Below are 57671 nucleotides of genomic sequence, written 5' to 3'. Positions count from 1 at the left end.
CTTCTGTAAGCTTCTTCGTTTTCTCTGTTGTATATTTCGGCAGCCTCATGCATAATCTGAGCCAGCATTTCATCTGTTGGCTCTTCCATGCTTGTCAGCCGATAGCTATTTAATTCTTTTTCTGAAATCATAATTCTAATCTTTTAAAACCTGCTGCAAATTTTCCGTTACTGAATTTTCGCAAGTTGGCTCCACTCGCCCTGAAAGGGCAGAAGCAGGGATTGCCTTACTTCTGCCCTTTTAGGGCGTGCTGCTTCTTGAAACTTTTGGGTCTTCAGCCCGTATTTGAACCAAATGCGAGACTTCAATTCCGTTATTTCATGTAGTCCTTGTAGTATTCGTTTTTGTAGTCGAATGACTCTGGCGAGTTGATGCCTTTATTCATGGCTGCAATTCTTGGGTCTATAACTAATTCTGCCTTGGTTATTTTCTTAGTCTTTGTTTTGTTGGGAGACACAGCCTTGTTAGGAGACAGTATTTTCTTCAGTGCTTTGACAGCCTTGCTTATTGTCTCGTAATCCTCGTTGGCAATTATGTTGACGAGTGATTGATATTCTGTTTGTAACTCTAATGTTGTCATATTAAAAAAATCTAAGACATGTTGTTACTGTTATTTTCTGCTCAGCAAATAAGTAATCTATATTTCTGCTTTTAGCTGCAGTATATATTCCACCGACAGCCCGGTTATTTCCTTTACCGTCGCTTCATCTATGCCCTTTGCCAGCATCTTTCTGGCAATCTCAAGACTTCTTTTTTCCATGCCTTCGGCTATACCTTCACGCTTGGCGGTGTCTACGGAATTCTTGATGTCGCGATATGCCATCTTGCTAGTTTCGTACTCCCTCATTTCCTGCGGAGTGAACTTGGCTATTTCGGCTTTGATGTATCTTTCTTCTACCTGCTTCATACGCGATTCATTTAAATTAATACTTTTGCAAAGATTATGTCAGTGAGTGCAATGAAAGCTTGCTTTCTGATTGCCGAGCGCCGCTAATCTTATGCAAAGATACGCTGAAAATTTGTAACTTCCAAATTTTTAGGCAATTTTTTGCATTGGGGGATAGAGAAAAATAAATCTATTGGAACGCCTTGTAGAATTTGTGCCTTTTCCTTGAATACCTTAATGTTATGGCGTGTTGCTTGCTTGAAAATGGAGTGAGGCTTACTTCAATAGTCAACGAATATTATTTCAGTGACTAACGAAGGCTATTTCAGTAAGAACAGGAGGCTGTTCCTGTGAGAACAGCTTTCTGTTGCACTTTTTTTTCTGCATTTTTTCTCTTATCCTGCAACCTTTATGTATCTTCTTACGTCTAACCATCAGATTTCCGAAACAGAAAGGTATTCGGTTTATCAATTATTTAGAAACATAAAATTAGATATGAGTATGAAGAAATTTGGTATTTGGGCGGTGGCTGCCGCTTTATTCTTTGCCCCAATGGGCTTGAGTTCTTGCAGTATGGGATCTTCAGCCAGTGAAATGAAGGGAAGTCTCAACTTTACGCAGGGTGATTTGACCGAGAAGCCTTTCAAGGCGATCGACGTGGATGTGATTGCCAGCGTTTATTATACCCAGAACAATGGCGATGAATGCAGCGTTCGATTGGATTACTCTGCCATCAAGGATGCTGAGTTCGTACAGAAACTCAAGGAGAAACTCAAGGTGGTTTATCGTGACGGCGAGGTGAAGATTGGACTCACCGGAAAGCTCAAAGTGCCTGCCGCGTGTAACTCTGAAAAGAATAGACTCAAGATTTATATCACCAGTCCTGACCTGGTGAAGATTGCACAGGAAGGCGTAGGTTCATTCTATGCCAAGACGATTAATAGCGACCGCCTGAAAATCGATAACGAGGGTGTAGGCTCTGTCAAGATTGGGAAGATTCTTGCCAACAAACTGGAGATAACCAACGAGGGTGTTGGCTCGGTAAATATCGATGATGTGGCTGGAGATGATATGAACATTGATAACGAAGGCGTAGGCTCGGTGAAAATCTCTAAGATTGAGATGGGAAGTGTGAAACTGGATAATGAGGGTGTAGGCTCTGTTAATCTGGGAATGTTTAAGGGCGGCAGTCTGATTATCAAGAACGAGGGCGTGGGCAGCGTGAAAGCCAAGGTTGACTGCCAAAGTGTAAACGCTACATCCGAGGGCGTTGGCGGAGTTAACTTGAGCGGTGTAACCCGTCAGTACAATAAGAAAAAAGGTGGAATCGGAGGAATTTCTGATGGCGGATTGACTGTAAGAAAGTAACGTAAGTTATTGAAAAACAGAATATAAAGTGGTTAAGAATTAGTGCGGAAAATTTTCAAAATGAATTTTTGAAAATTTTCCGCAGCTAAGAAATTCGTAATTAGAAGTCCCACTTTACACCGAGGCAAGGGCGAACCATCCAGCCGGCATTGCTGCCGAAGTTGTGGCTGATTTCTACCTCGCTACCTACGCTCAGGTTCTCGCAGCCGAAGTGCTGGCCTACGTTGTACCAGAGCTGTGGCTCAGTAGTGAAGACGGTGTGCTCAGCAGTGGTTTTGGCCATGAGATTGCCGTCCTTGTCCTTGATGACGTTGCCGTCCTTGTCCTTGAGGAATTCTTTCACGTTTCCGTGCTTGTCAAGCATACTTACGTGATTCTCCCACCAGAAATCTGCGAAACCACTAAAGTTCAATCCCTTTAATCCAAAGATGTCTTTGCATCCCCAAACAGCAGTAAACTGCATTGGCACGTTCTGGTCGGTCTTGCGGATAGTCTTGTAGAGTGCCTGGAGTGTCAAGGTGTTCTTGAAACTCTTGTCGTGCATGAAATACTCCACACCGAAGAGCCAGGCATTGTTGATAGGGTAGTTCTTGGTGATACCACCATTATACTCTACGTGGAGGCTCCAGTTCTTCATTGGGCTGTTCTGCCAGAAGTTCAATGCACGTGAAATCTCTGTGTAGGTACCACCCTGTGCCACGTTTGGACTGCTGGTGTCCATCTTGTCGTAATTGAAGTCGTGGTCTACAAAGAAATAAGTGTTACCCCATTTGTCCTGCTTGAACATTTCGAGTGTGAGGGTAACAAACTTGCGGTCACTGCCGAAGTCGTAGAAAACTTGGGCGTTGGTCTGTGCTAAAGTTTTGCTCGCAGGGAGCAACGCAAGTGCCATGAGCAGTAGGCTTTTCATCTTTTTCATAAATTTTTTCTTTTCTTTATTATTTATTAAATGAAACAAAAAACTGCGGACGGAAGGCCCGCAGTTTGTAATTATATTTATTCGTAACGATTAGTATGCAAAGAGAGGGTAATCCTTCATTGTAGCATTCACCTTTTCGCGAACGCGGGCAATGACCTTCTCGTCCTCAGGAGCATTCAGAACCTCCTCGATGAGTTCGGCAATGAGATGCATCATATCTTCCTTGGCGCCACGTGTGGTCATGGCTGCTGTACCCAGGCGGATACCTGATGTCTGGAAGGCAGAACGGCTGTCGAATGGAACCATGTTCTTGTTGACTGTGATGTCGGCTGCAACCAGCGCATTCTCAGCGACTTTACCTGTAAGATCTGGATATTTACTTCGGAGGTCTACGAGCATAGAATGGTTGTCTGTACCACCGCTCACGATACCGAATCCGCGACCGATGAGGTCATCTGCGAGTACGGCAGCATTCTTCTTTACCTGAGTAGCATACTCCTTCCATGAAGGCTGCAGATTCTCATTGAAGGCTACTGCCTTGGCAGCGATGACGTGCTCCAGCGGACCACCCTGCTCACCTGGGAATACGGCAGAATTCAAGAGCATGCTCATCTTCTTAACCTCGCCCTTCTTGGTAGTCAAGCCCCATGGATTGTCAAAATCTTTGCCCATCAGAATGATACCGCCACGAGGACCACGGAGAGTCTTGTGGGTAGTAGAAGTAACGATGTGCGCATACTTCAATGGGTTGTCGAGCAGACCGGCTGCAATCAGACCTGCAGGGTGAGCCATATCGATCATGAGGAGAGCGCCTATCTCATCGGCAATCTTGCGCATGCGGGCATAATCCCACTCGCGGCTATAAGCGCTACCACCACCGATAATCAGTTTTGGTTTGTGCTCAAGAGCCAGTTTCTCCATCTCGTCGTAGTCTACACGGCCTGTCTCCTTGTTCAGGTTGTAGCCGATAGGGTTGTAGAGAATACCGGATGTATTGACGTGGCTACCATGAGAGAGGTGGCCGCCGTGGTCGAGGTTCAACCCCATGAAGGTATCACCTGGCTTCAATACGGCAAGCAGAACGGCAGCGTTAGCCTGCGCACCAGAGTGAGGCTGTACGTTGGCATACTCAGCACCGAACACCTTCTTTACACGCTCGATGGCGAGGTTCTCTACGATGTCTACTATCTGGCATCCACCATAATAACGCTTGCCTGGCAGACCCTCGGCATACTTGTTAGTAAGGTAAGAACCCATAGCGTTCATCACCTCGTCACTCACGAAATTCTCAGAAGCGATAAGCTCCATACCCTTCAGCTGGCGCTGATGTTCTCTTTCGATTAAGTCGAAAATCTCTTGATCTTTTACCATTTCCCTTTACTTTTTATGGTTGATGTTTAATGAAATCGGATGCAAAAATAAGCAATATCTCTCAAACTACCAAATAAATCGTAACATTTTGAGTGGTATTGCTTACTTTTTGTTATAAACTACCTGTTTTTATTACTTGCAGAGCTCTACTTTGCCCAATTGCTGCTCTTTGTCGCAGTAGTGGCAACGTACGATACCGAGCACTTTGTCTACGGTATGGAAGAGGGTCTGCATAGGCTCGTTGTTGGTGATGCACTTAGGGTTGTTGCACTTTACGATGCCCTTCAGCGTATCAGGAGTCTTGACGGTCTTCTTCTCTACAATTTCGTAGTCTTTGATGATACTTAGTCCGATGTTAGGCGCAACGACAGAGAGTCGGTTGATTTCCTCATCGGTAAAATACTTGTTGGCAACCTTGATGATGCCCTTCTTGCCAATCTTCTTGCTTGGCAGGTTGTAGCCGATAGTAACAGGAGTCTCCATCTTCTCCAACTGGAGCAGATTTACTACCTGATAGGTCTTTTCGGCTGGTATATGGTCGATTACGGTACCGTTCTCGATAGCCGCAACCACTAATTGACTTTTATTATTTCCCATCTCTTTTTTTTTAATGTTGAGTGTTGAATGTTGAATGTTGAGTGTTGAGTGTTGAATGTTGAGTGAGGCTTGCGCCCTTGAGGGCCATGTTAGGTGTCCGTTAGGCAACTTAACATTCAACATTCAACATTATTCAATTATGCTTTTATCGTTCTTCACATCATCGAGCGAGATACCGAGGCAGTGGCAGAAGATAGCCTCACGCGCATAGAGGCCGTTCTGAGCCTGCTGAATATAGTATGCATGTGGATCATCATCTACATCGTAAGCAATCTCGTTCACGCGTGGCAGCGGATGCATGATCTTCATGTTTTCCTTCGCCTTGCAGAGCATGTCGCGCTTCAGGATATACACGTTCTTTACGCGTTCATACTCCATCAGGTCGCTGAAACGCTCCTTCTGTACACGGGTCATGTAGAGGATGTCGGCACCTGCAATCACATCTTCGTTAAAGTCCTCGTGCTCAACATATTTGATGTTGTGCTCCTTGCAGTATAGTTTATACTCTTCTGGCATGGCGAGTTCCTTAGGTGCGATGAAATGGAAGGTAGGATTGAAGTGGCGCATAGCTGTGATAAGTGAGTGAACGGTGCGGCCATATTTGAGGTCACCCACAAGATAGATGTTCAAGTTCTCCAGGGTACCCTGGGTCTTGTAGATAGAGTAGAGGTCGAGCAGGCACTGTGAAGGATGCATGTGAGCGCCGTCGCCTGCATTTACGATAGGCACTGGTGCTACCTCACTGGCATACTGGGCTGCTCCCTCGATGAAATGGCGCATGGCGATTACATCGGCATAGTTGCTTACCATCAGGATGGTATCCTTGAGGGTCTCACCCTTGGTGGTACTGGATGTCTTGGCATCAGAGAAACCAATGACACGGGCACCAAGACGGTTGGCAGCGGTTTGGAAACTGAGTTGGGTACGAGTAGATGGCTCGAAGAAAAGGGTCGCTACGACCTTTCCCTTCAACAACTCCCTGTTCGGGTGCTTTTCGAACTCTTGCGCCATTTCCAGGAGGTACATGATTTTCTCCTTGGAAAGGTCTGCAATGGTCACAAAATTATGTTTTTCCATTTGAAATATGATTGAATGTTCTAAAATCGCCCCCAAAGTTACATAAAAAATCTGATTTATATGCGATAAATCAAAACTTTTATGTAATTTTGCACAAATATTTAAAGAAATAGTGATGAGAAAGCGATTTATACATATTTTATGGGCTGTTTTCGGCACTGGAATACTCATGGTAATTCTTGCCTTTGTTGCCATCTGGTTTGGAATGATTGGCTACATGCCCGACATCGAGGATCTGCAGAATCCTATCAACAGATTTGCCACCCAGGTTTACTCTGCCGATGGCAAGGTGCTTGGTACGTGGAACCTGAACAAGGAGAACCGTATCGTGATTCCTTACAAGAAGATGTCACCTTATTTAATTAAGGCGCTGGTGGCTACTGAGGATGAGCGATTCTATGAGCATTCAGGTATCGACTTCCGTGCACTTGGACGTGCCATCGTCAAGCGTGGTATCCTGGGACAGACTAATGCGGGTGGTGGAAGTACCATCACGCAGCAGCTCGCCAAGCAGCTTTATTCTGAGAAGGCAGGCAGTACGATGGAACGATTGTTGCAGAAGCCGATAGAGTGGGTGATTGCGGTGAAGCTGGAACGCTATTATACCAAAGAGGAGATTCTGGCTCTCTATCTCAATTACTTCGATTTCCTGCACAATGCTGTAGGAATCAAGACGGCGGCAAATACCTATTTTAATAAGGAACCGAAGAATCTGACCCTCTGTGAGTCGGCAACGCTCATCGGACTGTGCAAGAATCCGTCGCTCTTCAATCCGGTTCGCTATCCGGAGAGAGCGAGGGAGCGCAGAAATGTGGTTCTTTCGCAGATGGTGAAGGCGGGGTATCTGAGCCGGGGCGAGTATAGCCAGTGTGCTGCTGAGCCGCTGACACTCAATTTCCACCGTACCGACCATAAGGACGGCTCGGCTACTTATCTGCGTGAGTTCCTTCGCCAGTATATGATGGCTAAGCGTCCGGAGCATAGTGATTATCCTTCTTGGAACCGAGCCCAGTTTGTGGTGGATTCTATCCAGTGGGAGAATGATCCGCTCTATGGATGGTGCAACAAGAACTATAAGAAGGATGGTTCGCCATACAATGTATACAGTGATGGACTGAAGGTGTTTACAACTATCGATAGCCGTATGCAGCAGTATGCGGAAGAGGCTATGTATCAGCATGTAGCCCGCTATCTGCAGCCTCGCTTCAGTGCAGAGATAGCTCGCAAACCAAGCTCGCCATACAGCGATAAGCTGACACCGGAACAGATTAAGAGTATACTGAACCGCAGTATCACCCAGAGTGAGCGTTACCGTACGATGAAGGCTGCGGGATATTCTGAGGATGAAATCAAGGCGGCATTCCGCAAGAAGCAGGAGATGACCGTATTTACCTATCATGGTGATATTGATACGCTGATGAGTCCGCTCGATTCTATCCGTTATTACAAGAGTTTTCTGCGTAGCGGTTTTATGAGCATGGATCCTAAGACGGGCGCTGTGAAGGCGTATGTGGGTGGATTGGATTATACCCATTTCATGTATGACATGGTGAGTCTGGGACGCCGGCAGGTGGGTTCTACCATCAAGCCATTCCTTTACAGTCTGGCGATGTCTAACGGCTTCCAACCTTGCGATCTGGCACCTAACCGTCAGCAGACCTATATGGTGGCAGGTCGTCCGTGGACACCTCGCAATGCCAACCATTCACGTGCCGGACAGATGGTACCGCTGAGTTGGGGATTGGCGCAGAGTAGCAACTGGGTGAGTGCTTATCTGATGAGTAAGCTCAATCCGCAGCAGTTCGTACAGATGTTGCGCGACTTCGGCATCAACAATCCTGATATCCATGCATCCATGAGTCTCTGTCTGGGACCATGTGAGGTAAGTGTCAGCGAGATGGTGAGTGCTTATACCGTATTTGCCAACCACGGCATCCGTACTGCTCCAATGTTTGTGAGCCGTATCGAGGATAATGAAGGTAATACGATAGCTACCTTCCAGCCACGTATGAACGAGGTGATCAGTGCCGATAATGCCATGAAGATGCTCACCATGCTGATGGGTGTTGTGGATAATGGTACGGCAGGAAGACTGCGCTACCGTTATAACCTGGAAGGACAGATTGGCGCCAAGACCGGTACTACCAATAACAACAGCGATGGTTGGTTTATCGGCTTTACTCCACAACTCGTAAGTGGCTGCTGGGTAGGTGGTGAGGAGCGTGATATCCACTTCGATTCCATGAGTATGGGTCAGGGTGCTACCATGGCTTTGCCTATCTGGGCGATATTCATGAAGAAGGTTTATGCTGACCCGTCGCTGGGTATCAGTCCTGCTATCAAGTTCGATTTGCCGGAAGACTACAATCCTTGTTCCCGCAAGGCAGCCGAACAGGATGACTCAGAGGAAGTAGGAGCTGGCAGTATCGACGAAGTTTTCGAATAAAAACCAAGGCATTCGCCATTTTTGCATGTATTTATTTTAAATAGTGCAAAAATGGCGAATGTTATTTGTTTATATGCATTTTTTTTTGTATTTTTGCAGAGTTTTAGAACATGCATAGCCCGAATGATGTTTCTTAGGGTTTTTCAAAATAGAAATAAAATAAAAAATCATTATAATGAACGTTTCATACAAATGGCTTAAAGAATACGTCGATTTCGATTTGACACCACAGGAGACTGCGGACGCGTTGACCTCTTGCGGACTCGAAGTTGACGCTTTGGAAGAAGTTCAGTCTGTCAAGGGCGGACTGAAAGGTCTCTATGTTGGTAAAGTATTGACATGCGAGGAGCATCCTAATAGTGATCACCTCCATGTTACAACCGTTGACTTGGGTAAGGGCGAACCTCAGCAGATAGTCTGTGGTGCTCCTAACGTTGCTGCAGGTCAGAAGGTTATCGTGGCAGATTTGGGCTGCGTACTTTACGATGGCGACCAGAGTTTTACCATTAAGAAGAGCAAACTCCGCGGTGTTGAGAGTTTGGGTATGATCTGTGCTGAGGATGAGATTGGTGTAGGTACCTCTCACGACGGCATCATCGTGCTCCCAGAAGATGCTCCGGTAGGTCAGCCTGCTGCTGAGTATTATAACCTGGAGAGCGACTGGCTCATCGAGATAGATATCACAGCCAACCGTGCTGATGCGCTCGGTCACTGGGGTGTAGCCCGCGACCTGTATGCCTGGTTGAAGCAGAATGGCTACAAGACAAGTTTGCATCGCCCATCTTGCGATGAGTTTGTGGTAGACAACGAGGATCTTCCTATCGATGTTGAAATCCAGAATACTGAGGCTTGCAAGCGTTATGCCTGTGTAAGCATCACCGGTTGTGAGGTGAAGGAAAGTCCTAAGTGGTTGCAGGATAAGCTGAACATCATCGGCTTGCGCCCTATCAACAATATCGTGGATATCACCAACTACATCATGATGGCATACGGCCAGCCATTGCACTGCTTCGATGCAGACATGGTTACCGGTCATAAGATTGTAGTTCGTACCCAGCCAGAGGGCACCAAGTTTGTTACTCTCGATGGCGAGGAGCATACCTTGGGTGAGCACGACCTGAGCATCTGCAATGCTGAGGAGCCTATGTGTATCGCCGGTATCTTCGGCGGTAAGGGTTCTGGTACTTACGAGACAACCAAGGATGTAGTCTTGGAGAGTGCTTACTTCCATCCTACATGGATTCGCAAGAGCGCTCGCCGTCATGGTTTGAGTACAGATGCCAGCTACCGTTTCGAGCGTGGCGTAGATCCAAACGGACAGATTTATGCTTTGAAGCAGGCAGCCATCCTCTGCAAGCAGTTGGCTGGCGGTAAGATTTCCATGCAGATCAAGGATGTATATCCAGAGCCAATGCAGGATTTCCCAGTTCGCCTGAACTATGAGTATGCGCATCGCCTCATCGGTAAGGAGATTGGTGCTGAGACCATCAAGAACATCGCCACATCTCTCGAGATGAAGATTGTGAAGGAGGATGCTGAGGGTATCGACCTCCTGGTTCCTGCTTATCGTGTAGACGTTCAGCGTCCTTGCGACGTAGTAGAGGATATTCTCCGTATCTACGGATATAATAATGTGGAGATTCCAACCCAGTTGAAGAGCTCCCTGACTGTTCAGGGCGATGAGGACAAGGCTTATCACAGCCAGAACCTCGTGGCAGAGCAGCTGGTAGGCGAGGGCTTCATGGAGATTCTCAACAACTCTCTGAGCAAGGCTAGCTACTATACCGACTTCGACCTCAACAAGTATCCTAACGATACAACCGTGAAGGTGATGAACCCATTGAGTGCTGATCTCGGTGTGATGCGCCAGACGATGCTGTTCGGTGGTTTGGAGAGCGTGGTTCGCAACATCAACCATAAGAGCCAGAACCTGAAGTTCTTCGAGGTGGGTAACACCTATATATATAATAAGGAGAAGTGGAGCGAGGAGAGTCCTATCAAGGCTTACTCTCAGGAGGCTCACATGTCTCTCTTCATCACCGGTAAGCGCATAGAGGGCAGTTGGGCTCATGCTGATGAGCAGAGCAACATCTACGAGCTGAAGGCTGTGGTAGAGAATATTCTCCGCCGTGTGGGTATGCCACAGAACAACGTGGTTATCAAGCACAGCGACAATAACATCTTCTCTAAGGGCGTAAGTTACGAGACCCGTGCCGGTAAGGTATTGGTAGAACTGGGTATCCTGAGCCTGAAGTTGAAGAAGGCATTCGATATTGAGCAGGATGTATTCTATGCTGATATCCACTGGGATAACCTGATGAAGGCAGTGAAGAAGGTGAACCTTACTTACACCGACATCAGCAAGTATCCGTCAGTGAGCCGCGACCTTGCATTGCTCGTAGACAAGAATGTAGAGTTCGCTCAGATTGAGCAGATTGCCCACCAGACAGAGAAGAAACTTCTGAAGAGCGTTGTTCTCTTTGATGTTTACGAGGGTGAACATTTGCCTGAAGGCAAGAAGAGTTATGCCGTTAACTTCATCCTGCAGGATGAGGAGAAGACTCTGAATGACAAGCAGATAGATGCTATCATGAAGAAGCTCATAGCCAACCTTACAAGCAAGCTCAATGCAGAATTGAGATAATGCAGAAGGTGCTCCGTGCAGAATTAAGATAATATTATAAACAAACGATAAACATTTAAAATTTTATTCCAATGGGAAGAGCATTTGAATATCGTAAAGCTACAAAGCTGAAAAGATGGGGCCACATGGCCAAGACATTTACTAAGTTGGGTAAGCAGATTGCTATTGCTGTGAAGGCAGGCGGTCCAGAACCAGAGAACAACCCATCATTGCGTGCTATCATCGCTAACTGTAAGCGTGAGAACATGCCTAAGGATAACATCGCTCGTGCCATCAAGAACGCTTGTGGCAAGGATACCAGCGATTACAAGGAAGTAACATACGAGGGATATGGCCCTCACGGAGTGGCTGTCTTCGTTGATACTCTGACAGACAACACTACACGTACTGTTGCTGACGTTCGTTCTATTTTCAACAAGTTCAGCGGAAACTTGGGTACAACAGGTTCTCTGTCTTTCCTCTTCGACCACAAGGCTGTGTTCACATTCAAGAAGAAGGAAGGTCTGGATATGGATGAGATGATTCTCGACCTGATTGACTACGGTGTAGAAGATGAGTTTGATGAGGATGAGGAGAACAACGAAATCACAATCTATGGTGCTCCTACAAGCTTCGGCGAAATTCAGAAGCACCTGGAGGCTGAGGGTTTCGAGGTAACTGGTGCTGAGTTCACTTACATCCCTAACGATTTGAAGGATGTAACTCCTGAGGAGCGCGAAACTATCGACAAGATGGTTGAGAAGTTGGAAGAGTTTGACGATGTTCAGACTGTATATACCAACATGAAGCCAGAAATTCCTGCAGACGCAGAATAAGCATTATGTTGCAGCAAGACAAACAGGATAAGTTGCAGAAGGTAACTTATCAGACTCATGGCACCTGCTCAAAATACATCTGCATCAGTATAGATGAAGATGGAAATGTGCAGGATGCCCAGTTCATCGGAGGATGCGATGGCAATACCAAGGGCGTTTGTGCTTTGATTAAAGGCATGAAGGCAAAGGAGGTTATCGCCCGACTGAAGGGTATCACTTGTGGCAATAAGCCTACAAGCTGTCCAGACCAGTTGGCGACAGCTTTGCAGGAAATGGGATATTAAGAGTATTTTAGGCACGGATTACTAGCTAGTACTCCGTGCCTTTTCTAATACTTGAAGGTATCATCCAGCAACACCTCCTTCGGGTTCTTAGCCGAATGATATACGAAACGGAAGGTGAAATGCTCTTCCTTATATTTCTTCAGACCAGGGTTGTTGTCCAGGGCTTCCTTCTGAATCTTATGGAGTTTATCCTTGTTGGCATCAATCGCCTTCTTGTTATCTGCCTTGTTTCTCAAAGAGATATAGTACGTATATATCTTCTTGGTTTTATCAAATGCAGCACTGTCAGTCCTGGCGTCGTTGACGTATGGAGTAGGACAGTATTTTTCAGTATACTCCTTGGCTTCACGAGCCGCTTTGTCCTCCAGACTTTCTGTACAAGAAACGAGCAAAGAAGCAAAAATACCGATGTAAATCAACTTTTTCTTCATGATTTTTCTACTTTTTATCTAAAAATCTCTATTATTTTCAATATTTTGTGCAAAGATACGAAAAAAAATACTATCTTTGCACTCTAAAGAGAGAAAAATTATATGGAGAATATAAATAAAATAAGAAATTTCTGCATTATTGCACATATAGACCATGGTAAAAGTACCTTGGCAGACCGACTTCTGGAGAAGACTCAGACCATCAAGATTACTGAAGGACAAATGCTTGATGATATGGATTTGGAAAGAGAACGTGGCATCACAATCAAGAGTCACGCTATCCAAATGGAATATAAGGCAAGGGATGGACAGACCTATATCCTGAATCTTATCGATACTCCGGGACACGTTGACTTCTCATACGAAGTTTCCCGTTCCATCGCTGCTTGCGAGGGAGCACTGCTGGTTGTTGACGCAACTCAAGGCGTTCAGGCACAGACCATTTCAAACCTCTATATGGCTATCGATCACGATCTGGAGATTATCCCGGTAATCAATAAGATAGATATGCCATCGGCTATGCCTGATGAGGTAGAAGACGAAATTGTAGACCTGATTGGTTGCAAGCATGAGGATATTCTCCGTGCATCAGGTAAGACCGGTGAGGGTGTAGAAGACATATTGGAAGCTGTCGTTAATCGTGTTCCTGCTCCGGTAGGAGACGAGAAGGCACCGCTTCAGGCTTTGATTTTCGACTCTGTATTCAACTCATTCCGCGGCATTATCGCCTATTTCAAGATAGAGAATGGCGTGATCCGTAAGGGAGATAAGGTGAAGTTCTTCAATACCGGCATGGAATATGATGCAGATGAAATCGGTGTATTGAAGATGGATATGATTCCACGCCAGGAATTGGGTACCGGTGAGGTAGGTTATATCATCTCGGGTATCAAGAATGCTACCGAGGTAAAGGTGGGTGATACCATTACCCATATCGCCCGTCCTTGTGACAAGGCGATTGCGGGTTTCCAGGAAGTGAAACCTATGGTATTTGCTGGTGTTTATCCTATCGATCCTAGCGATTACGAGAATCTGCGGGCATCGCTCGAAAAACTGCAGCTCAATGATGCTTCATTGACTTTCTCGCCAGAGAGTTCTGTGGCTTTGGGCTTCGGTTTCCGTTGCGGATTCCTCGGTTTGCTCCACATGGAAATCGTACAGGAGAGACTGGACCGTGAGTTTAATATGGATGTCATCACTACCGTACCTAACGTATCTTATATGGTATACGACAAGCAGGGCGGTGTGAAAGAAGTTCACAATCCTTCCGGATTGCCAGACCCAACGCTGATAGACCATATTGAGGAACCATATATCCGGGCAACCATCATTACGGCAACCAATTATATTGGACCTATCATGAAACTCTGTCTGGACAAACGAGGCGAACTCATCAACCAGGAATATGTGAGTGGAAACCGTGTTGAGCTCCACTTCATGTTGCCGTTGGGAGAAATCGTCATCGACTTCTATGACAAGCTGAAGAGTATCTCCAAGGGATATGCTTCGTTCGACTATCATATCGATTCATTCCGTCATTCCGACCTGGTAAAGCTCGATATCCTGTTGAATGGAGAGCCTGTAGATGCTTTGAGTACTTTGACTCACCGCGATAACTCTGTGAGCTTTGGTCGCAGAATGTGCGAGAAGTTGAAGGACCTCATACCTCGTCAGCAGTTCGATATTGCTATCCAGGCAGCTATCGGTGCCAAGATTGTAGCACGTGAGACTGTTAAGCAGGTGCGCAAGGATGTTACTGCCAAATGTTATGGTGGTGACGTAAGCCGTAAGCGCAAGTTGCTTGAGAAGCAAAAGAAGGGTAAGAAGCGCATGAAGCAGATTGGTAATGTGGAAGTTCCACAGAAAGCCTTCCTTGCTGTGCTCAAACTCGACTAATGATTTAATATAAGTATAATGGAAAAGGAGGTTAAGTATTATGGCAGACTTTAAAGTAATTACCCCTAAGCGTGATATTGCGCGCGAACTGGCGCGTAAATATAGTACGATGACTTATGATGAGCTCGATGTTGTGGAAGATATCCTTGAGCCTATCAAGTATGCCAAGGGCGAGATGATCTTGCCTGAAGGTGAACAGTGCATGGGTATCTCGTACATCGAGAAGGGATTGGTGCGCCAATTTTACTTTAAGAATGGCAAGGAGGTGACCGAACATCTGGGTGTGGATCATACCATCTTTATGTGCATTGAGAGCCTCTTTAAGGAAGAGCCTACCCACCTGCAGGTGGAAGCTTTGGAGCCTACGCTGGTGTATATGCTACCGAAGAAAAAGCTGGAGGCGGCTGCTATGCGTAATGTTAATATCCAGATGCTTTATCGTAAAATATTGGAAGAGAGTTTGATTCAGTCTCAGATTCATGCCGATCTGATGCGATTTGAGTCGGCACCTAATAAATATAAGCGCCTGTGCGAAATGAGCCCACAGGTGGTTCTGCGTGCTCCGCTCACCTATATCGCAAGTTATCTGCAGATGACTCCGGAAACGCTGTCCAGAATCCGCTCGAATACTTTATTATAATTTATAACTTATAAAAAATGGTGTGACTTCAAAACCGAAGTCACACCATTTTTTATTTCATAATACAGGTTCTTTCTTTACTCTGCCGTATAGAGGAATCGCTTGATGCTCTTCTTAGGAGTCTTTTCAAACTCATCTTCATGTATACGTATTTCTGATACTTTGCTGTAAGCAGGAATCATGGTGTTGAGTTCCTGGCGGTTCTGCTCCATGACATCTGCCAGTTCGTTGGTACCGAGGTTCAGGGTCTGAGCTTCATCATAGTCTGGGTGAACCAGAGCAATGAGCTTGTTGCCCTTCTGTACAACCACGCTTTCCGCTACCAGAGCCAAAGAGTTGAGCTTATCCTCAATCTCCTCAGGGTAGATATTCTGACCGTTTGCGCCGAGCAGCATGTTCTTGCTACGACCCTTGATGAAGACGTTGCCGTCACCATCCATGGTTCCGAGGTCGCCTGTATGATACCATCCGTTCTCGTCGATGGTCTGCTTGGTAGCTTCCTCATTCTTATAGTAACCCAACATTACGTTAGGACCCTTGGCAAGGATTTCGCCTGGTACATTCTCAGGATCAGGACTGTCGATGCGGACCATCATGTGGAGGGCAGCCTTACCGCAAGAGCCCGGTACGAAGTTTTTGTAATCCTCGTAGCAGATGATAGGGGCACATTCTGTTGCGCCATATCCCACGGTATATTTGAAACCTACGCTATGGAGGAAACTTTCCACTTCCTGGTTAAAGGCTGCACCACCGATAATCACCTCGTAGAAGTTGCCACCGAAGGCATTGGATACCTGGTCGCATATCTTCTCCTTCACCTTCTTGCTGATCACAGGCATGTGGAGCAGCATACGCATGCGGTTGTTCTGGATTTTAGGGAATACCTTCTTGCGGATAATCTTCTCGATAACCAGAGGTACAGCTATGATGACGGCTGGCTTGATGCGGCCGAATGCCTCGGCGATGATGGCTGGACTAGGGATGCGGGTGAGATAGAAGACGTGGCAGCCCTTGATAAATTCGAAGATAAATTCAAACGCCATGCCGTACATGTGGGCCATCGGTAGGATACTGATGACAGAATCTCCCTGCTTGATCTTCTTACCCAGTACGTTCTCTGCGAAATCTGCATTGCCCCATAGTGCACGGTATGGAACCATTACTCCCTTGGAGAAACCGGTAGTTCCGCTGGTATAGTTGATCATTGCCAACTCATCCGGATTCTGTTCCATATAGTAGTTGACATGGTTTTTGCGGAAGTACTTGGGATATTTGATACCGAACATCTCGTTGAGGTGTTCGCGCGCATAAGTCAACTTGTCGGTACGTGAAACGACAAGTGAATAATCCGGTATATAGATGATGCCTTCAAGAGCTGGCATCTTCGTTGCATCAATCTGTGTAGCTACAACATCACCCACAAAGAGCAGTTTGGCATCGCTGTGGTTTACGATGTTGTGAATCTGGTCTGGCATGAATTCATGCAGGATAGGTACGGCAATGGCACCATAGGTAAGGGTAGCAAGGAATGCTACAGCCCAGTTTGCGCTATTTCTACCGCAAAGTGCTATCTTGTCGCCCTTTACTACACCAGAGTTCTCAAACATGATGTGTAGCTTCTCAATTTTGCGTGCTACATCATGGTACTGCAAGGTTGCTCCCTTGTAGTCTGTCAGAGCATCCATATCCCAATGGTCTATGATGCTCTTTTGGATGAGTGCGTTAAAGCTTGGAATCTCCATATTCTTGTTATTTAACGATTTGCTTTTTTATATTTTTCTCGTACAGAAGTCCGTTTGCTGATGATAGACCTTATCTGCTGATGGTCTGTCAGCAGATAGGGCCTGTCCTCTAGATTGCGTTCTGATAGAGGTAACGCTTGATAGACTTCTTGGCTGTCTTTTCAAATTCCTGATTATGAAGTTTGATGCGTGACACCTTTGCGAAGCTAGGTATCTGCATGTTCAGTTCCTTGCGGTTCTGCTCCATGATGTTCTCCAGGTCTTCGTCTGTAAAGCCGAGGTTGTTAACTTCTTCCATATCCGGATGAACCAGAGCTACCAGCTTGTCATCGCTCTGTATTACGATGCTCTCGTTGACCATAGCCATGGAGTTGAGCTTGTCCTCAATCTCTTCCGGATAGATGTTCTGTCCGTTAGGTCCCAGCAGCATGTTCTTGCTTCTGCCTCTTACGAAGAAATGTCCGTCGGCGTCCATCGTTGCCAGGTCGCCTGTATGGAACCATCCGTCTTTATCTATTACGGCATCTGTTGCCTCCTGGTTCTTGTAATAGCCCTTCATCACATTGATGCCGCGGCAAACCAGTTCACCGGCTACGTTCTCCGGGTCATCGCTCAAAACCTTGACCTCCATGTGCTTCACGGCAACACCACAGCTTCCTGCCACGTAGTTGTCCTGATGGGCAAAGGTGATAAGTGGAGCAGTCTCAGTGGTACCATATCCCATTGCGATAGGGAAACCTATGCTGATGAAGAAGTTCTCTATCTCCTTGTTGAGCGGAGCACCACCCACAACAACCTCGTAAGGACGTTCGCCAAACTTTCTCAATACAAACTCGCGAACCTTCTCCTTGATGCGCTTATTGATGACAGGCATGTTCATCAGCAGTCGTGCACGGTTGGTTTGGATATGTGGGAATACTTCCTTTCTTACAATCTTGTCTACTACAAGCGGCACCGCATAGAGGATGTCTGGCTTGGTTTCTGACAACGCCTCTGAGATGAGCGTTGGGCTCGGCAGACGGGTAAGGAAGAAGATATGGTTACCCAATACTATATTGAAGAGAAATTCTGTCATGAGTCCATACATGTGAGCCATCGGAAGGGTAGAAAGGATGTTGCAGTTCTTACCTATCTTAGGTTTCACTGAATCGATGAGGTAGTCGAGATTACCCCAAAGTGCTCTGTATGGGAGCATCACACCTTTTGAGAAACCGGTAGTTCCACTGGTATAGTTGATCATTGCCAGTTCTTCAGGATCGTCTACGTGATACTTCACGTGTTCTGGTCTGAAATACTTAGGATATCTGTGTCCGAACATTGCATTGAGGTTCTCGCGCGCATAAGTCAGTTTCTCAGAGCGCGAGATGACAAGCGAATTGTCCGGAAGATAGATGATTCCTTCCAGCGAAGGCATCTCCTCTGGTGTTATCTCTGTAGCTACCACGTCACCAACGAACAGAAGTTTGCTTTCGCTGTGGTTCACGATGTTGTGAATCTGCTCAGGCTTAAATTCGTTCTGTATAGGTACGACAATGGCTCCGTATGTAATAATGGCCAGGAAGGCTACTGCCCACTGGCTACTATTTCTTCCGCAGACGGCAATCTTGTCGCCCTTCTTTACATCGCTGTTTTCGAACAGGATGTGTAGCTTCTCAATCTTTCTGGCAATATCGTGATATTGGAGGGTTGCGCCCTTGTAATCGGTGAGCGCATCCAGATTCCAATTCTTGATAATGCTGTTCTCAATATACGAGTTAAAACTTGGTATTGAATTCATTGCACAATTTACAAAATTTTGTGCAAAGATAATGAAAATAGTGCACACTGCAAAATAAAATGTGCACTATTTTCAAAAACTATATAAAATAATTATTTTTTTTCCTTTTTAGTCTACATATTGTGGTGTTATAGACTGTATTTTACTCATATCTCATTGATTTGGCTGGATGGATATGAGAAATCAGGTAGCTTGGTGCTACGAGCATGAAGATACTTATCAGCAGCGTAGCAATGTTCAGGGCTATGATGGCAAGCCAGTTGAATTCTACCGGAACGGTACTTACATAATAGGTCTGTGCATCGAGTTTGAGGATGCCTGTAAAGTACTGGAGGGTAAGAATGCCGAGGGCGATGGCGTTGCCCAGAAGCATACCCTTGCCGATGATGAAGACGGCAAACCACAGGAAGGTGTGGCGGATGGTCTTGTTGCGGGCACCCAATGCCTTCATTACGCCTATCATGGAGGTGCGTTCCAGAATGATGATGAGCAGACCGCTGATCATGGTGACGCCGGCTACTATCAGCATCAGACCGAGAATAATCCAGACATTCAGATCCATCAGGCTCAGCCATTGGAAGATGTTTGGATTCAGGTCCTTGATGGTAGCACTGCTGTAGGTTTCGCCATAGTGGTCTACCGTGCGGTTCACCTTATTTATGATATAGTCTTCTGTCTCGTTGAGCTTGTTGAAGTCGTTAACGGTCAGTTCTGCACCGCTCGCCTGGTCTTCTTCCCATCCGTTCAGCTTCACGGCAGTATAGAGGTCGGTGTATACCATCACCTCATCATACTTCTTCAGGTTGGTCTGATAGATACCCTTGATGGTGAAGCGGCGCATACGCACTCCGTTGTCATCAAAGAAGTAGGCAAAGATGCGTTCTCCCGTCTTCAGCTTCAGCTTATCAGCCATCAGCTGTGAGATGAGAATCTGGTTATGACTCGCTTTGTCATCAAACTTAGGGATGCTGCCTTCAATCATGTTCTGATGGATAAAGGTAGAATCGAAATCAGGTCCTACACCTTTGAATATGACGCCCAGGAAATCGCTGTCCGTCTTCAGGATTCCCTCTTTCATGGCAAATTTCTGCACATGTTTTACGCCAGGTATCTTTTTCAGTACGTTGACCATCGAGTCGTTCATAACCACCGGATACTGGTTTTGCTGCTGCAGCGTCATGAAGTCGGCCACCTGTATATGGCTTCCGAATCCTATTACCTTGTCGCGTATGGTATGCTTGAATCCGAGCACTACGCATACCGACATAATCATAATGGCGAGTCCGATAGCAACACCTGCAGTGGCTATATGAATAGCAGGGCGAGAAACTTTACGTTTATCGCCCTGATCGCTATATAATCTCTTTGCTATAAATAGAGGAAAATTCATCTTTTGTAATGTTGAATGTTGAGTGTTGAATGTTGATAGTTGAATGTTGAGTGTTGAATGTTGATAGTTAATTTAATCTTTATGTCCGTTAGGCAACTCAACATTCAACACTCAACATTCAACATTGTTACAGTCCTTCGTCTTCCACTCTTCCCGGATAAGCCTCAAGTGCCTTACCCAGAACCACCAGAGCACGCTCCAGATCGTGTTTCTTCAAGACGTAAGCTACACGAACCTGATTGTGACCGGCTCCAGGAGTCGTATAGAAACCGGAGGCTGGAGCCATCATGATGGTTTCGCCCTCGTAGTTGAATTCCTCCAGACACCAGCGGCAGAACTTTTCAGAATCATCGATAGGCAGTTTGGCTACGGTATAGAAGGCTCCCATAGGAATAGGAGAGTATACGCCCGGAATACGGTTTAAGCCGTCTATCAGACACTTACGGCGCTCTACATACTCATCGTATACATCGCGGTAGTACTCTTCTGGAGCATCCAGAGAAGCTTCGGCTACAATCTGACCGATTAGTGGAGGAGAGAGACGGGCCTGGCAGAACTTCATCACCGCCTTGCGGATTTCTGCATTCTTGGTGATGAGGGCACCTACACGGATACCGCACTCACTGTAACGCTTCGAAACAGAATCGATGAGAACCGTGTTCTGCTCGATGCCTTCCAGGTGCATCGCACTGATATAAGGACTGCCTGTATAGATATACTCACGGTAAACCTCATCAGAGAAGAGATAGAGGTCGTACTTCTTCACCAGGTCACGAATCTGATTCATCTCTCTGCGGGTATAGAGATAGCCCGTAGGGTTGTTAGGGTTGCAGATCAGGATGGCACGTGTGCGCTCATTGATCAGCTCCTCAAACTTCTCCACCTTAGGCAGGGAGAAACCTTCTTCTATCGTTGTGGCGATGGTACGGATCTTGGCACCCGCCGAGATGGCAAACGCCATATAGTTAGCGTAAGCAGGTTCTGGTACGATAATCTCGTCGCCAGGGTTGAGGCAGCTCATGAAAGAGAAGAGTACAGCCTCAGAACCTCCCGATGTAATGATGATATCATCGGCAGTTACGTTGATGTTGAATTTCTTATAGTAATCTACAAGCTTCTCGCGATAGCTGAGATAGCCCTGACTTGGAGAATACTCCAAGACCGTGCGGTCTATATGCTTCAGGGCATCTAGGCCACATTGAGGAGTTGGAAGGTCAGGCTGACCGATGTTGAGGTGATATACCTTTACTCCACGTTTTTTTGCTGCGGCAGCCAGAGGAGCCAACTTTCTGATAGGTGACTCTGGCATTTCAAGACCGCGTACAGATATTTCTGGCATCTTAAAATATTGTTTCTTTCTATTAATTATCCGTGTCGAAAATTGAATTCTATGACCTTCTGGTCTTTTCAATTTATGCTAATCGGCTGCAAAGATAAGAAAATTAGATGAGAATTGAGAATAACTTTCGGTTAAATTTTATTTTTTGATTAAAAACTCTTTAAATATGTCGCTCTTTGCTTTCTTTTTTATAACTTTGCACTTAAATTCAAGAAATGTTATAAGATTATACTAATTAATTAAAATAAGTAAGAAGAAAATTATGAGAAGTAGAACAAGTACATGGTTTGAGACCAAAGTGAAATATCAGAAGACAATGGAGGATGGTTCTGAAAAGGTTGTTTCTGAAGCATACGTAGTAGATGCTTTGAGCTTTACCGAGGCTGAGAGCGCCATCATCGATGAAATGTCGGTATATGTAAGAGGCGAGTTGAAGGTGAGCGGTATCGGTAAGGCTGGCTACGGCGAAATCTTCTTCAGCGATATGGATGATGATGATAAGTGGTATAAGGCTAAACTCCAGTTCATCACGATTGATGAGAAGAGTGAGAAGGAGAAGCGCAGCAATGTTACTTATCTTGTTCAGGCTAAGTCTCTCGCCCGTGCCCTCCGTTATATTGATGAGGTGATGGGCAAGACTATGATAGATTATGATGTGGTTGGTTTGAACGAAACCAAACTGATGGATGTATTCGAGCATCATGCTCCTACCGAGAAGAAAGAGGAGAAGAATGATGTGCCTGAATACGAGGAGAAATAAATTAATGTTGAGTGTTGAATGTTGAGTTGCCTAACGGGACACAAAGGTTAATTCAACACTCAACACTCAACACTCAACACTCAACATTCAACACTCAACATTTAGAATATGGACTATGATGTAAAAAGAAATCTCCATGAGGTGCTGGACAGCTTGCCTGCCGGTGTTCGTCTCGTTGCCATCAGCAAGTTCCATCCCAACGAGTATATCGAGGAGGCTTATGCTGAAGGACAGCGTATCTTCGGCGAGAGTCACGAACAGGAACTCGCCAAGAAGGTGCCTTCGCTGCCTGAGGACATCGAGTGGCATTTCATCGGTCATCTGCAGACCAATAAGGTGAAGTATATCGCACCTTATATCTCGATGATAGAATCGGTAGACAGTCTGAAACTTCTCAAGGAGATTGAGAAGCAGGCTGCCAAGCACGATCGTGTAGTGAAGGTTCTTCTGGAACTTCATCTGGCTGAGGAAGATACCAAATCGGGTCTATCTCTTGATGCTTGCCGCGAACTTCTGGAGGCAGGCGAATGGCGGGAGATGAAGCATGTGCAGATTTGTGGCATCATGATGATGGCATCTAATACAGACGATGAGCAGCAGATTGCTCAGGAGTTTGATGAGGCTGCCCGGTTCTTTGATGAGATAAAGGCTAGATATTTTGCCGATGATGATGCTTTCTGCGAGCGTAGCTGGGGTATGAGTCACGATTATCATATTGCCGTCAAGCACGGCAGCACGATGGTTCGTGTAGGTACCACCATCTTCGGTCCTAGAATATATTAAAATCTCAAGTTTCGCAAATAAGCTCCACACGCCCTGAAAGGGCAGAAGCTCTTAGCCCAGGGCATCGCCCTGGGTAATTACGGACACAAACTTGTCGCCCTGTAAGGGCAAAAGCTTTAAAATACTGTGCAATGTACAAAGCTTTTGCCCTTACAGGGCGTCTTGCTGATTGCCATTATACCCAGGGCGATGCCCTGGGCTAGGAGCTTTTGGGTCTTCAGCCCGTTCTTGAACCACATGCGAAAGTTCAGTATATTAGTATACTATCTTCTGTCCCTTGTTGGTGATGTAAATCTTGCCCTTTTGTGGAACGGAAACCTTTCTGCCTTCCAGATCAAAATAGACTGTCGGTCTGTCTTTGCCGATGATGACCGAAGAGATTCCGGTAGGAGAGAAGTTCTTGAGATAATCGAAGGTAACCAGACCGGTTGCTTCATCCTTTGTGATGTTGTAGAGCGGATGACTCGTATCAACACTGTTGTTCAGGGTGATACTGGTCAGACTGTTCACCTCATACTCTGTAGCAGAGCCCGCCTTGTAGGTCGGGAACGGGTCGTTCTGAAGACTCGTTATAATATCATCGCTGCTGACACCCCTGTTATAGCTGTTGTATACCATTCCGTCTGCAGGAACAATCATTACCCTTGGCTTACCTGTCGTGTTGTTGGGATTATCAAACAGATTAACCGAAGTCTTGTCATCGTAGTCGATGCGCCATACCAGCAATCCGTAACCCAGAGCCTCCTTGTACCATCCCTCGTTTCTGATATTCTGCAGCAGCAGGTATTCGCCCTGGCTGTTGGCTATAATCTTGTATGCATCCGATGCCTTGTCGTATGGTTCCAGCTTTATCTGCTTCGCCTCGGTATCCGAAAGAAGGGTAGGCTGTTTCCATCCTACGATGCTTTTCTCCCATGGTGAATAAGGGATAGGCTGGTAGCCGTCAGCCTGATAATTGCCCATATCCATGACGTCCCAATATTCAGGACTCTGGTTATGGTCTGTGATGCCGTTGGTCGGATAGATGTCTGGCAAACCGAGAGTATGCGAAAACTCATGACAGAAGAGACCGATACCATTGATGTAGTATTTGCCGTTTTGGGTATCTGTAGGCTTATTGTTCAGCTCGTTGTTAATGCCGAACCGGCGTACCTTTTTACCGTCATAGGTTCCCAGGCCTCCTACGGTACCCGATTTCGGCCAGAGACAATCGCCTGAATTGCCTGGGATGCTTTCAGAATAGCCGGCATAAATCACATATACAAGGTCTACATATCCGTCGCTGTCGCTGTCGTAATCGGCAAAGTTAACCTTGCCGTCTACCTGCTGGCAGGCTTCCTTAATCATCTGAGGATAGTTGGTGTCACTTCCGTCGTCACGTCCGTTCTTGCCATAATAAGCAGAATTCTTGCTTACCGTAACAGGACCCACTACGTCAAACTGTGGTATAAACTGGTTATCGCTCATGTCTGCGAAATACTGCTGTACGCTGCCGTAGTTCTGGCAGTAATTCTCGTTGGTGATAAACACTTCTTTATCAGCCTCAGGCATAGCTTCTCCCTTCTTTCCGTTGAGGTAATGGTTGAATGTAGCAACCGGATCCTTACTCTTGAACTTCACATCCTGAAACTGCACCAGGAGTACCAATGCCTTCGGACTTCCCTTAGGAGGGAAATAGCTTGGGCTCACGGTTCCTAATTCTGATGCTCTTGTGATATTCTCTGAAGAGAAAGCACGGGTCTTTCGGGTGTTCAGCTCTTCAGCAGTTATCTTTTCGTATTTTCCGTCTTGGGTTTCCCGCAGGGGCGTACCGTCCAGCAGCATGTAGTAGTGGAAGGTTTCATCGCCATGCAGGGTAGCACATGCTACGGTTCCATCAGCCAGCATAATCTTGGCGATGCCCGGTTTAGCCTTTACGGCATAGAGATTGGCGATGCCCAGGAAGGCGAGCATCAGAGAGATGATTGTCTTCTTCATAAACAGTTAGGGTAGAAGGGGGAATTATTTATAAAAGTATTGTCCTTTCTTCTGCGTCTGGCGTCCAAACTCGATGGCGTGATGCGGACAATGGTGATAGCAGGTAAAGCAGGTGAGGCAATCCTTGTGATGCAGCCATTCCGGGTATTCTCCGTGCCCGCCCTTGATATCGCCTACAGGACAGACGTTGGCACAGATGCCACACTTCACGCACTTGTCTTTCTCCACATGAAACCGCTTATCGGTGATGAGTACCTTTTCGAAGAATCCGCCCACAACCTTGGTGAAGAACCAGGGGATAGGACCTTTTACCAGACGGTTCACTCCCTCTTTCCTGTCGAATATCTCTTCGCAGATAACTGCCAGTTCCTGTGCCGATTTCGATTTCTTACGAACTTCGCGCTCCTTCGGATCAACATCCATGAAAGGAAGTCCTACATAAGATTCCGGCATGATGAGCGAGTAGGAAGCAGAAACCTCCGTGATGCCCAATGCCTGAAGCGATGCATTCAGCGCAATCGTATCGTTGAGGTTTTCGATGGTGAGTCCGATGCTGTCGCCTGCAGTACAGACGCAATAGGCAAAAGGATGCTTCCTGAACGTCTCCTTGTCTTCAGCAGTAGCATCAGGAGTTTCTCTCCGTATCTTCATCTTCCTGATAAACTCCCTTACAAGGCGTGGAACTCTCCAGCCATGTACGGGGAAAACGAATCCGAGCCGTTCATTCTCTTTCAGAATAAACGGCTCGGCTATATTGTGGCTTGAATCATCCGCCCGCATATAAGGGGCGATAGGAATCAAGTCTTCGTGTGTAGCCGCTGCCAGTCTGGCTGCTGCCCACTTGGTATTTCCAGTTCCTGAGAAATAGAAAATCATGCTTACTTTTAAATTGAGCTAGATTATTTCTTTTCTGTCATAACACCTTCTATATAGAGACGTGACATTTCTACATTGCCGTTAGAACGGATGGTGATGCTCTTCTTGAAATGACCAGGGAACATGCCCTTGCCGTTATAGGTAACACTAATCTGTCCCTTCTCGCCTGGAGCGATAGGCTTCTTGGTGTAAGAAGGTATGGTACAGCCGCAGCTGGCAATAGCCTGGTTGATAATCAAAGGCTTGTTGCCCACATTGGTGAAGGTAAAGGTTGCCTTCTGTACCGGATTTGACTCTTCGAACGAACCGAAGTTGTGTATCAGTTTGTCGAACTTAATCTCTGCCTGAGCAGATGCAGTAGCTACAAGAGCCACCAGCATAGAGAGTGTCAATATGATTCTTTTCATCTTCATATCCTTTCTTCTTTTTTATATTTTCTCTTTAATTTGTTTCTTATTTTTATATAATTCGATGCAAAAGTACATATAAAGTTTAGTATTACGCTACTTTTTCACATTATTTAAAACAATTATGTCTTATATTTCATGTTACAGCCTACTTTTCAGTGGAAAAGTGGGGGCGCAATACTCCTCATTATGAAGAAGTTTGCAGATTCCTGAACAAAAATGAGGGTGTGTCATAAGTCTGTGACGCACCCTTTTTTGTGTGTGTTTCTATATATTCTAGTTGAATCGTAGTCTTTCTTCACAAAGGGAATCTTATTATATTGTATAGAAACTTTACTTTTCTTGTTTTATCGATAACAAAACAGCCCCAAAGCTCACAAAAGGGCATAGTTATCCCTGACGATAAAAAAAACAAAATTGAGTTTTATCGTTTTATACCCAAATATTTCTTCAAATTGAATCCCATTCCGAACAATCCTAGATCCATGTAAACCTTGTCCATTCCGAAATGCCTGAATCGCTTATAATGCATATCTGCCTTCATCTGCCCAAATACAGCTTCCGGCTCTATCGGTCGCTGGCTTCTGTGTTTCAAGCCCTCTTGAGACGTTAGTAGCAGGAAGGCTTCCTTTTTATATGCATTCAGTTTATGGTTGACATATATGGTTCTGTTGCCTTTGGATTTCTTGCAGAGACTTCCAAGCGGACATCCATCACATCGTTGTGCTCTATATAATGTAATGACAGACACATAGCCGGAGTCACTTTTCGTTTGCCGTTGTCCACAAGGTTCCATGTGTTGTCCCATGGGGCAGACATAATAGTCATCATCCCTGTTGTAGTAGAAGTTCGCTTGGTTGAAGGCATCCTCCTTGAAAGGCTTATGCTGTTCCTTGTGAAACCAGTTGTACTTTACATAACCCATCATCTCTTCCATCTCTAGGTACTCGTAGTTCTCCTCCGAGCCATACCCTGAGTCTGCGGTGACGCTCTTGGATTGCTTTCCATATCTTTTCTTGTACTTATCCAAAAAAGGCTTGAAGGTCAGGGTGTCTGTTGGATTGGGATAAAGGGCGAAATTCGTCCAATATTGATTCTCTGTCGCAATTTGAAGGTTATAGGCAGGCTTTGTCTGCCCATTGTTCATGGCATCTTCCTTGAGGCGCATGAAGGTCGCATCGGGATCAGTCTTGGAGTAACTGTTTCTCTCACCCAGTATATCCAGTGATTTTTCATACTCGCGCAGTTTGTCCGAGGCTTTGAACAAGTGATCTATCTGAGTATTTAGCTTTTGCTTCTCTCTTCCTGTAAGTTTTGCCTTAGGAAGGTTCTTAGCTTGCCTCTCACACAAACGTGCACTTCTCTCTACATCCCTGGCGGAAGTGGCTGGCTCGCTGTCTTCTTCCCTAATGTCACTCCCGCCATTCAGGCGAATTTGTTCTTTTATCTGAGCCAATGCAGCAGAGGTCTTTTCCAAGAGCTTAGCCCTGTTCTTTTCCACAGTCTTCTTCCATACAAACGTGTACTTGTTTGCTTTCGACTCTATCTTAGTGCCATCAACATATTGTTCCTCCAGACTAATCACGCCCTTTTCAACCAATATGGAGACGACCGCATCAAAATAGAAGTCGATGCATTTAATCATATGATGGGATCTAAAGCGGTTGATTGTTGCGAAAGATAATTGCTTACCTCCACAAATCCACATATAGCGAACATCGTATTTAAGTGCGTCCGCTATGCCACGACAGGAATAAATGCCATTGATATAGGCAAAAACAACTAAACTTAGAAGCATCTTCGGACTGTAAGGAGGAGCACCAATCCCATCATAGGTATCCATGAGAGGGTTGATGTCCATACTGCGAACAATACGATCCACCATACGAACTTTGCTGTCTTTTGGCACATAATCATCGAAAGAGTTAGGAAAAAAGCTCAATTCGTGCCGAGTTTCAGATTTTATTTGTATCTTTGCCATACTTAAAGAAGTTTTCTGCAAAGATACAAATCTTTTGCGGAAAGGCAAAGCCCGAGCTTGTGAAAGTTTGGGCTTTGTTGTAAATAAAAATGTTTTTTAAAGATTTCGTATCTGTGAAAAGGCAAAAAATAAAAAGGGGTGCGTCACAGACTTATGACACACCCTCAGAGAGTAGAAAAAATAATAAAGTATGAACAATATCAACTGAATAGAGGGCTAAATGTGGAATTTGATTTCATTCAGCCAAGCCTGGACACTGAAGCAGGGACAGGACTTGTGGACGTTCGGGAGATCACGATGACCTAGGATCTCGGCTTCGGGATAGTCTACGCACAGACTCGTCAGGAGATTCTGGAGCGACTGCTTCTGAGCCTTCGTACGGGTATCTGCCGGATTGCCGTCGGCGTCGAGACCGCCTTCGTAACAGATGCCGATACTGTGTGCATTGAAATGGCGGGCGTGGGCGCCGATTTCTGACTCGGGACGTCCGGGGTAGATGACGCCGTCTTTCGTGATGTAATAGTGATAACCGATGCTGCGGAAACCACGGGCTAAATGACAGGCTTCGAGCTTTTCGAAGGTGAAGTCCTGGGTGACGCGTGTGGCAGAACAGTGGATGACAATAAGTGAGATTTTTCTTGTGTTTTTCATAGTGCTGAATCTTTAAAGGGTTGATACTACTGGCAGCTCTGCACACAAAAGGCAGAGGCTACTGCGGTGAGAACGGTAATGACGAAATTCAGAATTTTCTTGAGTGTTTCTCTTTTCATTTTCATTTGATTTAAGGTTAATAAATGGATTGGGGGCTCGGATTTCCAATATCCGGGCGATACTTTTAGGAAGGAAGGCTGACAGGATGAGCAGATGGGCTTGATAGCGCGTGTTTCAATGATGCTTGCTATATTGATGAATAGCCGGGGGTGCTATAGCCGAATCCCGGACTGCATCCTGTCTAAAACCTTCTTTCTTCATCTACTGGCGAGGGGGTTACTCCAGGCCGTCGCTACCATCGGAGCCGCTGCTCTCGGTGTTGCCTGATCCGCCAGTCTGTGTTGAGTCGCCACCCTGGTTTGTGCCGCCACCCTGGGTAGTATCGCCTGTGTTGTCCTTACCGCCGTCTGGTGGAGTAACATCTCCTGTTACGGCTGTAGCCTTCTTCAGGGATGCATCGAGGTTCAGACTGTTTGCCTTGAACTCACCGGTGCCACGTGCACGGAGCTTCAGTCCGGCAATGTTCTTGGTGATGCTGAACTCCTTCTCGGAGGCAGCACCTTCCTTGTTCTTGATGCCGATGCTGAAAATGGCGAGGTCGGGAATCTTCACGGCGATACCCTGCAGAACCAGTTCTCTTACGCAGCTCACCATATCGGTGAGCATTCCCTTGATGGCTCCCTTTGAGAACGGGGTGTTGTGACTTTCCATGTGCTCTGCGAGTTCATCAAGACCATAGGTCTGGGTGATTACAGGGTAGGCGAAAAACTTGCCGTTAGCGGCGCTCAACTTCTCGTTGACATACTTCTTCAATGTGTACAGAATCATAGTGTCTTCATTTTTAAGGTTAATAAATTGTGTTTGTGTAGTAGGGGGCGCTGCGCATTGCCTCTTGGTGGTATGAGATGTTATCTCTGAACCACAATGCAAAGATACGAAATCGGTGAGGGGTCAACTCACAGTTGCTCATACTTGCTCATGTTTTATCATACTTTTTCATAGATTCTTTTAGAAATGTTGCGATTTTCTTGTTTATCTCAGAAAAAATGATTAGCTTTGCAAAATATATTATTGAGTTTAAATAAACATGGGCAATGATTACAAAGATTAGGTTACAAAATTGGAAGAGCTTTAAGGACTCTACTATATATATCGATTCTTTGGGTATCCTTATCGGAACCAATGCTAGTGGTAAGTCAAATGTGTTAGATGCATTTGCCTTCCTCCGTGCCGTGGGGGAAGGTAAGAGCCTTCTTGATGCCATCCAGACTGTTAGAGGTGGGGAAGACTGGATTATCCGTAGAGGTGAGGATTTCTTCTGTATTGAGATAGAAATAGAAATTGAAGGAAGTTATTATCTTCTTGATTTGAGAGTGATTAAACGGAATTCAGTTTTCAGTTTTGGTTCTTGTGAAATCCGTCGTTTGGGTATAGAAGACGATGATGCCGTTCCTGGTGAGTTTATTGATTCTGCTCGCAACATGACATGGAAAACGTATGATGTTCCAATACTTCTGGATTTTTGGGCAAAGATATATGCTACTTTTAGAAATATCGTCATTCTTGATCCTGTTCCTGCTAAGATGCGTGATTACTGCAAGATTTCCAAAGAGCTGAAGTCTGATGGTAGTAATGTAGCAGGTGTTTTATGTGCGTTGTCTCCAGAGGAAAAGAAGAAGGTGGAAGCACTGGTGTCCAGCTATGTTCGGCCACTTCCTGAACGTGATATAAACAAGGTTATATCTGAGCCTGTTGGTCTGATTAAGTCAGATGCCATGCTTTATTGTTATGAGGATTGGAATCCTGAACAGCCTGTTGATGCAAGAGGTATGAGTGATGGAACGCTTCGTTTTATTGCGATTGTCGTAGCTCTTTTGACGGTTGCACCTCATAGCTTACTGCTTATAGAAGAGGTGGATAATGGCTTGCATCCTTCTCGTGCCAAGGAGTTGGTTGATATGTTGAAGGATTTGTCACGACAGCGCCAGGTTGATGTGCTCTGTACGACGCATAATCCTGTTTTGTTGGATGAGTTGGGAAATAAGATGATTCCGTTTATCAGCTATGTTACCCGTGATGAGCATGGCGATAGCCATGTCAATCTCTTGGAAGAAAAAGAGAATCTTGCCAAATTGATGGCTTCTGGAACAATAGGTAGAATGATGGTTAATGATAAGATATAATGAGAAAGGTATTGGTGATAGATACGAGTGTACTTTGTGTTTGGCTCAAAGTACCTGGCAAGGAAACTTGTGGCCCAAGCAATGCCTTGGTTTCATACAAGATGGTCTCTGAGAAAATAGAGGAAGAAAAGAAGAAAGGTACAACCTTTATTCTGCCTCTAGCAACAATTATTGAGACAGGAAATCATATAGCTCATTCTTCGGGCGATAGAAAGTCATTAGGTGAAGATTTTGCTCAAATCATGATCGATTCGGCTGATGAGAAATCACCATGGGCTGCATTTACGGAACAAAGCAGTTTGTGGAATCCTGAAAACTTAAAAAAGTTGGCAGAGAAGTGGAAGGCTACCGTTATAGGAGGGCAAGCTTTAGGCGATGCTTCTATCGTTGAAGTCGTAAAATATTATACTGATTTAGGATATCAGGTTGAAATCTTTACTGGTGATGAAGGATTGAAAGCTTATGAGCCTACGGTTGAAATCCCTAGGAGAAGAAGAAAATGACTCAAGCTTTGCAAGTCCGCTAGGCGTTAGGGAGATACGCAAGTCCGCAGGAACGCCTAACGGATCCCTAACGCCATGCATGGCATAATGACACCGACCATGACACTTCTGAGAATGACTCTGACACTCGACTTAGACACTCTGACACTCCAAAAGTGTCATTGTCTAATAAGCAAAGGGATATAGTCAATTTCTGTTCAGTTCCTCGAACCACCGCAGAGATCATGGAACGCCTTGGTTTATCCAATAATGATGCCACCGTATACAATAGCAAGGCGAAATTTACCGTAAAGGAATTGTAGAAACCCTGAGTAGAAAATGAAATAGTAAAGAATTCCCAATCCATATGGGAGACACTAGAGTCTGGTTTATTGGTTTCTTTGATACAAAGCCCGAATAATAGTAGTAAATCTGCAATTAACTTGGTTGACAAGGGTCTATATACCACGAAGAAAAGGTGGCGTATAGACCCTTCATTTGTGGCATGGAATGGCTATCTTTTATCTTTTAAAATACGGGAATCCAAATTTTCCCGAAACTTTTCTCCCGTTTTCTTTGCATTTTCAAAATAAAAGCTTATCTTTGCAACCAACAAGAAGTAGAACTTTAAAATGAATAAGTATGGCTTTAAAAATTAAAACTCGTGAAGAAGCAATTGCTGTATTACGAGATATGGTTAGACGTAAAAAAGAAATGGAAGCAAAGGCTCAAATAGACTTTGCTAAAGCACGAGAGGAGGCTGCAGACTGTTATGCATGCCTTTAACTTAACTCGCCTCAATTTTCATTCTCCTTATAAGGTCTGGTTCATCGGTTTCTTTGATACAAAGCCCGAATAATATAGTAAATCTGCAATTAACTTGGTTGACAAGGGTCTATACACCTCGACAAAAGGGTGTATAGACCCTTTTCCCTATTGCATGATGTCTTCAGGTAGAAGTACCTTTTGTTGGTTCATTTTCAGATTAGTAGGAACAGGGTTAGGGTTCACCGAGGAAGTAGAGGATGTAGGAGACTTGCATCGGGGTGAACTCCTTGCAGTTCTTGCCGTAACCGGTGGCGGCGAGCTTCTGGAGAAGGTCGGGGATGCGCTGGATCCATCGCATCAGGTGAGCACTGGCTACCGCTGGAGTAGCATCGGGAAAATACAGAAGAGCTAGCTCTTGCTTGGTATAACTTCTTAAATCCATAGTTTTGTTTGATTTTTATGAGGGTTATGAATGAGGATGCGGTTCATAAGCTACTGACTTTTGCATCGTAAGTCTCTGACTTTTTCATCGTAAGTCTCTGGCTTTTGAACCATAAGTCTCTGACTTTTGCACCGTAAGTCTTTGGTTTCCGTTTCGGAAGTAACTGGCTTTGCTATGACACATGACACTTATGACAGTGAATTCTGAAGATTTGCTCTCGCGCGGGCAGGTAGGAAAAATCAGGCCGAAAGTTCCTGCCTGCCCGCGTGCGAGGCGAAAAGTTGAAAAACTAGTGTCATAAGTGTCATAGTGTCATAATCTGACCAGTTGGAACCGATGGCTTGGGAACGGCTAGAACGGGGCATCATCATCGGAATGCTGCGAGTTGATGCAGAGGGATACCTGGTATGCCTTGATTTCCTCGGCAGTACGGATAATCGCCCTGTAACCACGGTTGTAGGTGGTGCGCATCTTTTCGAATCCGAGATCATTGAAAGCTCTGCCCAGCTTGGTGCTGCTCAGCTTCTGGGAGATGTTGCAACTGATGATCTGCATCGCTCTGGCTATGGACACGAACTCCCCTGTCTCCGCCTCCGTTGGCTTTCGGAAGTAGAGATCCACAAGTTCCTGTTCTAGTCGGGGCGCCTCAAAAGCGCGGTTGTGCCGGTTCTGCTTTTCTATCTCCTCATCGGTGAACCAATAGCGGAAATCACTCTTGTAGAGGGCGTAAGCCTGGGCGTAGATGCCTTCGTAATTGAACGGATGCTCACGGGGTGAGAGGATGCTCTCTATCTCGTAGGGCAGCCAGCGACGGTTACCGGTAGGGTCGCTCAAAAACTCGGGATTGTTGCCCGTGCCGCAGAAGGTGTTGATATGTTTGCGCTGCTCGGCATAATGGCCGTATGCCGCCCTTTCGTTGGTATACTGCATCGTTACCACAGCCTTCAGCTGGTTCAGTTCCGACGGACTCATCGTGTCGAGCTCTTCATAACAGATGAGTGCATACTGCGAAAGGGCGATGATATCATCCTTCGTCATGCGCCTGGCATTCGCCTTCGTATAGAAGTATTGCTTCAGTTCAGGCGGCAGGAGATAGTTGAACCAGGTGGTCTTGTAGGCGCCCTGTCTGCCGATGAACACCAGGATGACATTGTTGACGGCACCTTCGTCTATCCATCCTGCTATCATCGCCACGAGCCATTTCCTGAGGGCTTCACAGAAGGGCATCACGGGGTCTCCCTTCATCTTTACCGTGGCAGCGAGTTCGGCAATATAGTCCTTGTCGCCTTCCTGCCAGGGTGGGAGATTCTCCAGATAATCGGTGAAGGGATTGTAGGGCGGGGTATAGTCGCTCTCGATGACATTGATCATGTCGCTCTTGCTCACCCTTGCGGTTAGCGACATGTTGCTCCATTGCGTATTCAGATCGCGGTCCTGGAGGATTCGCCATTTCCCCTTCAGATACTCGTAGCGCAGGGTGATGAGGTTGAAGCGGAGTTTGATATGTCCGTCGAGGAAGTCTTTGATTTCATCTACGGTGGCATAGGGAATCTTTCCGGTTTCTGCCTTCGCCTTCTGTGGGTGAGTGGTGTTGTCGTAGCACGATTTGAATACCTGTTCTACGTCGTCGTATTCGGGAAACTGCCTGATAGCCCACTGGGTGGCTTCTTTCCTGTCGTACCGTTTCTTTGCCATCATGTAGCCCACCCGCATCACATACTGGTTGTGGTTGCCGGGTTCGTACCTGATTTTTTCGTTTTCCAGCTTGGGTTTGACAATCTGCTCGTAGTAGTCGGCGATGCGTTCCTGTTTCTTTTTCTTCTGTGCGGTCTTGAGCGTAGCGGAATGGAAATGGCTGATTTCCTCGGCGCTGAAGGCTGTGGCTTCAGGATTGAAATAGACTTCGGGGTCGTAGGCGAGTCCGCTGAGCCTTGTGATGTTCTTGCAGAGCGGATCGCTTTCCTTGCCGATGAGATGCGCGTAGTAGTCGTTTCCCATGGCGAAGGCGGCGGGATAATCATCGCCTTCGTAGCGGTAGATGACGCGCAGTCCGTTGCCGCTCATGGTAACGTAGCAGAGCAGGGTGTGGGCATCGTGGCAGATTCTCTCTTTGAGCGAGCGCAGGGTGCCGTCATCCGGTTTTTCTGTGATGTGGTCGAAGTCGACCAGTGACAGATGTGTGAGGCTCCGGATGTTGTCCTTGCCTTTTCCGCCTTCGAAGATGCAGGCTACGGCGAAGAGGGGTGCATCGTGCTTGTACGACTTATTCCCTGTTTTCCGGTAAGACTCGGTGAAAAACCTGAGTTTCTCATCTTCCTTCATGAAGGTTACCAGGCCTTCCAACTGGCCAGGTGAAGGAATCTTGCTGGCCATGTTGCTGAATGTTGTTATGTTCATAATCTCCTAAAAATTTTATATTGTTTATACAATATATGTATCGGTTATTCGTTTCCTTATAGGTAAGCAGATTGTTGAATCTGTTTTACATGGTGCAAAGATAATAAAAAGAAAATAAAAAAGAGTTCCCGTAGTGGGAACTCGTATACAATAATTATAAACAATTTTAAAAAATTAAGTAATGAAGATTGTTAATTTTGAAGCAGACAACAGCCGTTTCGGTGTTGTTCTGAGTGAAGTGATGAAGAACCATCATGTATCTGGTTCTGATCTGATGTTTTATGCTGGGATGCATAAGGAAAACATTTTTGCAATCTAAAAGGGTAAGGGCGATTATCGGCTCAGTGTTTATGTGAGGGTTGTTTCTGCTCTTCGGTACTTTATCGAAGACTCGGCAGAATACGCCCGAGTGAAGCAACGCCTTATCGAAGCAGCCTTCGATGATAGTTACTTTTTTAATAAATAATACTTTTGAATTGGATTTTTAAATTAAAAAGTGGAATCCGGCGGTTGTCGGATTCCACAGATATCGTATTTTCACCCTGTGCGGGTGGAATTTCAGATGAATGCCTGATATCCAAAATTTGTTTCAGTTGTATGTTTCCAAATATCCTCTTGCACCATATAATGGTACATTGGTAATATCGTCCTGTTCCCGATAGTCGCTCATCGAAAAGCGCAGGCCTTTCATGCCGGGATTTTTGGCAATAGTCATTTTCAAAGACTTTGACTGAAGATTCTCCTCTGCCTTTACTTCTACCGGTATGACCTGCATTCCTACCTGAATAACAAAGTCAAGTTCCAACTGGCTGTTTTCCTTACTATAATAATATATAGGAATCTGGTGCAGCGATTCCAGCTGGCAGCAAACGAAGTTTTCCGTAAAATCACCTTTCCCGGTATTGTCATTACTAGGAAGCAGAAGCAAGGCTGGCGGAGTTTTACTCATAGCCCCCAGCAGTCCACAATCCAAGAGATACAATTTGAAGGCACTGATATCCTCATGAATCTTCAGAGGAAGCCCCAAAGTCTTCACCCTACTGATTTTATATACCAGTCCTGCATCTATGAGCCATTGGATTGCCAACTCATAATCCTTGGCTCTGGCACCTTGTTTTACAATACCATAGATGAACTTTTTATTCTCTTTGGCTAGTTGGGAAGGGATGGAGTTCAATACCTGGTTGATTCTTACTACCTGCTCTTTTGGTGCATGCTTGGAAATGTCTTTTTCGTAGGCCCGAATAATTTCCTCCTGTACTTCCCTTACGGCATTTGCATCATTGGTTTCTATGAACTTATTTACGGCTTCGGGCATACCGCCAACAAGGTAATATTCACGAAGATGCTGAATATAGAGTGTTCTGAGCGATTTTACCACATCCCACATTCCATGCTGCAGCAGATCCATACGCTGCTTGAAACCACGTGCCCACAGAAACTCCTCGAATGTCATCGGATACATTTCCAGGGTGTTAACCTTTCCCACAGGATAGGATTCTCCCTGATGAAGAGACAAGCCGAGAAGGGAACCGGCTACTGCCACATGATACTCCCGTGCATTTTCACAGAAATACTTCAACGAGGCAAGTCCACGATACAACTCCTGTATTTCATCCATAATGATGAGGGTCTTGCCGGCTTCTATATTAACACCAGTAATAGCTCCGATGGTGAGAAGGATGCGATCTATATTATAGTCTGAAGCAAACAAATCCTTAGCCATGGCATTGTTGTCACAGTTAATGTAGGCCACATTTTCAAACTCACGTTGCCCAAATTCCTTCAAGATATAAGTTTTGCCAACTTGTCTTGCTCCCAACAGAATAAGGGGTTTTCTATCCTCTCTGTTTTTCCAAGCAATGAGGTCTTGCATGATAAATCTTTCCATATATTGCTTTTTTGCTGCAAAAATACTGAAAATTAATGAAATAGTAAAATATATCACATTTTTATGAGGGACTTTTTGAAAGATTAACACACTTTTATGAGGGACTTTTATGGCTACATATACACTTTTATGAGGAACTTTCTGTTATGCTTTCAGGTCAGGAGGGTCTCAATTGTCCTTAGCAGCCTTTCATTTGTAGCAGTTCCCCAAAGTGGACACAAAAAATGATTATTAATTATTTATATTTTTAAAAGTACACATATCTATCAAATTTCGTTCCTTTTCATTTGCAAAAGTAGACAATCTCATCCATATTTGCAAGTTTTTCTTTATAAAAGTGAACATTATTCTTTATTTTTCTCATTGTAATAATCCACGTATGCGTCCAAGGCCTCCTCGAATTCCTCTCTTGAATTACATGTCTCAATCTTGAAGTCTATGAACAATTCCTCTTTTATCCATCCGTTCAGGGATTCGTTCACAGGGTTGTCTGTAGGCTTTCCTGCCCTGGACATAGACCTCACAATCAACGTGTCCTTTATCAGCTCATTATAGGCGAGCGAAGCATATACGCTACCTTGGTCCGTATGAAGAACAGTTGGCTCATCTGTGCCCTTCAACAGGTTGATGACATCATTTAGCCCATCAATGTACTGGTCTCTATGTCCACGTCTCTCAGCCACATGCCACGTTAGGATTTCTTTCGTAAAGACATCGAAATACATGGTCAACTCAAAGAAGAACCAAGAGTATTTGATGACTGTCATGTCAGAGACGATATAACTTGTCGAGGTCTGTCTACCGTGTCCCACGTGGAATAAATGAGGTTGGGGTACTTATCCTTTACCTTACGTGGTTTGTAATGTATCTTGTGTCTCGTTTGTGACTGAATACCAAGATATTGAAAGCATTTATAAGAGAAATTGTCGCTGATACTCGATGAGGTTGCAAAAGTAAACTGTGTCAAATTACTTTGGTTGTAACTTGACACAGTTTTTTTATATCCCTAACTCTTAACGCAAGAACTTTCCGGTAAGGCTTGCCTTGCAGGCAGCTACTTCTTCCGGAGTTCCGGCTACAACAAGATTGCCGCCTTTGTCGCCGCCTTCAGGACCGAGGTCGATGATATAGTCGGCACACTTGATGACATCCAGATTGTGCTCAATCACTACCAGCGAATGGCCCCTTTCTATCAGGGCATTGAAGGCATGGAGCAGGCGCTTGATGTCGTGGAAGTGAAGACCCGTGGTAGGCTCGTCGAAGATGAAGAACGTAGGCTCCTGTTCCTCCTTACCTATGAAGAAGGCGAGCTTTACACGCTGATTCTCACCACCCGAAAGCGAACTTGAATTCTGACCGAGCTTGATATAACCCAGACCCACATCCTGAAGCGGCTTCAGGCGGTTTACGATGATGCGGCAGTTGTCAAAGTCGCCCTCGTTGCGCTGCAACTTTTCATCGCTGAAGAACTCAATGGCCTCATTTACCGTCATGTTCAGCACATCATTGACGTCTTTTCCGCCATAGCGAACCTCCAGGATATCGTGCTTGAACCGCTTGCCCTTACAAGCCTCGCAGGTCAGCGTGAGGTCTGCCATAAACTGCATCTCGATGGTAACATATCCCGCACCCTTACATTCCTCGCATCTTCCGCCTTCAGTATTGAAAGAGAAGTACTGGGGCGTGAATCCCATCTGCTTAGCCAGTGGCTGGTTGGCAAAGAGGGCACGTATCGCATCGTATGCCTTCAGATAAGTGGCAGGGTTGCTGCGGGTACTCTTTCCGATAGGGTTCTGGTCAACAAACTCTACATGACTGATGCTCTTCCAGTCGCCTTCCATCGATGCATATTCGCCTGGTGCATCTGCTACGAGGTCCAGACGGCGACGCATGGCAGGATAGAGGATTCCCTTGATGAGCGAACTCTTGCCTGAGCCTGATACGCCGGTTACGCAGGTGAATACGTTGAGCGGTATCTTAACATCAATGCCGCGCAGATTGTTCATCCGGGCTCCTTTGATTTCGATATACTGGTTCCAGGCACGGTGGCTCGTTGGCGCCTTTATCTCCTCGTTGTGGGTCAGGTACTTGATGGTATAACTCTCCGGATATTCAGCCAGCAGCTTTTCCTGTTCAGCCTTATCGGTGGTTGAATATTCTGATGACGGACCGGCGTAGACCACTCTTCCGCCCAGTCTGCCGGCATCTGGACCGATATCGATGAGATAGTCGGCAGCCCGCATAATCTCTTCGTCGTGTTCTACCACAACCACCGTATTGCCCAGTTGCTGCAGTTCTTTCAGCACCTTAATCAGTCGGGCGGTATCGCGGCTATGGAGTCCGATACTAGGTTCATCGAGGATATATACGCTACCTACGAGCGATGAGCCCAGGTTGGTGGTCAGGTTGATGCGCTGACTCTCACCGCCGGAGAGGGTGTTGGAGATTCGGTTGAGCGTAAGATAACCCAGACCAACATTCAGGAGGAACTGCAGGCGGTGGGTGATTTCGGTGAGCAGACGCTTGCTGATTTCCTTCTCATGCTCAGAGAGTTCCAGCTTCTTGAACCATTCGCTAAGGTTTACAATCGACATCTCAACCAGTTCGGTGATGCTCTTTCCGCCAATCTTTACATAGTTGGCTTCCTTCTTGAGTCGGGTACCATGGCAGTCAGGACAAATCGTCTTTCCACGGAATCGGCTCAGCATCACGCGGTATTGTATCTTGTACTGGTTCTCCTTTACCATTCTGAAGAACTCATCGATGCTCACCCTTTCCTGCTGTTTACGTTTCTTCTCGCCAGGCAGACCGTGCCACAGCCAGTCCTTCTGCTGCTGAGTCAGTTCGAAATAAGGCTTGAAGATAGGGAAGTCGTATTCTGCAGCTCTGCGTATGAACTCCTTGAGCCACATACCCATCTTTTCGCCTCGCCAGCAAACCACACATCCGTCATATACGCTCATCGAAGTGTTCGGGATGACGAGTTTCTCGTCGATGCCTATTATGCTGCCAAAACCTTCGCAGGTAGGGCAGGCTCCGAGAGGAGAATTGAAGGCAAACATGTTGTCGGTAGGCTCTTCAAACTGCATGCCGTCAGCTTCGAACCGGGTAGAGAAGTCGTAGCAGATGTTGCTTGGCAGGAAAACGAGGCGGCAGGCTCCATCGCCCTCATAGAAGGCAGTTTCGGCAGAATCCATCAGTCGGCTGATGTCATCCTTCTCATCGCTTACCGAAGCACGGTCGATGACCAGGAAGATTTCTTCATCCTTCTGCTGCATTCTCTTTCTCAGTTTGTCGCCGCTTACTTCCAGCAGATCCTTGTCAGCCTGCTCCATGAAGTCTTCGATGCGTACGAATTCACCTTTTATATATATACGCGCGTAACCTTCCTGGTTGTACATCTCCAGCTGTTTGCCCAGACTGCGCCCTTCGATGACGTGGATAGGGGCGAGGATGACAAACCTGGTGCCCTTGGAATACTGTCGGGTACAGGCGAGTACATCTTCGGTAGTATGGCGTTTCACCTCCTGTCCGCTGATAGGCGAATAGGTTTTTCCGATGCGTGCGTAGAGCAGTCGCAGGTATTCGTAGATTTCGGTGTTTGTGCCCACGGTAGAGCGTGGGTTGCGCGAAATCACTTTCTGTTCGATGGCGATGGCAGGTGGCAATCCCTTGATGAAATCACATTCCGGTTTGCTCATACGTCCCAGAAACTGGCGTGCGTACGAAGAGAGCGACTCCACATAGCGGCGCTGGCCCTCAGCATATAAGGTATCAAAAGCCAACGATGATTTTCCCGATCCGGAGACACCCGTAATGGCAACAAACTTGCCCTGAGGTATCTTCACATCGATATTCTTGAGGTTGTTGGCTCTTGCCCCTTTTATTTCTATATATTTATCTTTTGGCATATTCTTTTGCTTTTTACCTTTTTATCTTTATTCATGGTGGTAAGGCTCACCTTTTATAATAGTACATGCGCGATAGAGCGCCTCGGTAAAGATAAGGCGCACCATCTGATGCGAGAAGGTCATCTTGGAGAGGGAGATCTTCTCGTTGGCGCGGTCGTAGACAGACTGTGAAAAGCCGTAAGGTCCGCCGATGACAAAGACGAGCCTGCGGGCAGTAGCCTGCTTGCGCTCTATCCATTTGGCAAATTCGATGCTTCGGAATTCCTGTCCATGTTCATCCATCAGCACCACGGTATCCGAAGGCTGGAGGAGTTTCAGAATCAGTTCTCCTTCCCGTTCCTTCTGCTGCTGTTCGCTGAGACTCTTGGTGTTCTTGAGCTCAGGAATGGTTGTTATGTTGAAAGGCATGTAATGAGTGATGCGCTCGGCATAATCCTTGATGCCCGCAATGAAATGCTTGTTTACGGTCTTTCCGACCAGAATGAGTTCTGTCTTCATTTCGTTGGCGTTTTCTTCCTATACACTTTCATGTTTACTCTTCGCTTCGTCCCTGTAATATCCTTTTCCTATTCTTTTCGGATTCTTCGGGAACCAGCCTTTCTCGCAGCGTTGTCTCTGTTCGAAGAGTTCACCGATGCTCCAAAGGCATGAAGCACCTACTACGCCCAGAATGGCAGAGAAGAGCACGTTGGCAACCAAGAAGGCAGCTCCTATGCAGATGATACCCGCAACGAGGAAAACCCACCAATAGCGGGTGCCCGTATAATATTCCGTCTTCATGACGATAGGGTGAAAGATACCTATTATTAAAAAGGTGGATACGGCGATGATGACGCCTGTGTAATATACTTCCATATTCTATTGTTTTTATATTCTTAATTCTACTTTTATATATTCTTCATTCAATTTGCAACCTCCATACCCATACAATATTGCTTATTTTTAGCCATATTCTATTTTCATTTCGGTTTCAATGTGCAAAAATACAAAAAAAACTTTATTCTTGCTTGGTTTATCAAAATTTTTATATAACTTTGTACGCAAAAAGAGATATATTGTGCTGTTTTCGGGCACAACCCTCTATATGAACATTATTAATAACAAAATAGAATCAAACTATGGCTAATAACGCAGAATTGATCAAGCAGTGTGAAGAAAGAGCACAGCAGTGGCTCACACCTGCTTTTGACGAAGAAACCCGTAAGGAAGTAAAGGCAATGCTCGACGCAGAGGATAAGTCTGCTCTCGTTGATGCATTCTATCAGAACTTGGAGTTCGGTACTGGTGGTTTGCGCGGTATCATGGGCGCAGGTACCAACCGCATGAACAAGTATATCGTTGGTATGGCTACTCAAGGCTTTGCTAACTACATCCTCAAGGCTTTCCCAGGTGAGGAGAACCTTTCTGTAGTAGTAGGTCACGACTGCCGTAACAACTCCCGTCTCTTCGCTGAGACCGTAGCTGCCATCTTCTCTGCCAATGGCATCAAGGCTTATCTCTTCGAGAGCCTCCGGCCTACACCAGAGATTTCTTTCGCTATCCGCGAGCTCGGTGCAAAGGCTGGTGTCAACGTAACAGCTTCTCACAACCCTAAGGAGTACAACGGTTACAAGGCTTACTGGAGCGACGGTGCTCAGGTTCTGGCTCCACACGATACAGGTATCATCGAGGAGGTAAACAAGGTTACTATCGACCAGGTGAAGTTTGAGGCTAACTGGGATAAGATCAAGATTATCGGTGGTGAGATGGATTACGACTACATGACAGCCGTTCACTCTGCTATGATTGACCAGGATGTCATCAACCGTCAGAAAGACCTCAACATCGTTTATTCAGCTATGCACGGTACAGGTCGTGTCATCGTTCCTCTCTGTCTGCGTTCTTGGGGCTTCCAGAACATCAATGTAGTTCCTGAGCAGATGGTAGTAGATGGCAACTTCCCAACAGTAGTTTCTCCTAACCCAGAGAATGCAGAGGCTATGACCCTCGGTATGAAGCTCGGTACTAAGTTGAACGCTGACCTCGTGGTAGCTACCGACCCAGACGCTGACCGTCTTGCCATCGTTTGCCGCGACGACAAGGGTGAGTGGATGATTATCAACGGTAACCAGACAGCCATGATGTTCTGCTACTACATCATCGAGAACAAGAAGAAGTTGGGCAAGTTGAAGCCAACAGACTTCCTCGTAAAGACCATCGTAACAACAGAAGTTATCGCTGAGATTGCCAAGAAGAACCACGTAGAGTTGCGCGACTGCTACACTGGTTTCAAGTGGATTGCACGCGAGATTGCTATCTCTGAGGGCAAGCAGCAGTACATCGGTGGTGGTGAGGAGAGCTTCGGTTTCTTGCCATACGATAAGGTACGCGATAAGGATGCTCCTGCATCTATCTGTCTGATTTGCGAGATTGCAGCATGGGCTAAGGATCAGGGCAAGACTCTCTACGACCTCCTGATGCAGATTTATGCAGAGTATGGCTTCAGCAAGGAGTTCACTGTAAACGTAGTTCGCCCAGGTAAGACTGGTGCTGACGAGATTAAGCAGATGATGGCAGACTTCCGTGCCAACCCTCCACAGGAGTTGGGTGGCAGCAAGGTGGTAACCTGGAAGGACTACCAGACTTTGGAGACTAAGCATGCTGACGGCAGCGTAGAGAAGCTCGATATGCCTGCTACAAGCAATGTACTCCAGTGGTTCTGCGATGACAACACCAAGGTAAGTGTCCGTCCATCAGGTACAGAGCCTAAGATTAAGTTCTATATTGAGGTTAAGGATCCTTCATTCAAGTGCGCTGGCTGCTACAACCGCTGCACAGCTGCTGCAATGGATAAGATCGAGGCTATCAAGAAGAGCTTGAAGTTGGATTAATTTCATAGGAAATCATATCATGGCGCTCCGGCAATTATTGCCGGAGCGCTTTTCGTTTCAGTAGCCGTTTATTCTTCTCGAAATAGGGTAGCAAGTTACCCTCATTATCATGTTTTTACAGAAAAAAAGCAAAAAGACTTGCATATTTTCTGATTTTTATTTACCTTTGCACCTATATTACAAAATTATAACATAGATTTATACTCTTATGGGAGGCATTTTCGGAACTATTTCCAAGAAAAGCTGTGTCGCTGATCTCTTTTACGGCACAGATTACAACTCACATCTCGGCACACGCCGGGGCGGTTTGGCAACCTACAGTAGTGAGAAGGGCTTCGTGCGCTCTATCCACAATCTGGAAAGTTCATACTTCCGAACGAAGTTTGAACCTACTCTCAACAAGTTTGAAGGAGCTACATCGGGCATCGGCGTGATTAGCGATACAGATCCCCAGCCACTCATCATGAACTCTCATCTTGGCCGCTTTGCCATTTGCACCGTAGCTAAGATAGTAAATGAGGATGAACTTACTCAGCTTCTGCTCGAAAAGAACATGCACTTTGCAGAGATGTCTTCGGGTAGTACCAATCCAACTGAGTTGGTGGCTCTGCTCATTATTCAGGGTAAAACTTTCAGAGAAGGTATCGAAAACGTTTTCCATCACATCAAAGGTTCCTGCACCATGATGATTCTTACCGAGGATGGCATCATCTGTGCGCGTGACAGTTGGGGACGTACTCCAATCATCATCGGCAAGAAGGAAGGTGCCTATGCGGCTTCCAGCGAAACAACCTCGTTCCCTAATCTCGATTATGAAACAGCATATGAGGTAGGACCAGGCGAAATCGTGAAGATTAAAGCTGATGGCATGGAGCAGATCCGACCTGCCAACAAGAAGATGCAGGTTTGCTCTTTCCTTTGGGTTTACTACGGATTCCCTACATCTACCTACGAAGGCAAGAATGTAGAGGAGGCACGTTTCACCAACGGCTTCAATCTCGCCAAGACGGATGATGTGAAGGTAGACTGCTGCAGCGGTATTCCTGATTCAGGTACGGGTATGGCGATGGGTTATGCTGCCGGCAAGGGTGTGCCTTACCAGCGCTGCATTGCCAAGTATACGCCTACATGGCCTCGCAGCTTTACTCCAAGCAACCAGAGCATGCGTTCATTGGTAGCCAAGATGAAACTGATTCCTAACAAGGCGATGCTTAAGGGCAAGCGTGTATTGTTCTGTGATGACAGTATCGTGCGTGGTACCCAGCTTCGCGACAACGTGAAGGTGCTTTTCGACCAGGCTGGCTTGAAGGAGTGTCACATGCGTATTGCATGTCCTCCATTGGTATATGGTTGTCCGTTCATCAACTTCACTTCTTCAAAGAGTGATATGGAGCTGATTACCCGTCGTATCATCGAGAAGTTTGAGGGCGATGCCAACAAGAATCTTGAGAAATACGCTACCACCGGTTCTCCTGAGTATCAGAGAATGGTAGATGAGATTGCCAGCCAGTTGGGCTTGACTTCCCTGAAGTTCAACACCATCGAGCAGCTGGTAGAGGCTATCGGTCTTCCAAAGTGCCAGGTATGTACCCACTGCTTCGATGGCAGCAGCGCATATACTCTTGATGAGTTTGCTGATGAAGACTAATTCATCTTTTTGCGAGATAAATAAATATGTAAGTGGCGAAATGAGTAGGCTGACAGTCTGCTGGTTTCGCCATTCTTTGTTTGTCCTCTTCTGTTAAGCAAATACTTTGTGATACATTTTTGTGTTAAAATATCGAATATTCTTTGAATTATCAGATAATTACCGTATTTTTGCAGAAAGGTTTTAAAATAGAGATGATTATGAAACTATCAGATCATAGCAATATAACATCGACTCCTGTTTGGAATGAAGTGAAAAACTGGAGTGACGATGACAAGAATGAGCTTATCACATTGCTTTATACAACAATGGATAAGGTAAATCCTTATGTCGTTCCTGAGTCTGATGAGATAGAAGCTTTTGTGAACGAGATTCCTCGTGAAGCCTTGGCAGCTAGTGTGGAGATGGCATTAAAGGATCATGAAAATGGTAATACCATTTCCCATTCAGAATTAATGAGTCGTATAAAAGCGGAACGAGGATGGGAATAGAATGGTCATTGCTTGCTTCAAGACAATTGAACGATGTTTTAGATCTTGTAGAAACAGAATATGGTTCTATAACAGCAAGAAAAGTGTTTGATAAGTTCGATGCTAATGTTAATAGTTTACTGAGAAATCCAAATCGTGGCATAAACTATAAAAGAAAAGGGACAGAGGAATTGTTCTGTCCTCTGTCCCGAAACTGTGATATAACTAAAACAACTGAGCGAAAGCCTCGGCTGTCTTTCCTGTATAGGTCTTCATCTCTGTAACCGGCTTGTAACCGAAATCCTTGAAGGCAAGGAGCTGTGTGGCAACAAACTGGTGGTCGTCAGAGATGCAAGCCTGTAACTTCATATTACCCATGCTGATGGCAGAAACAGGGAAGTTGCTGATTGCTGTTTCTACATCCTTTGGGGCTGCGCTGAGGATGTTCTCAAGCTTTCTTCCATCCTCTGCAGAATATTCCTTCTCTTTTATCTTAATCACGCTGTTGGTAGGTTGATAGATGAGCTTGACTGTCAAACCCATGAAACCTTTCTTTACCTGTACATCCTGGAGTGCCAAAACATCAGCACCCATCTCTAAATGATTAATCTTTGCCATAATTTTATACTGTTATTTGCTTATTCTTAATTCTTGAAAAATAATATATATTGAACTGTTTTTTGTTTTGAATAGGGGTGTAACCAGTCTTATCGCAAATCTTAGAAAAGATGCGATAAACCTATATGAAATTTTAAAAAGAAAAAAGAATAAGCACTAACAGAGCAGACGTCGCAGGCAAATGATATAATACTTGCTGGCGACATCAAAGTGGATTGGGGCAGTTTCCTGTCGGAAAGGCTCCATGCCACCTTCTATAGCTGATAAAAGGGATGATAAATAACGGATTCTATTTGTAAGTAATCTACTGGCAGTCTGACTGTTGTGCATGTTGCCACTTGGCAATAAGCGCTGCGGACGGCTGCTACAGATGCGGTAAGCAAGCTGTGAGGCGTTTTCAAGCTGTGCCTCAGGCTGGCTCTTGTCATACTCAACCTTTGTCAAACCATCTTTCTTATGGCTTGCATATTCGGTATAAGAATCCTCGGGAGTAAAAGAAATAGAGGCAGCAGATACCTCTCCATAGCCTGAGAAGACCATGGACACCAGAAAAAGAATGTATAGTATCAACTGCCTCATATTAAATATATTATGGTGTCAGGATAAACTCCCGACACCGGGGATGATTAATAGCTTCTTGCGATGATGACACGGGCTACGGCTGGCTTGCCGCTTACCATATCTACACCTGGAGTCTGCTCGTAAGCGAAAGGCACGCAACGGATGGTAGCCTGAGTCTCTTCCTTAATCTTAGCCTCGGTCTCGGCTGTACCGTCCCAATGGCAGAGGAAGAAACCACCGTTCTTCACACGCTCCTTGAACTCCTCGTAGTTGTCGCATTCATAAACGTGAGCATCACGGTAAGCACGAGCCTTCTCGAAGATATTCTTCTGGATGTCTTCCAACATATTCTTTACGCGCTCAACGATACCGTCGAAGCTTACGTTCTCCTTCTCCAAGGTATCACGGCGCATGATTTCGATGGTGTTGTTCTCCAAGTCACGGCCACCCATAGCGAGACGTACAGGAACACCCTTCAACTCATAGTCAGCGAACTTGAAGCCAGGACGCTTGGCAGGGTTGTCATCATACTTCACGGTGATGCCCAACTCGCGGAGCTGGTTGATGACAGGCTGCAACTTAGCAGTAATCTGAGCCAACTGCTCGTCGCCCTTGTTGATAGGAACGATAACCACCTGGATAGGAGCCAGCTTTGGAGGCAATACGAGACCGTTGTCATCGCTGTGAACCATGATGAGGGCACCCATCAGTCGGGTAGAAACACCCCATGAAGTAGCCCATACATACTCAGGCTTGTTCTCCTTGTTCAAGTATGTAACATCGAAACTCTTGGCGAAGTTCTGACCCAGGAAGTGAGAAGTACCGCTCTGGAGAGCCTTGCCATCCTGCATCATTGCCTCGATGGTATAAGTGTTCAGGGCACCGGCGAAACGCTCAGTCTCACTCTTCACACCCTGCAATACAGGAACGCCCATGTAGTTCTCTGCAAAATCAGCGTAAACCTTGAGCATCTCCTGAGCCTTTGTCTCAGCCTCTTCCTTAGTGGCATGAGCAGTATGACCCTCCTGCCAGAGGAACTCAGAAGTACGGAGGAACGGACGGGTACGCATCTCCCAACGCATTACGTTACACCACTGGTTGCAGAGGATAGGAAGATCACGCCATGAATGAATCCAGTTCTTATAGGTGTTCCAGATGATGGTCTCAGAAGTAGGACGGATGATAAGCTCCTCATCGAGCTTTGCGTTAGGATCAACCTCAACCTCTTTGCCATCCTCTGTAGAACGGAGACGGTAGTGGGTAACTACGGCACACTCCTTGGCGAAACCTGCCACGTGCTCAGCCTCACGAGAGAAGAAACTCTTCGGGATGAGGAGAGGGAAGTATGCGTTCTGTACACCTGTCTGCTTAAACATCTTGTCGAGCTGCTGCTGCATCTTCTCCCAGATAGCGTAACCGTATGGTTTGATAATCATACAACCACGAACTGGTGACAACTCAGCGAGATCAGCCTTTACTACCAAATCATTGTACCACTGACTGTAGTTGTCAGCGCGCTTGGTTAAATTCTTGAGTTCTTTAGCCATATTGCTTTTTTCTATTTATTTTGTTTTTTATTTCTTCTGTTATTTATATATTAAGGTATAAGCATGAGCCCCTTCATCATCTGCAGCCGGCAGTTCACCTGTCTGCAGGTGTCCGAAATTCTACTTTTAGGGATTTTCCACCCCCCAAATAGGTGATTTCCTAGCTCTATTTCGACAAATACCCTTAAATTTGCATGCAAAAATACAAAAAAATATTAGAAAACTCTCCATTATGGAGAAAAAAGAGTTATCTTTGCAATTAAATAACATAAATATAGGAGATTTTAAAATGAAAAAGACTAATTTTGCAGTTGCAGGCCTCTCTTTGTGCTTGCTTTTCTCAAGTTGTGGAACCAATCAGAAGACAGGTACAGCTGTAGGTGCCGGTTCAGGTGCAGCTCTGGGTGCTCTCGTTGGTGGATTGCTCAACAATAGCCATCGTGGTACAGGTGCTCTTGTAGGTGCTGCTATCGGTGCAGCTGTTGGTGGCGGTGCTGGTAACCTCATCGGAAAGCACATGGATAAGGTGAAGGCTGAGGCTGAACAGGTGAAGAATGCACAGGTTGAGACTGTAAAAGATGCCAATGGCTTGTCTGCCGTTAAGGTAACATTTGCTTCTGGTATCCTCTTCCCGACTAACGGTTCTACTCTCAGCAGCAGCGCAAAGACTGATTTGGCTCAGTTTGCCGGTGTATTGAAGAACAATACCGACTGTGAGGTTTCTATCCAGGGTTATACAGATGCTACAGGTAATGATGGTATCAACTTGCCATTGAGCCAGAAGCGTGCTGAGGCAGTTTACAACTATCTTGCTTCTTGCGGTGTTACCAGCCGTCAGGTAAAGAATGTTCAGGGTTTGGGTTCTGCTAACCCTGTTGTTAATACTACTGCTGCTTGTGCCCAGAACCGTCGTGTAGAGGTCTATATGTATGCTAGCCAGGCTATGGTTAACGCAGCCAACAATGGTACATTGAAGTAATAACTTTCATGCTCCCGGAAGGGAAAAAACTAAATAGATGATTTTGAAGAAAATCAAGAATATAGTAAAATGGGTGGTGGTGCTGTTTTTCAGTACCACCATTCTTGCTGTAGTGGCATATAGGTTCATTCCTGTATATGTCACTCCTCTGATGATTATCCGATGCTTTCAGCAAGTAGCTGATGGTGAGAGTATTACCCTGCATCATCATTGGGTTTCTTTGGATAAGATCTCGCCTCATATGCCAGTGGCAGTGATGGCGAGCGAAGATGCGAGATTCCTGAAGCATCACGGTTTCGACTTCAATGCCATCGAGAGTGCGGCGAAGAATAATGCCCGTGGTGGAAAGGTGCATGGAGCCAGTACCATCAGTCAGCAGACTGCTAAGAATGTCTTTCTGTGGCCTGGCCGTTCATGGACCCGCAAGGGATTTGAAGTCTACTTTACCTTCCTCATCGAAATGATGTGGAGCAAGCAGCGCATCATGGAGGTTTATCTCAACAGCATTGAGATGGGACCGGGTATCTATGGTGTGGATGCGGTTGCAGAATATCATTTCGACAAGAAAGCGAAAGATCTGTTTCGTGGCGAGTGTGCGCTGATAGCAGCCACGCTTCCTAATCCGCGCAAATTCAGTTCGCTGCATCCTAGCGCTTATATGAAGAAGCGCCAGCGACAGATAGAACATCAGATGAGATTTATCCCTACCTTCCCTCGTGAGGGCGAAGATTTCGACCCGGGCACGGCTGTGGGAGGATATAGGGGGAAGTGAAGAATGAAGAGTGAAGAATGAAAAATCTGGTAAATATTGATTAATGGATTTACTGAACGACTTGAACGAAGCGCAGCGTGCTGCGGTAGAATATATTGACGGACCTTCGCTGGTGATAGCCGGTGCAGGTTCGGGTAAGACGCGTGTACTTACTTATAAGATAGCTTATCTCCTGAGCCAGGGCATGAAACCCTGGAGCATCATGGCGCTCACCTTTACCAATAAGGCGGCAAGGGAGATGAAGGAACGTATCGGAAAACTGGTGGGAAATGATCTCGCCCAGCATCTCTATATGGGTACCTTCCACAGCATCTTCTCCCGAATCCTGAGAGCGGAGGCTGAGCATATCGGCTTCAACAACAACTTTACCATTTATGACGAAAGTGACTCGCGCTCGCTGATCAAGGCGATAGTGAAGGAGATGGGGCTGGATGATAAGAAGTATAAACCTGCTGCCGTTCATGCCAAGATTTCGATGGCGAAGAACAACCTGATGAGTGCTGCGGCTTATGAGAGCGATGCGGCTATCTTCGAGCAGAACAAGCGTGCGCAGATGCCTGAGGTTGGTAAGATTTTCGTGGCTTACGTGCAGCGCTGCAAGCAGGCCAATGCCATGGATTTCGATGATTTGCTGACGCTTACCTATCAGCTCTTCAGGGAGCATGAGGATATTCGCCACAAATATGCTGCCCGCTTCGATTATGTCCTGGTGGATGAGTATCAGGATACCAATCACGTTCAGATGTCTATCGTCATGCAACTCTGTCAGGAGAAGCAGCGTGTTTGTGCCGTGGGTGATGACTCGCAGAGCATCTATAGTTTCCGTGGTGCCAATATCGATAATATTCTCAACTATCAGCGCCAGTTTCAGGGCACGCGTCTCTTCAAACTGGAGCAGAACTACCGCTCTACCCAGACTATCGTTGAGGCGGCTAACAGTCTGATCAAGCATAACCGCAACCAGATTCCTAAGGATGTATTCAGCGAGAATGCGAAGGGGGAGAAGATTCAGTATAAGCCTGCCTACAGCGACAAGGAAGAGGCGGCGATTGTGGCGAAGGACGTGAAGCGTATCCGGCGCGAGGATGGCTGCCAGTATAGTGATTTTGCCATTCTCTACCGCACCAATGCCCAGAGCCGCAGCTTCGAGGAGGAGTTCAGAAAGCAGGGTATTCCTTATCGCATTTATGGCGGACTGAGTTTCTACCAGCGCAAGGAAATCAAGGACATCATAGCCTATTTCCGTCTGGTGGCGAATCCGGATGATGAAGAGGCTATCAAGCGTATCATCAACTATCCGGCACGAGGAATAGGGGCTACTACGGTGCTGAAGATTGCTGACTGTGCCCATCAGAACCAGGTGAGTTTCTGGGAGGTAATCGGTGCTCCTGAGCGGTATGGACTGGCGGTTAACAAGGGTACGATGAACAAGCTGGAAACCTTCAGATTGCTGATTTCTTCGTTTATCGAACGGGCTCAAACTACGGATGTCTATGAATTGGGTGATGCCATTATCAAGGAGAGTGGTATCAGTCAGGATATCATGTCGGGCAAGGATGCCGATGATCTGGCACGTCAGGAGAACCTGGAGGAATTCTTGAGCGGTATGTCTGCTTTTGTGGAGGAACGCCGTGAAGAGGGTAGATTTGATGAACTCTTCCTGCAGGATTATCTGCAGGATGTGGCGCTGCTTACCGATGCTGACAGCGATGGTGATAAGGATGAACCTCGTGTTTCTCTGATGACGGTTCATGCTGCCAAGGGTCTGGAGTTTCCTACGGTTTTCGTGGTAGGATTGGAAGAGAATATCTTCCCAAGTCCGCTTTCTGCTGCTTCGCTCCGAGAACTGGAGGAGGAACGGAGATTGCTTTACGTTGCCATTACTCGAGCTGAGAAACATTGTATCCTGACGAACGCCAAGAACCGCTGGCGATATGGCAAGATGGAGTTTGATAATCCGAGTCGGTTTATCGATGAGATTGACGGCAAGTTGATTGATTGCCTGGATGAGGCTGGTGGAAGCTTGTTTGGCTCTATGTCTGACTCAAGGCTTGGTTCAAGGTCTGGTTCGATGTTTGGCTCCAGAGCTGATTCGATGTCTGACCAGCCGGAGTGGGCGAGAGCGCAACGTCCTCGCAGACCGTGGGGGGATGCTGAGCAGCCTAGATACAGTAGCAGGTATCAGAATTCTAAACCGGTAGCATCGCAGTTTGTAGCAGATCCTAAGCCTTCTCTCTTTGATGATGAACCGGAGACTTCACGTACTTCTGGACGCTCGTCTGTTTCCGGACGCTCATCTCTCTCTGAAGGTAATTTCAAGTCTGTTAGAGCGCTGAATGCAGCTAAGCGTTACATGGAGACGCATTCTTCTCATCCTGCTTCTCGCGGTACTGGATCTTCTGCAGCATCAGTTTCTTCTTCTACAGCTTCAGGCAGTTCTTCTTGTGGTTTGCAGGAGGGAATGAAGATTGAACATCAGCGTTTTGGACGGGGAACGGTATTGAAGATTGAAGGTACTGGTGAGAATACGAAGGCTACGGTGGAGTTCGTTCATTCTGGCACCAAACAGCTTCTGCTGAAATATGCCAAGTTTACGGTAGTAGATTAAGTTCAGTAGTCTGATGTTTATATTTATAGGTTTATCCTGTTTTGAAGTTCTCCCTTACAGGTAGAATCTTATAATATTGATAAAGAGTTATAAAAATAGATTGGGCAAGGCCATCTCTGGTCTTGCCCTTTTTGTTTCTATATACTATAAATTGAAAAAGCGTCCCCACAGTAGCCTCACGGTCACTACGGGGACTTATAATTACTAACATCTAACTTTAGCATTTTTGTTTAAACTTAAAAACAAATTCTTTATGAGAGTAATTTCTCCATTATCTATAAACATAAACCAAGTATCTCATATATTGCAAGTAACTTGTATCCTGCAAATATCTTGTATCCTTAAATGCAAGTTCTTAGAAAAGTTAAACCCATAGATCAGTATCTCTACTAATATCTTGATTATTTTTATTTTATTGCTTTTTGTCTGTTTAATATAAAATACTTTTAATTTACAATGCAAAGATATAAAAAAAATGGGTAAACTCCAAATTAATTTTGCTTTATTTTGTATTAAATGGCTTTTATCGTACTTATGCGGCGGTTTTTAAGGATTAACCGGCAAAGTAAAAAGGGTGTATCATAAACATTCAAATGCTTTATGATACACCCTCTTTCTCAGGATTCTGAATATTTTTTCGTGTTTATAACGCTTCGTCTTCAGGACGTGGCATCTGTGTCTGGGGCTTCTGTTTCTTGCCTGACTTCATGAATAGTTTCTTCTTCTTGAGCCATGCAGCCTTACGTATCTCGTATTCTTCGCGATGACGCTCCAAAAAATTATCTGCCATGTTTCGTTTCCTTTTTTACTTTGCGTTATGAATGCTTATTCTTTTTCTTTAAACTTACTGTAAATCACCTTTATCTGTATAGGACTTGTCTCCTTGCCGTTGCTGTCGGTGGTTATTACACCTCTTTTCAGTCGGGTAGAAGCGAGCGCCATATCGTGATTTATCTTGGTGATGACAGTAGTATGGCCCTGTGTAACCGTGATGATACTTACTGGAACCAGTACAACCTTATCCCAGTTTTCGCTCTTGCCCTTGTTCTTATACATGGCAGAAACCAGGTTGGCGATATTCTGGAATGTATAGGCATTCTTATAAGTACCTGTACTGCTGTATCTTGTGGTATAAGAAGTACGGCTATCTGCCAACTTGCTCTTTTCGAAGAACGACTGCAAACTGTCTTTCTGAACCATCAGGATGGTGCTTGGTGTAGCAAAGTTGTATGGGTTGTCTTCGTTTTCATTGTTGAGTCGTGGGAAAGAGATGGTAGCTGTGTTGAGCGTATCCTTCTCATGTCCCTTCATGATGTCTTCGATAGGGAGGGTAACCTCGGTGAAGATACCGGCAGGCGACTTGAGGTAAGTCCAGTCCTCCTGACTTGCCAACTTCTTCAAGTTCTCGGTATCATTCTCAATCTTGTTGAGCTGCAATACCTCTTCTGTACCATCAAAACGGTTGTATCCGATTCCAGTACTGTCAGTAACGCCGTCCTTTGCCTTGATGGTCTTTTTCCAGTAGAAGATAAGCTCTGTATTCCAAATCTTAGCCATGTTACCCGTACCACCTACATTCTTGATGTAGAAGCCAGGGCAGACATTGTGCAGGAACTTGAAGTTGGTCTTGAAGTACTCAGGATGTTCTGCGTATGTTTGCATGATGTAAGAACCATAGTTCTTGTATGTCTTACCATCTTTTTTGTACTTCTTATTCAAGTAAATCTTGAAGTTCTTGACATCTGATGTATTGCTCAAGTTGTAATTACTGCTCCAATGCTGGTTGTTTTCGTTTACCCAGCCGTTCTTGAAGGCATCATAATTAGAGTAATATTCCTGATCCTCTCTCATCGGCTCGGTCATCTCATAGGCTGTCACCTTCATTGGGGCGATGGTATCACCGTAGCTGGCGTTGTAAGAAACCAGGAGGTAGCATGAGTCGGCTTCGATAGAACCATTGTTTGCCTTCTTGATATCTAGTGTATCTACAGAGAAAGTAGGCAATACGCCCAACTGGGTCATGTAGTCGCCCTTTACATAGTTGCCAGTTTCTGGGTCTTTCATCTTTCCGATGAGCCCCGTGTTGTTGCGGCTCAATACGGAATCTGCTACTATAGACTTTGTGGTAACATTGAACGCTGAGTTAGAAATGTTAATGTTGTCTATCTTATTAGTGATGCTACCACCGATTCCCTCGGTGGTATCATCACATGCAGCGAAAGTAAGCGCTGCTATAACTAATACTGTTAAGAGTCTTAAAATTTTCATTATCCTTGTATGTATGTGTCTCTGTTGTCGGAATTTTATTCTGCGTCAGGACAAACCTTGTTGATGAAGTCTGCGTATGGCTCCTGGATATCTTCTCCCGGATAAGTCAGTACAGGCTTGTTCTTCTCCTTCGCATAATCAAAGAGAATCTGGGTAGCTTCTTCTTCACCTTCTACCACACCGTCGCTATAGTCGATGGCGAGTTTGCCGAGCTCAATGAAGTCGAAGTCGTCCTGATAGTCGTCGAGCAGTTCAGACTTGGCATCGCGGAAGGCAACGCAACGTTTGAAGTTGGTACCCAGTTCACCCTTGAGTTCATTGGTATAGAGAGCGGTAATTACCTTTGATTCTGCAAATGAAGGCTCTTCGCTGTAGGCAGTCTTTACATAGAATGGCACTACTGCGCTAGCCCAACCCTGGCAGACGATTACGTCAGGCTGCCAGCGGAGCTTCTTTACGGTTTCCAATACGCCACGTGCAAAGAAGATAGCTCTTTCTCCGTTGTCGGCATATTCCTTTCCGTTTTCATCGGTGCCCATCTGGCGGCTCTTGAAATAGTCGTCATTATCGATGAAATAAATCTGCTGTCGTGTTGTTGGTATAGATGCAACCTTGATGATCAGCGGATGGTCTGTATCATCTATGATAAGGTTCATACCAGACAGGCGAATGACCTCGTGCAATTGTCCGCGACGCTCGTTGATGGTGCCCCACTTAGGCATGAAGGTGCGGATCTCAAAACCTGCTTCCTGCATCTTCTGAGGCAGTTCGCGTCCCATGATTGACATGTGAGACTCGGCTACGTATGGGTCGATCTCCTGATTGATAAATAATACTTTTTTTGCCATAAAATTTAAATTTTATTCTTACGAATTACGTGCAAAGGTACAAAAAAAACTTCAAATAGGGGCATTTTTTCTCCGAAATTCATTATTTTCGGCAATAATTCGCATATTTTTAGGTTTTTTCTTTCTCATTTGAGAAAAAAGTTGTTATTTTGCACCCGAAAACAGATTATGACGATGAAAGTATTCAATAAGATTGTTGACCTCCAGAACGAACTCTTCATGTGTCGTAAGGAGGGAAAGAAAATCGGCCTTGTGCCAACTATGGGTGCGCTGCATGAGGGTCACGCCTCTCTTGTTAAGCGCAGTGTGAAGGAAAATGGCGTGACTGTAGTTTCTGTGTTCCTGAATCCTACACAGTTTAATGATCAGGGTGACTTGGATCGCTATCCTCGTACCCTCGATGCTGACTGCAAGCTCTTGGAGGCTTGTGGTGCTGACTATGTGTTTGCACCATCGGTGAAGGAGATGTATCCTACACCAGATACACGCCACTTTGAGTTTCCACCTGTTTCTACCGTGATGGAGGGTGCCAAGCGCCCGGGTCATTTCAATGGTGTATGTCAGGTAGTGAGCCGTCTTTTCTATATCGTTCGACCAACCCGTGCTTATTTCGGTGAGAAGGATTGGCAGCAGATTGCTGTCATCAAGCAGCTCGTGAAGTACATCAACAGCGATGTGCAGATTGTAGAGTGTCCTATCATCCGTGATGAGGATGGTTTGGCTAAGAGCAGCCGTAATACTTTGCTGGCTCCTGATGAGCGTGCCATTGCGCCAAACATCTATAAGGCCCTGAAGGAGAGTGTGGAGTATGCCAAGACTCATACCGTACAGGAAACTCACGATAAGGTGGTTGCCGACATCAATGCTGTAGAGGGTCTGGAGGTAGAGTATTTCCAGATTGTGGATGGCGACAGCCTGCAGGATGTTTCTTCATGGGAGGATAGTGCATACGTGGTAGGTTGCATCACCGTTTATTGCGGTAAGACTCCTATCCGTCTCATCGACCATATCAAGTATAAGGGATAATTCCTCGATAGATATTCTTTATTAAGTTTAATCCGTAACAGATCAAGTAATAACAGAACAATGCAGATAGAAGTATTGAAGAGTAAGCTCCATTGTGTGACCGTAACTGAGGCTAACCTGAATTATATGGGTAGCATCACCATCGATGAGGACTTGATGGACGCTGCTAATCTGATTGCAGGCGAGAAGGTTCAGATTGTAGACAACAACAATGGTGAGCGCTTGGAGACCTATATTATCAAGGGTGAGCGTGGCAGCGGTTGTA

53 protein-coding genes (2 of these 53 running past the window's edge) are annotated in these 57671 nt (G+C 45.7%); 21 read left to right on the top strand and 32 right to left on the bottom strand.

Going from position 1 to position 57671, the window contains the following annotated elements:
• From RCO84_RS07900 to RCO84_RS07890, 3 genes are all read right to left on the bottom strand, one after another.
• A protein-coding gene (locus RCO84_RS07900) for a hypothetical protein (RefSeq protein ID WP_022121808.1) crosses the window boundary here: on the bottom strand, positions 1-131 show its 5' portion. Its footprint begins 61 nt before the window's first position; the window shows 131 of its 192 coding nt (coding positions 1-131); its start codon is at positions 129-131; its stop codon lies beyond the left edge, outside the window.
• 182 nt (positions 132-313) lie between these two features.
• Complete coding sequence (locus tag RCO84_RS07895) at positions 314-580, bottom strand: hypothetical protein (RefSeq protein ID WP_317584643.1); 267 nt, start codon at positions 578-580, stop codon at positions 314-316.
• A gap of 57 nt (positions 581-637) precedes the next feature.
• Positions 638-907 carry a hypothetical protein gene (locus tag RCO84_RS07890; RefSeq protein ID WP_260849522.1) on the bottom strand — a complete coding sequence of 90 codons (270 nt, stop codon included), beginning with the start codon at positions 905-907 and terminating at the stop codon, positions 638-640.
• Positions 908-1387: 480 nt separating this feature from the next.
• On the opposite strand from RCO84_RS07890, the gene RCO84_RS07885 reads away from it, so the two are divergent.
• Complete coding sequence (locus RCO84_RS07885) at positions 1388-2254, top strand: GIN domain-containing protein (protein ID WP_317584641.1); 867 nt, start codon at positions 1388-1390, stop codon at positions 2252-2254.
• A 100-nt stretch (positions 2255-2354) separates the two neighbouring features.
• Here the strand turns inward: RCO84_RS07885 and RCO84_RS07880 are convergent, their stop codons facing one another.
• From RCO84_RS07880 to pyrB, 4 genes are all read right to left on the bottom strand, one after another.
• Positions 2355-3173: a DUF5020 family protein gene (locus RCO84_RS07880; RefSeq protein ID WP_317584639.1), complete on the bottom strand. Its 819-nt coding sequence runs from the start codon at positions 3171-3173 to the stop codon at positions 2355-2357.
• A gap of 90 nt (positions 3174-3263) precedes the next feature.
• Complete coding sequence (gene glyA / locus RCO84_RS07875; RefSeq protein ID WP_317584637.1) at positions 3264-4544, bottom strand: serine hydroxymethyltransferase; 1281 nt, start codon at positions 4542-4544, stop codon at positions 3264-3266.
• A gap of 132 nt (positions 4545-4676) precedes the next feature.
• The gene (gene pyrI / locus RCO84_RS07870; protein ID WP_117587317.1) at positions 4677-5141 is read right to left on the bottom strand and encodes an aspartate carbamoyltransferase regulatory subunit; all 465 of its coding nucleotides are present in this window, start codon (positions 5139-5141) and stop codon (positions 4677-4679) included.
• A gap of 129 nt (positions 5142-5270) precedes the next feature.
• Positions 5271-6218 (bottom strand): aspartate carbamoyltransferase, encoded by a 948-nt coding sequence (gene pyrB, locus RCO84_RS07865; RefSeq protein ID WP_118062888.1) that lies wholly within the window; start codon positions 6216-6218, stop codon positions 5271-5273.
• Between the two features lie 115 nt (positions 6219-6333).
• Between pyrB and RCO84_RS07860 the strand changes: the two genes are divergently transcribed.
• From RCO84_RS07860 to RCO84_RS07845, 4 genes are all read left to right on the top strand, one after another.
• Positions 6334-8664 carry a penicillin-binding protein 1A gene (locus RCO84_RS07860; protein ID WP_317584635.1) on the top strand — a complete coding sequence of 777 codons (2331 nt, stop codon included), beginning with the start codon at positions 6334-6336 and terminating at the stop codon, positions 8662-8664.
• 175 nt (positions 8665-8839) lie between these two features.
• The gene (pheT, locus tag RCO84_RS07855) at positions 8840-11308 is read left to right on the top strand and encodes a phenylalanine--tRNA ligase subunit beta (RefSeq protein WP_317584633.1); all 2469 of its coding nucleotides are present in this window, start codon (positions 8840-8842) and stop codon (positions 11306-11308) included.
• Between the two features lie 71 nt (positions 11309-11379).
• Positions 11380-12123 (top strand): YebC/PmpR family DNA-binding transcriptional regulator, encoded by a 744-nt coding sequence (locus tag RCO84_RS07850; RefSeq protein ID WP_022120814.1) that lies wholly within the window; start codon positions 11380-11382, stop codon positions 12121-12123.
• 5 nt (positions 12124-12128) lie between these two features.
• Positions 12129-12407 (top strand): TIGR03905 family TSCPD domain-containing protein, encoded by a 279-nt coding sequence (locus RCO84_RS07845; RefSeq protein WP_006846971.1) that lies wholly within the window; start codon positions 12129-12131, stop codon positions 12405-12407.
• Positions 12408-12451: 44 nt separating this feature from the next.
• Here RCO84_RS07845 and RCO84_RS07840 read toward each other — a convergent pair whose 3' ends face one another.
• Entirely contained in the window at positions 12452-12838 is a 387-nt protein-coding gene (locus RCO84_RS07840) for a hypothetical protein (protein ID WP_006846970.1), read from the bottom strand.
• Positions 12839-12940: 102 nt separating this feature from the next.
• Here RCO84_RS07840 and lepA point away from each other — a divergent pair, with 102 nt between their 5' ends.
• Entirely contained in the window at positions 12941-14734 is a 1794-nt protein-coding gene (gene lepA, locus RCO84_RS07835; RefSeq protein WP_317584632.1) for a translation elongation factor 4, read from the top strand.
• A 40-nt stretch (positions 14735-14774) separates the two neighbouring features.
• Positions 14775-15374 carry a Crp/Fnr family transcriptional regulator gene (locus tag RCO84_RS07830; RefSeq protein ID WP_117729167.1) on the top strand — a complete coding sequence of 200 codons (600 nt, stop codon included), beginning with the start codon at positions 14775-14777 and terminating at the stop codon, positions 15372-15374.
• A 77-nt stretch (positions 15375-15451) separates the two neighbouring features.
• Here RCO84_RS07830 and RCO84_RS07825 read toward each other — a convergent pair whose 3' ends face one another.
• From RCO84_RS07825 to RCO84_RS07810, 4 genes are all read right to left on the bottom strand, one after another.
• Positions 15452-17116 carry an AMP-binding protein gene (locus RCO84_RS07825; RefSeq protein ID WP_317584630.1) on the bottom strand — a complete coding sequence of 555 codons (1665 nt, stop codon included), beginning with the start codon at positions 17114-17116 and terminating at the stop codon, positions 15452-15454.
• A gap of 109 nt (positions 17117-17225) precedes the next feature.
• Positions 17226-18893 carry an AMP-binding protein gene (locus tag RCO84_RS07820; protein ID WP_117729163.1) on the bottom strand — a complete coding sequence of 556 codons (1668 nt, stop codon included), beginning with the start codon at positions 18891-18893 and terminating at the stop codon, positions 17226-17228.
• A 142-nt stretch (positions 18894-19035) separates the two neighbouring features.
• Positions 19036-20283: an ABC transporter permease gene (locus tag RCO84_RS07815; protein WP_144150575.1), complete on the bottom strand. Its 1248-nt coding sequence runs from the start codon at positions 20281-20283 to the stop codon at positions 19036-19038.
• Between the two features lie 127 nt (positions 20284-20410).
• Positions 20411-21622: a pyridoxal phosphate-dependent aminotransferase gene (locus tag RCO84_RS07810; RefSeq protein ID WP_006846964.1), complete on the bottom strand. Its 1212-nt coding sequence runs from the start codon at positions 21620-21622 to the stop codon at positions 20411-20413.
• A 262-nt stretch (positions 21623-21884) separates the two neighbouring features.
• On the opposite strand from RCO84_RS07810, the gene RCO84_RS07805 reads away from it, so the two are divergent.
• Together RCO84_RS07805 and RCO84_RS07800 are read left to right on the top strand one after the other, a co-directional pair.
• A complete protein-coding gene (locus RCO84_RS07805; protein ID WP_317584627.1) occupies positions 21885-22382 on the top strand; it encodes a DUF4494 domain-containing protein in 498 nt (165 codons plus the stop codon).
• A gap of 108 nt (positions 22383-22490) precedes the next feature.
• On the top strand, positions 22491-23165 hold the full coding sequence (locus RCO84_RS07800; protein ID WP_317584626.1) for a YggS family pyridoxal phosphate-dependent enzyme: 675 nt from the start codon (positions 22491-22493) through the stop codon (positions 23163-23165).
• 255 nt (positions 23166-23420) lie between these two features.
• Here RCO84_RS07800 and RCO84_RS07795 read toward each other — a convergent pair whose 3' ends face one another.
• The 7 genes from RCO84_RS07795 to RCO84_RS07765 all read right to left on the bottom strand — a co-directional run bounded on the left by RCO84_RS07795 (position 23421) and on the right by RCO84_RS07765 (position 29945).
• Positions 23421-25142: a M6 family metalloprotease domain-containing protein gene (locus RCO84_RS07795; protein ID WP_317584625.1), complete on the bottom strand. Its 1722-nt coding sequence runs from the start codon at positions 25140-25142 to the stop codon at positions 23421-23423.
• 24 nt (positions 25143-25166) lie between these two features.
• Positions 25167-26018 carry an EFR1 family ferrodoxin gene (locus RCO84_RS07790; protein WP_287823021.1) on the bottom strand — a complete coding sequence of 284 codons (852 nt, stop codon included), beginning with the start codon at positions 26016-26018 and terminating at the stop codon, positions 25167-25169.
• Between the two features lie 23 nt (positions 26019-26041).
• Positions 26042-26425: a DUF1573 domain-containing protein gene (locus tag RCO84_RS07785; protein WP_317585507.1), complete on the bottom strand. Its 384-nt coding sequence runs from the start codon at positions 26423-26425 to the stop codon at positions 26042-26044.
• Positions 26426-26849: 424 nt separating this feature from the next.
• Complete coding sequence (locus RCO84_RS07780) at positions 26850-28406, bottom strand: IS1182 family transposase (RefSeq protein ID WP_317584624.1); 1557 nt, start codon at positions 28404-28406, stop codon at positions 26850-26852.
• A gap of 216 nt (positions 28407-28622) precedes the next feature.
• A complete protein-coding gene (locus tag RCO84_RS07775; RefSeq protein WP_022121070.1) occupies positions 28623-29057 on the bottom strand; it encodes an N-acetylmuramoyl-L-alanine amidase in 435 nt (144 codons plus the stop codon).
• Positions 29058-29083: 26 nt separating this feature from the next.
• Positions 29084-29176, bottom strand: a complete 93-nt coding sequence (locus RCO84_RS07770; protein WP_167529916.1) for a smalltalk protein — start codon at positions 29174-29176, stop codon at positions 29084-29086.
• A 217-nt stretch (positions 29177-29393) separates the two neighbouring features.
• Positions 29394-29945 carry an HU family DNA-binding protein gene (locus RCO84_RS07765; RefSeq protein WP_118139572.1) on the bottom strand — a complete coding sequence of 184 codons (552 nt, stop codon included), beginning with the start codon at positions 29943-29945 and terminating at the stop codon, positions 29394-29396.
• Positions 29946-30211: 266 nt separating this feature from the next.
• Here RCO84_RS07765 and RCO84_RS07760 point away from each other — a divergent pair, with 266 nt between their 5' ends.
• The 3 genes from RCO84_RS07760 (at position 30212) to RCO84_RS07750 (ending at position 32568) form a co-directional block, all read left to right on the top strand.
• A complete protein-coding gene (locus tag RCO84_RS07760; protein WP_264899188.1) occupies positions 30212-31300 on the top strand; it encodes an AAA family ATPase in 1089 nt (362 codons plus the stop codon).
• Entirely contained in the window at positions 31300-31803 is a 504-nt protein-coding gene (locus RCO84_RS07755; RefSeq protein ID WP_118062862.1) for a hypothetical protein, read from the top strand. The genes RCO84_RS07760 and RCO84_RS07755 overlap by 1 nt, the downstream gene beginning before the upstream one ends.
• Before the next feature lie 621 nt (positions 31804-32424).
• The gene (locus RCO84_RS07750; protein ID WP_153082491.1) at positions 32425-32568 is read left to right on the top strand and encodes a hypothetical protein; all 144 of its coding nucleotides are present in this window, start codon (positions 32425-32427) and stop codon (positions 32566-32568) included.
• Positions 32569-32782: 214 nt separating this feature from the next.
• Here RCO84_RS07750 and RCO84_RS07745 read toward each other — a convergent pair whose 3' ends face one another.
• Positions 32783-32992, bottom strand: a complete 210-nt coding sequence (locus tag RCO84_RS07745) for a DUF4248 domain-containing protein (protein WP_006846942.1) — start codon at positions 32990-32992, stop codon at positions 32783-32785.
• Between the two features lie 351 nt (positions 32993-33343).
• Positions 33344-35389: a VapE domain-containing protein gene (locus tag RCO84_RS07740; RefSeq protein ID WP_317584622.1), complete on the bottom strand. Its 2046-nt coding sequence runs from the start codon at positions 35387-35389 to the stop codon at positions 33344-33346.
• Between the two features lie 181 nt (positions 35390-35570).
• Here RCO84_RS07740 and RCO84_RS07735 point away from each other — a divergent pair, with 181 nt between their 5' ends.
• Positions 35571-35708, top strand: a complete 138-nt coding sequence (locus RCO84_RS07735; RefSeq protein WP_181975242.1) for a hypothetical protein — start codon at positions 35571-35573, stop codon at positions 35706-35708.
• Positions 35709-35978: 270 nt separating this feature from the next.
• Here the strand turns inward: RCO84_RS07735 and RCO84_RS07730 are convergent, their stop codons facing one another.
• The 5 genes from RCO84_RS07730 to RCO84_RS07710 form a co-directional block, all read right to left on the bottom strand.
• Positions 35979-37280 carry an ATP-binding protein gene (locus tag RCO84_RS07730; protein ID WP_317584621.1) on the bottom strand — a complete coding sequence of 434 codons (1302 nt, stop codon included), beginning with the start codon at positions 37278-37280 and terminating at the stop codon, positions 35979-35981.
• Positions 37281-37624: 344 nt separating this feature from the next.
• Complete coding sequence (locus tag RCO84_RS07725; protein ID WP_317584619.1) at positions 37625-38092, bottom strand: DDE-type integrase/transposase/recombinase; 468 nt, start codon at positions 38090-38092, stop codon at positions 37625-37627.
• A 201-nt stretch (positions 38093-38293) separates the two neighbouring features.
• Entirely contained in the window at positions 38294-41191 is a 2898-nt protein-coding gene (gene uvrA / locus RCO84_RS07720) for an excinuclease ABC subunit UvrA (RefSeq protein WP_317584618.1), read from the bottom strand.
• Positions 41192-41218: 27 nt separating this feature from the next.
• Complete coding sequence (gene rlmH / locus RCO84_RS07715) at positions 41219-41689, bottom strand: 23S rRNA (pseudouridine(1915)-N(3))-methyltransferase RlmH (protein WP_006846932.1); 471 nt, start codon at positions 41687-41689, stop codon at positions 41219-41221.
• An 18-nt stretch (positions 41690-41707) separates the two neighbouring features.
• Positions 41708-42046, bottom strand: a complete 339-nt coding sequence (locus tag RCO84_RS07710) for a DUF4491 family protein (RefSeq protein ID WP_287797603.1) — start codon at positions 42044-42046, stop codon at positions 41708-41710.
• A gap of 263 nt (positions 42047-42309) precedes the next feature.
• On the opposite strand from RCO84_RS07710, the gene RCO84_RS07705 reads away from it, so the two are divergent.
• From RCO84_RS07705 to RCO84_RS07695, 3 genes are all read left to right on the top strand, one after another.
• Positions 42310-44061 carry a phospho-sugar mutase gene (locus tag RCO84_RS07705; protein WP_144150605.1) on the top strand — a complete coding sequence of 584 codons (1752 nt, stop codon included), beginning with the start codon at positions 42310-42312 and terminating at the stop codon, positions 44059-44061.
• A gap of 208 nt (positions 44062-44269) precedes the next feature.
• Positions 44270-45709: an amidophosphoribosyltransferase gene (locus RCO84_RS07700; protein ID WP_317584616.1), complete on the top strand. Its 1440-nt coding sequence runs from the start codon at positions 44270-44272 to the stop codon at positions 45707-45709.
• Between the two features lie 251 nt (positions 45710-45960).
• On the top strand, positions 45961-46200 hold the full coding sequence (locus RCO84_RS07695; protein ID WP_317584615.1) for a hypothetical protein: 240 nt from the start codon (positions 45961-45963) through the stop codon (positions 46198-46200).
• A gap of 204 nt (positions 46201-46404) precedes the next feature.
• Here RCO84_RS07695 and RCO84_RS07690 read toward each other — a convergent pair whose 3' ends face one another.
• From RCO84_RS07690 to proS, 3 genes are all read right to left on the bottom strand, one after another.
• Positions 46405-46797: a hypothetical protein gene (locus tag RCO84_RS07690; protein ID WP_118085548.1), complete on the bottom strand. Its 393-nt coding sequence runs from the start codon at positions 46795-46797 to the stop codon at positions 46405-46407.
• Positions 46798-46953: 156 nt separating this feature from the next.
• A complete protein-coding gene (locus tag RCO84_RS07685) occupies positions 46954-47376 on the bottom strand; it encodes a hypothetical protein (protein ID WP_317584614.1) in 423 nt (140 codons plus the stop codon).
• Positions 47377-47423: 47 nt separating this feature from the next.
• Complete coding sequence (proS, locus tag RCO84_RS07680) at positions 47424-48905, bottom strand: proline--tRNA ligase (RefSeq protein WP_317584612.1); 1482 nt, start codon at positions 48903-48905, stop codon at positions 47424-47426.
• A gap of 289 nt (positions 48906-49194) precedes the next feature.
• Between proS and RCO84_RS07675 the strand changes: the two genes are divergently transcribed.
• From RCO84_RS07675 to RCO84_RS07665, 3 genes are read left to right on the top strand one after another with little or no spacing between them, the layout of a single operon-like run.
• The gene (locus RCO84_RS07675; protein ID WP_144150620.1) at positions 49195-49884 is read left to right on the top strand and encodes an OmpA family protein; all 690 of its coding nucleotides are present in this window, start codon (positions 49195-49197) and stop codon (positions 49882-49884) included.
• A gap of 37 nt (positions 49885-49921) precedes the next feature.
• A complete protein-coding gene (gene mtgA, locus RCO84_RS07670; RefSeq protein ID WP_264899215.1) occupies positions 49922-50656 on the top strand; it encodes a monofunctional biosynthetic peptidoglycan transglycosylase in 735 nt (244 codons plus the stop codon).
• A gap of 43 nt (positions 50657-50699) precedes the next feature.
• Positions 50700-53264 carry an ATP-dependent helicase gene (locus RCO84_RS07665; protein WP_317584609.1) on the top strand — a complete coding sequence of 855 codons (2565 nt, stop codon included), beginning with the start codon at positions 50700-50702 and terminating at the stop codon, positions 53262-53264.
• A gap of 643 nt (positions 53265-53907) precedes the next feature.
• Here the strand turns inward: RCO84_RS07665 and RCO84_RS07660 are convergent.
• Genes RCO84_RS07660 through RCO84_RS07650 form a run of 3 tightly spaced genes read right to left on the bottom strand, consistent with a single transcriptional unit; the run spans position 53908 to position 56380 of the window.
• Positions 53908-54054 (bottom strand): hypothetical protein, encoded by a 147-nt coding sequence (locus tag RCO84_RS07660; protein ID WP_022120923.1) that lies wholly within the window; start codon positions 54052-54054, stop codon positions 53908-53910.
• A gap of 35 nt (positions 54055-54089) precedes the next feature.
• Complete coding sequence (locus RCO84_RS07655; protein ID WP_317584608.1) at positions 54090-55532, bottom strand: DUF4270 domain-containing protein; 1443 nt, start codon at positions 55530-55532, stop codon at positions 54090-54092.
• Between the two features lie 35 nt (positions 55533-55567).
• Entirely contained in the window at positions 55568-56380 is an 813-nt protein-coding gene (locus RCO84_RS07650; RefSeq protein WP_317584606.1) for a glycogen/starch synthase, read from the bottom strand.
• A gap of 174 nt (positions 56381-56554) precedes the next feature.
• Between RCO84_RS07650 and panC the strand changes: the two genes are divergently transcribed.
• Positions 56555-57406 carry a pantoate--beta-alanine ligase gene (gene panC, locus RCO84_RS07645; RefSeq protein ID WP_317585506.1) on the top strand — a complete coding sequence of 284 codons (852 nt, stop codon included), beginning with the start codon at positions 56555-56557 and terminating at the stop codon, positions 57404-57406.
• Positions 57407-57466: 60 nt separating this feature from the next.
• A protein-coding gene (gene panD / locus RCO84_RS07640) for an aspartate 1-decarboxylase (RefSeq protein WP_117586254.1) crosses the window boundary here: on the top strand, positions 57467-57671 show its 5' portion. It continues 140 nt past the right edge of the window; 205 of the gene's 345 nt are visible here — the first part of the coding sequence; the start codon lies at positions 57467-57469; the stop codon falls past the right edge of the window.

Source organism: Segatella copri (assembly GCF_949820605.1).
Classification (GTDB): Bacteria; Bacteroidota; Bacteroidia; order Bacteroidales; family Bacteroidaceae; genus Prevotella.
This window is presented reverse-complemented; position numbering and strand designations above follow the sequence as displayed.

Coding starts and splice junctions, on each gene's coding strand:
- RCO84_RS07895 (WP_317584643.1), bottom strand. CDS start 580: ATGACAACATTAGAGTTACAAACAGAATATCAATCACTCGTCAACATA.
- RCO84_RS07890 (WP_260849522.1), bottom strand. CDS start 907: ATGAAGCAGGTAGAAGAAAGATACATCAAAGCCGAAATAGCCAAGTTC.
- RCO84_RS07885 (WP_317584641.1), top strand. CDS start 1,388: ATGAAGAAATTTGGTATTTGGGCGGTGGCTGCCGCTTTATTCTTTGCC.
- RCO84_RS07880 (WP_317584639.1), bottom strand. CDS start 3,173: ATGAAAAAGATGAAAAGCCTACTGCTCATGGCACTTGCGTTGCTCCCT.
- glyA (WP_317584637.1), bottom strand. CDS start 4,544: ATGGTAAAAGATCAAGAGATTTTCGACTTAATCGAAAGAGAACATCAG.
- pyrI (WP_117587317.1), bottom strand. CDS start 5,141: ATGGGAAATAATAAAAGTCAATTAGTGGTTGCGGCTATCGAGAACGGT.
- pyrB (WP_118062888.1), bottom strand. CDS start 6,218: ATGGAAAAACATAATTTTGTGACCATTGCAGACCTTTCCAAGGAGAAA.
- RCO84_RS07860 (WP_317584635.1), top strand. CDS start 6,334: ATGAGAAAGCGATTTATACATATTTTATGGGCTGTTTTCGGCACTGGA.
- pheT (WP_317584633.1), top strand. CDS start 8,840: ATGAACGTTTCATACAAATGGCTTAAAGAATACGTCGATTTCGATTTG.
- RCO84_RS07850 (WP_022120814.1), top strand. CDS start 11,380: ATGGGAAGAGCATTTGAATATCGTAAAGCTACAAAGCTGAAAAGATGG.
- RCO84_RS07845 (WP_006846971.1), top strand. CDS start 12,129: ATGTTGCAGCAAGACAAACAGGATAAGTTGCAGAAGGTAACTTATCAG.
- RCO84_RS07840 (WP_006846970.1), bottom strand. CDS start 12,838: ATGAAGAAAAAGTTGATTTACATCGGTATTTTTGCTTCTTTGCTCGTT.
- lepA (WP_317584632.1), top strand. CDS start 12,941: ATGGAGAATATAAATAAAATAAGAAATTTCTGCATTATTGCACATATA.
- RCO84_RS07830 (WP_117729167.1), top strand. CDS start 14,775: ATGGCAGACTTTAAAGTAATTACCCCTAAGCGTGATATTGCGCGCGAA.
- RCO84_RS07825 (WP_317584630.1), bottom strand. CDS start 17,116: ATGGAGATTCCAAGCTTTAACGCACTCATCCAAAAGAGCATCATAGAC.
- RCO84_RS07820 (WP_117729163.1), bottom strand. CDS start 18,893: ATGAATTCAATACCAAGTTTTAACTCGTATATTGAGAACAGCATTATC.
- RCO84_RS07815 (WP_144150575.1), bottom strand. CDS start 20,283: ATGAATTTTCCTCTATTTATAGCAAAGAGATTATATAGCGATCAGGGC.
- RCO84_RS07810 (WP_006846964.1), bottom strand. CDS start 21,622: ATGCCAGAAATATCTGTACGCGGTCTTGAAATGCCAGAGTCACCTATC.
- RCO84_RS07805 (WP_317584627.1), top strand. CDS start 21,885: ATGAGAAGTAGAACAAGTACATGGTTTGAGACCAAAGTGAAATATCAG.
- RCO84_RS07800 (WP_317584626.1), top strand. CDS start 22,491: ATGGACTATGATGTAAAAAGAAATCTCCATGAGGTGCTGGACAGCTTG.
- RCO84_RS07795 (WP_317584625.1), bottom strand. CDS start 25,142: ATGAAGAAGACAATCATCTCTCTGATGCTCGCCTTCCTGGGCATCGCC.
- RCO84_RS07790 (WP_287823021.1), bottom strand. CDS start 26,018: ATGATTTTCTATTTCTCAGGAACTGGAAATACCAAGTGGGCAGCAGCC.
- RCO84_RS07785 (WP_317585507.1), bottom strand. CDS start 26,425: ATGAAAAGAATCATATTGACACTCTCTATGCTGGTGGCTCTTGTAGCT.
- RCO84_RS07780 (WP_317584624.1), bottom strand. CDS start 28,406: ATGGCAAAGATACAAATAAAATCTGAAACTCGGCACGAATTGAGCTTT.
- RCO84_RS07775 (WP_022121070.1), bottom strand. CDS start 29,057: ATGAAAAACACAAGAAAAATCTCACTTATTGTCATCCACTGTTCTGCC.
- RCO84_RS07770 (WP_167529916.1), bottom strand. CDS start 29,176: ATGAAAAGAGAAACACTCAAGAAAATTCTGAATTTCGTCATTACCGTT.
- RCO84_RS07765 (WP_118139572.1), bottom strand. CDS start 29,945: ATGATTCTGTACACATTGAAGAAGTATGTCAACGAGAAGTTGAGCGCC.
- RCO84_RS07760 (WP_264899188.1), top strand. CDS start 30,212: ATGATTACAAAGATTAGGTTACAAAATTGGAAGAGCTTTAAGGACTCT.
- RCO84_RS07755 (WP_118062862.1), top strand. CDS start 31,300: ATGAGAAAGGTATTGGTGATAGATACGAGTGTACTTTGTGTTTGGCTC.
- RCO84_RS07750 (WP_153082491.1), top strand. CDS start 32,425: ATGGCTTTAAAAATTAAAACTCGTGAAGAAGCAATTGCTGTATTACGA.
- RCO84_RS07745 (WP_006846942.1), bottom strand. CDS start 32,992: ATGGATTTAAGAAGTTATACCAAGCAAGAGCTAGCTCTTCTGTATTTT.
- RCO84_RS07740 (WP_317584622.1), bottom strand. CDS start 35,389: ATGAACATAACAACATTCAGCAACATGGCCAGCAAGATTCCTTCACCT.
- RCO84_RS07735 (WP_181975242.1), top strand. CDS start 35,571: ATGAAGATTGTTAATTTTGAAGCAGACAACAGCCGTTTCGGTGTTGTT.
- RCO84_RS07730 (WP_317584621.1), bottom strand. CDS start 37,280: ATGGAAAGATTTATCATGCAAGACCTCATTGCTTGGAAAAACAGAGAG.
- uvrA (WP_317584618.1), bottom strand. CDS start 41,191: ATGCCAAAAGATAAATATATAGAAATAAAAGGGGCAAGAGCCAACAAC.
- rlmH (WP_006846932.1), bottom strand. CDS start 41,689: ATGAAGACAGAACTCATTCTGGTCGGAAAGACCGTAAACAAGCATTTC.
- RCO84_RS07710 (WP_287797603.1), bottom strand. CDS start 42,046: ATGGAAGTATATTACACAGGCGTCATCATCGCCGTATCCACCTTTTTA.
- RCO84_RS07705 (WP_144150605.1), top strand. CDS start 42,310: ATGGCTAATAACGCAGAATTGATCAAGCAGTGTGAAGAAAGAGCACAG.
- RCO84_RS07700 (WP_317584616.1), top strand. CDS start 44,270: ATGGGAGGCATTTTCGGAACTATTTCCAAGAAAAGCTGTGTCGCTGAT.
- RCO84_RS07690 (WP_118085548.1), bottom strand. CDS start 46,797: ATGGCAAAGATTAATCATTTAGAGATGGGTGCTGATGTTTTGGCACTC.
- RCO84_RS07685 (WP_317584614.1), bottom strand. CDS start 47,376: ATGAGGCAGTTGATACTATACATTCTTTTTCTGGTGTCCATGGTCTTC.
- proS (WP_317584612.1), bottom strand. CDS start 48,905: ATGGCTAAAGAACTCAAGAATTTAACCAAGCGCGCTGACAACTACAGT.
- RCO84_RS07675 (WP_144150620.1), top strand. CDS start 49,195: ATGAAAAAGACTAATTTTGCAGTTGCAGGCCTCTCTTTGTGCTTGCTT.
- mtgA (WP_264899215.1), top strand. CDS start 49,922: ATGATTTTGAAGAAAATCAAGAATATAGTAAAATGGGTGGTGGTGCTG.
- RCO84_RS07665 (WP_317584609.1), top strand. CDS start 50,700: ATGGATTTACTGAACGACTTGAACGAAGCGCAGCGTGCTGCGGTAGAA.
- RCO84_RS07660 (WP_022120923.1), bottom strand. CDS start 54,054: ATGGCAGATAATTTTTTGGAGCGTCATCGCGAAGAATACGAGATACGT.
- RCO84_RS07655 (WP_317584608.1), bottom strand. CDS start 55,532: ATGAAAATTTTAAGACTCTTAACAGTATTAGTTATAGCAGCGCTTACT.
- RCO84_RS07650 (WP_317584606.1), bottom strand. CDS start 56,380: ATGGCAAAAAAAGTATTATTTATCAATCAGGAGATCGACCCATACGTA.
- panC (WP_317585506.1), top strand. CDS start 56,555: ATGAAAGTATTCAATAAGATTGTTGACCTCCAGAACGAACTCTTCATG.